Consider the following 48,056-nt stretch of genomic DNA (forward strand, 5'->3'; position numbering starts at 1 on the left):
GAACTGGTCCCGCACAAGACCTTCCAGGGCAACCGCCCCACCACGACGATCCTGGCCCGCGAGCTGACCCCGTCGGTCCTCGGCCAGCTGATCGCCCTCTACGAGCACAAGGTGTTCGTCCAGGGCGCCGTCTGGAACATCGACTCCTTCGACCAGTGGGGCGTGGAACTCGGCAAGGTCCTCGCCAAGCGCATCGAGCCCGCCCTGACCGAGGGCGCCGACGTCCCCGGCCTCGACCCGTCGACCAAGGCACTGGTGGCCACGTACCGGGAGCTGCGCGGCCGGTAGGCCCGAATGAATCCCCAGACGTGAGAGAACCCGTACGGCCGACGGCCGTACGGGTTCTCTCAGGCGGGTGTCCTCAGGGTGACGCCGGCGGGTACAGCGACCTCGGCAGCTGGGCCGCCGCTGCCGCGTCCAGCAGCCACAGGGTGCGCCTGCGGCCCTTGGCGCCCGCCGCCGGGGCCTGGATCTCGCCCGCGCCCGACAGGGCGATGGCGACGGCCTCGGCCTTGTCCTCGCCCGCCGCCAGCAGCCAGACCTCGCGGGCCGAGCGGATGGCGGGCAGGGTCAGGGAGACCCGGGTCGGCGGCGGCTTGGGGGCGCCGTGGACGCCCACCACCGTGCGTTCCGTCTCGCGGACCGCGGGCAGCTCCGGGAAGAGCGACGCCACGTGGGTGTCCGGGCCGACGCCCAGCATCAGGACGTCGAAGGTGGGCACCGGACCGTGGTTCTCGGGGTCGGCGGCCTGCGCCAGCTCCGCCGCGTAGGCCTCGGCCGCCGCGTCCACGTCCGCGCCCCAGGGGCCGTCCGACGCGGGCATGGCGTGCACGCGCTTCGGGTCCACCGGGACCTGGTCCAGCAGGGCCTCGCGGGCCTGGGTGACGTTGCGCTCCGGATCACCTTCGGGCAGGTAGCGCTCGTCGCCCCACCACAGGTCGAGCCTGCTCCAGTCGACGGCGTCCCGGGCGGGCGCCGCCGCCAGGGCCGCGAGCAGGCCGTTGCCGTTGCGGCCGCCCGTGAGGACCACGGACGCCTCGCCGCGGGAGGCCTGCGCGTCCACGATCTTCGTGATCAGACGGGCCGCGGCGGCCTGCGCCATCAGCTCCTTGTCGTGGTGCACGACCAGCTGGGGGGTGCTCATGTCGCCTTCGCCCTCTTCTTCAGCGGTGCCGGTTGCTGCGGCGCCGCCTCTGTCGTGGGAGCCTCGGCAGCGGCGTCGGGAGCCGCCCCGACGGTGACCGGTTCTCCTTTGGGCGACGGCTCCGGAACCGCGGGCGCCGCCTTCGCGGACGCGTTCAGCCGCTCCACGCCGAACCGCAGTGCCGACGCGTAGGTGTCGTCCGGGTCGAGCCGGCGCAGCTCCTCCGCGATCAGCTCGGCCGTCTCCCGCCGCTTCAGCGCCACCGCGCGGTCCGGCTGGCCGTCGATGGACAGGGTGGCGAGGGAGCCGTCCGCGCGGTCCAGCGCGATCGGGCCCTGGGTCGTCTGCATGCGGACCGCCGTCAGACCCGGGCCCGCGGAGAGCGACCGCTTGACGGGGACGTCCAGGCGGTCCGCGAGCCACATCGCCAGCAGCTCGCAGCTCGGGTTGAACTCCTCGCCCTCCACCTCGACGGCCCGGACCTCGCAGGCCACCTGGTCCAGGGCCGCCGCCAGCATGGAGCGCCAGGGCGTGATCCGGGTCCAGGACAGGTCCGTGTCACCGGGCGTGTAGGCGTCGGCGCGGGCGGACAGCTCCCGAACGGGCTGCTCGGAGGCGTAGGTGTCGGTGACCCGGCGCTGGGCGAGGGCGCCCAGCGGGTCCTTCGCCGGGTCGAGCGGGGCGTTCACCGGCCACCAGACGACGACCGGCGCGTCCGGCAGCAGCAGCGGCAGCACCACCGAGTCGGCGTGGTCGGCGACCTCGCCGTACAGCCGCAGCACCACCGTCTCGCCGGTGCCCGCGTCCGCGCCCACCCGGACCTCGGCGTCCAGCCGGGACGCCGTACGGTCGCGGGGGGAGCGGGAGACCCGCTTGATGACGACCAGCGTGCGCGACGGGTGCTCGTGCGAGGCGTCGCTGCCGGCCTTCAGGGCGTCGTACGCGTTCTCCTCGTCGGTGACGATGACGAGGGTCAGCACCATGCCCACGGCGGGCGTGCCGATGGCCCGGCGGCCCTGCACCAGCGCCTTGTTGACCTTGGCGGCCGTGGTGTCCGTGAGGTCTATCTTCATGGGCGGCGCCAGCTCCGTCCGTCTCGTGCGAGCATCTCGTCGGCCTCGACGGGGCCCCAGGTGCCCGACTTGTACTGCGCGGGCCTGCCGTGCTTGTCCCAGTACTCCTCGATCGGGTCGAGGATCTTCCAGGACAGCTCGACCTCCTCCGTGCGCGGGAAGAGGTTGGCGTCGCCCAGCAGCACGTCCAGGATCAGCCGCTCGTAGGCCTCGGGGGACGACTCGGTGAAGGACTCGCCGTAGGCGAAGTCCATCGACACGTCCCGGATCTCCATCGAGGTGCCCGGCACCTTGGAGCCGAAGCGGACCGTGATGCCCTCGTCGGGCTGGACGCGGATGACGATCGCGTTCTGGCCCAGCTCCTCCGTCGCCGTGTGGTCGAAGGGGGAGTGCGGGGCCCGCTGGAAGACGACCGCGATCTCGGTGACGCGACGGCCGAGGCGCTTGCCGGTGCGCAGGTAGAAGGGGACGCCCGCCCAGCGGCGGTTGTCGACCTCGACCTTGACGGCGGCGTAGGTGTCGGTCTTCGACTGGGGGTCGATGCCGTCCTCTTCGAGGTAGCCGATGACCTTCTCGCCGCCCTGCCAGCCGGCCGCGTACTGGCCGCGCACGGTCGACCTGCCCAGGTCCTTCGGGAGCCGGACCGCGCCGAGGACCTTCTCCTTCTCCGCGGCCAGCGCGTCCGCGTCGAAGGAGGCGGGCTCCTCCATCGCGGTCAGGGCCATCAGCTGGAGGAGGTGGTTCTGGATGACGTCACGGGCGGCGCCGATGCCGTCGTAGTAGCCCGCGCGGCCGCCGATACCGATGTCCTCGGCCATGGTGATCTGCACGTGGTCCACGAAGGACCGGTTCCAGATCGGCTCGAACATGGTGTTGGCGAAGCGCAGCGCCAGTATGTTCTGGACGGTCTCCTTGCCGAGGTAGTGGTCGATCCGGAACACCTGGTCCGGCTCGAACACCTCGTGCACGACCTTGTTGAGCTCCTCGGCCGACTTCAGGTCGTGGCCGAAGGGCTTCTCGATGACCGCGCGTCGCCAGGAGCCGCCGGACTGGTCGGCCAGGCCGTGCTTCTTCAGCTGCTGGATGACCACCGGGAAGGAGCGCGGCGGGACCGACAGGTAGAAGGCGAAGTTGCCGCCCGTGCCCTGCGCCTTGTCCAGCTCCTCGATGGTGGAGCGCAGCCGCTCGAACGCGTCGTCGTCGTCGAAGGTGCCCTGGACGAAGCGCATCCCCTGGATGAGCTGCTGCCAGACCTCCTCGCGGAACGGGGTGCGGGCGTGTTCCTTGACCGCGTCGTGGACCTCGGCGGCGAAGTCCTCGTGGGCCCACTCACGGCGGGCGAAGCCGACCAGGGAGAAGCCCGGCGGCAGCAGACCCCGGTTGGCCAGGTCGTACACGGCGGGCATGAGCTTCTTGCGGGAGAGGTCGCCCGTGACGCCGAAGATGACCAGGCCCGACGGCCCCGCGATGCGCGGGAGCCGTCGGTCCGCGGGGTCACGAAGCGGGTTCGCTCCGGAACCGGAAAGGGGTGACAAGTGATCAGCCCTCCGAGGGGGCCAGGCGCTCCAGCTCCGCCTGGGTCGACTTGAGCAGGTCGTTCCAGGACGCCTCGAACTTGTCGACGCCCTCGTCCTCCAGGACCTGGACCACGTCGTCGTACGAGATCCCGAGCGCCTCGACGGCGTCGAGCACGGCGCGCGCCTGCTCGTACGTGCCGGTGACGGTGTCGCCGGTGATCTCGCCGTGGTCCTCGACCGCGAAGAGGGTGGCCTCCGGCATGGTGTTCACCGTGTTCGGGGCGACCAGGTCGTCGACGTACATGGTGTCCTTGTACGCCGGGTCCTTCACACCGGTGGAGGCCCACAGCGGACGCTGCTTGCGGGCGCCCGCGGACTCCAGCGCGTTCCAGCGGTCCGAGGAGAAGACCTCCTCGTACGCCTGGTAGGCGAGCCGGGCGTTGGCGACGGCGGCCTTGCCGCGCAGCGCCTTCGCCTCGTCGGTGCCGATGTCGTTCAGGCGCTTGTCGATCTCGGTGTCCACGCGGGACACGAAGAACGACGCCACCGAACGGATCTGCGACAGGTCCAGGCCGCGCTCCTTGGCCTTCTCCAGGCCGGTCAGGTAGGCGTCCATGACCTTGCGGTAGCGCTTCAGCGAGAAGATCAGCGTGACGTTGACGCTGATGCCGAGGCCGATGACCTCGGCGATCGCCGGGATGCCCGCCTCGGTGGCCGGGATCTTGATGAGGGTGTTGGGGCGGTCGACCAGCCAGGCCAGCTGCTTGGCCTCGGCGACGGTCGACTTGGTGTTGTGCGCCAGGCGCGGGTCGACCTCGATCGACACCCGGCCGTCCTGGCCGTCGGTCGCGTCGAAGACCGGGCGCAGGATGTCGGCGGCGTCGCGGACGTCCGCCGTGGTGATCATGCGGATGGCCTCTTCGACGGTCACCTTGCGGGCGGCGAGGTCCGAGACCTGCTGGTCGTAGCCGTCGCCCTGGGAGATCGCCTTCTGGAAGATCGTCGGGTTGGTGGTGACGCCCACGACGTGCTGCTGGTCGATCAGCTCGGCGAGGTTGCCGGACGTGATCCGCTTGCGCGACAGGTCGTCCAGCCAGATCGCGACGCCTTCCTCGGAGAGGCGCTTGAGTGCGTCTGTCATGGAATTACATCTCCTACGGGTCGTATGTGAGCGTCAGCGCTGGGCGGCGGCGATGGATTCCCGGGCCTTGTCGGCCACGTTCTCGGCAGTGAAGCCGAACTCCTGGAAGAGCACCTTGCCGTCGGCGGAAGCACCGAAGTGCTCCAGGGAAACGATGCGGCCGGCGTCCCCGACGTACTTGTGCCACGTGAGACCGATGCCGGCCTCCACCGAGACACGAGCCCTGACGGACGGCGGCAGGACGCTGTCCCGGTACCCCTGGTCCTGCTCCTCGAACCACTCCACGCACGGCATGGACACGACGCGGGTGGGCACGCCCTCGGCCTCCAGACGCTCGCGGGCCTCGACGGCGACGTGCACCTCGGAGCCGGTGGCGATGAGGATGACCTCCGGGGTCCCGTTCGACGCCTCGAACAGGACGTAACCGCCCTTGACGGTGTCCTCGTTCGGCTCGTACACCGGCACGCCCTGGCGGGTCAGCGCCAGACCGTGCGGGGCGCCCTTGCCGAACACCTTCGTGTAGCGCCTGAGGATCTCGCGCCAGGCGATCGCGGTCTCGTTGGCGTCCGCCGGGCGGACCACGTTCAGGCCGGGGATGGCGCGCAGCGAGGCGAGGTGCTCGACCGGCTGGTGGGTCGGGCCGTCCTCGCCGAGGCCGATGGAGTCGTGGGTCCACACGTACGTCACCGGCAGGTGCATCAGCGCCGAGAGCCGGACGGCGTTGCGCATGTAGTCGGAGAAGACGAGGAACGTACCGCCGTAGACACGGGTGTTGCCGTGCAGGGTGATGCCGTTCAGCTCCGCGCCCATCGAGTGCTCGCGGATGCCGAAGTGGATGGTGCGGCCGTAGGGGTCCGCCTCCGGCAGCGGGTTGCCGGCCGGCAGGAACGAGCTGTTCTTGTCGATGGTCGTGTTGTTCGACCCGGCCAGGTCCGCGGAACCGCCCCACAGCTCGGGGATGACCGCGCCGAGCGCCTGGAGCACCTTGCCGGAGGCGGCCCGGGTCGCGATGCCCTTGCCGGGCTCGAAGACCGGGATCTTCTCCTCCCAGCCGGTGGGCAGTTCGCCCGCGGCGATCCGGTCGAACTCGGCGGCGCGCTCGGCGTTGTTGTCACGCCACAGCTGGAAGGACTTCTCCCACTCGGCCCTGGCGGCGGCACCGCGCTCGCCGGCCTTGCGGGTGTGGGCGATGACCTCGTCGGCCACGTCGAAGGACTTCTCGGGGTCGAAGCCGAGGACGCGCTTGGTGGCCGCGACCTCGTCGTCGCCGAGCGCCGAGCCGTGCGCGGCCTCGGTGTTCTGCGCGTTCGGGGCGGGCCAGGCGATGATCGAGCGCATCGCGATGAACGACGGCCGGTCCGTGACCGCCTTCGCGGCCTCGATCGCGTTGTAGATGGCGTGCGGGTCCAGGTCGCCGTCCGGCTTCGGGGCGACGCGCTGCACGTGCCAGCCGTACGCCTCGTACCGCTTGACGGTGTCCTCGGAGACGGCCGTCTCGGTGTCGCCCTCGATCGAGATGTGGTTGTCGTCCCACAGCAGGATCAGGTTGCCGAGCTTCTGGTGCCCGGCCATCGAGGACGCCTCGGCGGAGATGCCCTCCTGCAGGCAGCCGTCACCGGCGATGCAGAAGATGTAGTGGTCGAACGGCGACTCGCCCTGCGGCGCCTCGGGGTCGAACAGGCCGCGCTCGTAGCGGGCGGCCATGGCCATGCCCACGGCGTTGGCGACACCCTGGCCCAGCGGACCGGTGGTGGTCTCCACGCCCCGGGTGTGGCCGTACTCCGGGTGGCCCGGGGTCTTGGAGCCCCAGGTGCGGAAGGCCTCGAGGTCTTCCAGCTCCAGGCCGAAGCCGGCCAGGTAGAGCTGCGTGTAGAGGGTCAGCGACGAGTGACCTGCTGACAGCACGAAGCGGTCGCGGCCCACCCAGTCGGGGTCGGACGGGTCGTGCCGCATCACCTTCTGGAAGAGGGTGTACGCGGCCGGCGCCAGGCTCATCGCCGTACCCGGATGGCCGTTGCCGACCTTCTGTACGGCATCGGCGGCCAGGACGCGGGCGGTGTCTACGGCCCGCTGGTCCAACTCGGTCCAGTCGAGGTCTGTGGTGGTCGGCTTGGTGCTCACCCTGGGTCAGGGCTCCTCTCCACATGTTCGGTTACCGGTCCACGGGCACACGCCCACACCGGCTGCCGGTGTACCGGGTGCCCACCGGCCGCTGTCGAGCCTACCCCCGTAAGGACGTGCATTTTTTCGAGTGTTTACAGACTGCCGGGCCTGGCGGGGATCCGCCTCCCGACTGGCCGGGAAGGCGTGTCGGCACACGAATGCAGGTGAATACGCAGCCGCTCATCTGACTGCTCAATCGAGCCACCCCACCCCTCTGCCGAGTCCCCCGCCAACACGACCCCACCCCCGCGAAGATCGGGGTATGGGCAACGTCTAAAGTGGCGTGGTACGCGCGAGCCTTCACCGTCGGTTCACACGGCGGGCTCGCTGGGAGTCTCTGTCAGGGGTGTGCGTGACGGCCGTCGAATCCCGTCCAGCGGGGGTACTCGGTGCGAGCGAGAGCCCGAGTCACCGGCCGTTCGGGGCCCGTGTCAAAGCTTTCGTGGCGCTGACCAAGCCGCGGATCATCGAGCTGCTGCTCATCACCACCGTCCCGGTGATGTTCCTGGCTCAGCAGGGCGTGCCCGACCTGACGCTGGTGCTGCTCACCTGCGTGGGCGGTTATCTCTCCGCGGGCGGCGCGAACGCGCTGAACATGTACATCGACCGGGACATCGACGCGCTGATGGACCGCACCTCGCAGCGGCCCCTGGTGACCGGCATGGTCAGCCCGCGCGAGTGCCTCGCCTTCGGCATCACCCTGGCGGTCGTCTCCACCCTGTTGTTCGGTTTCACCGTCAACTGGCTGAGCGCCTGGCTGTCACTCGGAGCGCTCCTCTTCTACGTCGTCGTCTACACGATGATCCTCAAGCGCCGTACCTCGCAGAACATCGTCTGGGGCGGTATCGCCGGCTGTCTGCCGGTGCTGATCGGCTGGTCGGCCGTCACGGACTCCATGTCGTGGGCACCGATCATCCTGTTCCTCGTCATGTTCTTCTGGACGCCGCCGCACTACTGGCCGCTGTCCATGAAGGTGAAGGACGACTACGCGCGCGTGGGCGTGCCGATGCTGCCCGTGGTCGCCTCCAACAAGGTGGTCGCCAAGCAGATCGTCATCTACAGCTGGGTGATGGTCGCCGTCTCCCTGCTCCTCACCCCGCTCGGCTACACCGGCTGGTTCTACACGCTGGTCGCGCTGGTGGCGGGCGGCTGGTGGCTGTGGGAGGCGCACGCCCTGCAGAACCGCGCCAAGGCCGAGGTGACGGGCGGGAAGCTCAAGGAGATGCGGCTGTTCCACTGGTCCATCACCTACGTCTCGCTGCTCTTCGTGGCTGTGGCGGTCGACCCCTTCCTGCGCTGACGCAGGTCACACCGCCCTGCCCTCGCCAGTGGATCTACCCGTGAGTAGCATCCTGTTCATGGCAGACACGCAGCAGGTGGACCAGAAGGCCGAGCGCAAGGTCACGCGCCTCGCCAAGCAGATCGACACCTTCGCCAGGGCCCACGGCGGCGCCGAGGGCCAGGTGGCCTACATCGGCGAACGCGGCGCCCGCATCGTCCTCGTCGGCGAGGACGGCGGCTGGGGCGACCTGGTGGCCCCGACGTACGAGATCGCCGAGCAGGCGGTGGCCAAGTCCGGCATCACCGCCCACGAGGCCTTCGACGGCGAACTCGCGGCAAAGGTGACGACGGGCCCGTACGAGTGGAAGCGCATGGCCGGCATCCAGATCGGCGGCTGATCAGGGGCGCGGGGAACCGCGCGACAAGCCACCCCCGGCCCCGCGACTTCGATCCCGTTCACCCGTTAAGACGGTTAAGCAACCGTCGTCCACGGGGAGCCCGGATGATCGACACGCCGTCCCTGGTGGACCAGTACTGCCACGGAGTGCTCCGCACCGAGCTGGGCCTGGGCACCTTCGAGGCCCAGCTCGCCCGCACCGAGGGCCCGCCCGCCCCCGGCACCACCCTCTTCGACACCCAGACCGGTTTCGCGGTACGCCGCTGGTGCCCCCCGCTGCTCGGTCTGGAACCCCACTGCCCGCCCGCCCGCTACCTGGCCCGGCGCCGCGAACTCGGCGTCCTGGAGGCCGGCCGCCGGCTCCTGCGCGGCAGCGGCATCACCACCTACCTCGTCGACACCGGCCTGCCCGGCGACCTCACCGGCCCCACCGAGATGGCCTCCACCGGCGACGCGAACGCCCGTGAGATCGTCCGCCTGGAACTCCTCGCCGAACAGGTCGCGGACACCTCGGGAACCGTCGAGTCGTTCCTCGCCAACCTGGCCGAGTCGGTGCACGGCGCGGCCGCGAACGCGGTCGCCTTCACCTCGGTCGCGGGCCTGCGGCACGGCCTGGCCCTGGCCCCCGAGCCACCCGGTCCCGGCGAGGTGCGCGGTGCCGCGGGCCGCTGGCTGGCGGGCCGGCGGGTCGGCGGCGAACTGTCCGACCCGGTGCTCCTGCGCCACCTGCTGTGGATCGCGGTGGCCTCCGGGCTGCCCCTGCAACTGCACGCGGGCCTCGCCGAGCCCGGCGCCCGGATCGACCGTACGGATCCGGTGCTGCTCACGGACTTCGTCCGGGCCACCGCGGGCCTCGGCACCGACCTGATCCTGCTGCACGGCTACCCGTACCACCGGCACGCGGCCCATCTCGCCGGGGTCTTCCCGCACGTCTTCGCCGACTCGGGCGCGGCCCTGGTCCGCACCGGAGCCCGGGCCGCCACGATCCTCGCCGAGATCCTCGAACTCGCCCCGTTCGGCAAGATCCTGTTCTCCAGCGGCGCGCACGGCCTGCCGGAACTCCACGTCGTCGGCGCCCGCCTCTTCCGTGAGTCCCTCGCCCGGGTCCTCGGCGCCTGGGTCGCCGAAGGCGCCTGGTCTCCGGCCGACGCCCAGCGTGTGGCCGGGCTGATCGCGGCGGGGAACGCGCGCCGGGTGTACGGACTGGAGTGAGCCGTGCCCCGGGACGCCCCGGGGCTACTCGGCGCGGGCGGCCGACGCGCCCACCGCGTCGTACGACTGTGCGGGCAGCTCGGCGGTGGCCACGGCGGCGCGCTCCCGCAGGGACAGCAGGACCCGCAGCACACCGATCCACACCAGGCAGGAGCCGAACATGTGGAGGCCCACCAGGACCGTGGGCAGGTGGGTGAAGTACTGGACGTAACCGATCACGCCCTGCCCGAGCAGGATCAGGAACAGGTCACGGACCCGGTCGCGCGGGCCGCGGGGCGCGTCGACGCCCTTGAGGAAGAACCACAGCGCGAAGGTCAGCGACACCACGATCCAGGCGAACACCGCGTGCAGCTCCGCGACGCCCGACCAGCTGACGTCGATGCGCTCGACCTCGCCGGAGTCGCCCGGGTGCGGTCCGGCGCCGGTCACCACCGTGCCCGCGGCGATGAGCACCAGCGACACGGCCACCAGCGCCCACACCAGCTGCTGCACGGCCTTGCCGACCAGCGGGCGCGGCTCCCCGTCACCCTCACGGGTGCGCTGCCACATCACCGCGGCGACCGTGATGAGGGCCGTCGCCAGCAGGAAGTGGGCGGCGACGGTGTAGGGGTTGAGGCCGACGAGCACCACGATGCCGCCGAGGATCGCGTTGCCCATCACGATCCAGAACTGCGCCCAGCCCAGCCGGGTCAGGCTGCGCCGGTACGGCTTCTCGGACCGGGCGGCGATGATCGCCCAGCCGACCGCCGCGCACAGCACGTACGTCAGCATGCGGTTCGTGAACTCGATGGCGCTGTGGTAGCTCAGCGCGGTCGTCGGGGTCAGCGAGCCGTCGGTGCACTCGGGCCAGGTCGGGCAGCCGAGGCCGGAGCCGGTGAGCCGCACCGCGCCCCCGGTGACCACGATGACCACCGACATGACGAGCGCGGTGAGGGCGGCCCGCCGGACCGTCCGGGGATCCGGGGTCCAGTGGCCGGCGATGAAGGCGAGCGGGTTGCGCAGGGCCGCAACGACGTCGGTGGGGGTCAGCTTTGGCACGGACACCATGGTAGGGGTCAGCTTGTGCACGCGTTCACGAGGGTCACTCCCAACGGAAGAACCGTCCCGCGGCCGCCAGCCCCAGCACCCCCCACACCGCCAGGATCCCCAGGTCCGCCCACGGCGTTCCCGAGCCGTGCTGGAGCACGTCCCGCAGACCGTCGGAGAGCGCGGAGACCGGCAGCAGGGCGAGGACGTGCTGGGCGCCGCCGAACTTGTCCAGCGGCACGATCACCCCGCCGCCCACGAGCAGCAGCAGGAACACCAGGTTCGCTGCCGCCAGGGTCGCCTCCGCCTTCAGGGTGCCCGCCATCAGCAGGCCGAGGCCGGAGAACGCGGCGGTGCCGAGGACGAGCAGGAGCAGCACCGCGAAGGGGCTGCCGTGCGGGGACCAGCCGAGGGCGAAGGCGATCACCGTCAGCAGGATCACCTGGAGGACCTCGGTGACCAGGACCGACGCCGTCTTCGCCGCCATCAGGCCCCAGCGGGGGAGCGGTGAGGAGGCGAGCCGCTTCAGGACGCCGTACCGGCGTTCGAAGCCCGTGGCGATGGCCTGGCCGGTGAAGGCCGTGGACATGACGGCCAGGGCGAGGATGCCGGGGGCGAGGAAGTCGACCGACCTGCCGGCGCCGGTGTCGACGACGTCCACCGAGCTGAACAGGACCAGCAGGAGGGTCGGGATGACGACGGTCAGCAGCAGCTGCTCGCCGTTGCGCAGCAGCATCCGCGTCTCCAGGGCCGCCTGTGCCGCGATCATGCGGGGCAGCGGGGCGGCGCCCGGCCGGGGGGCGTAGGTGCCCGTCGCGGTGGTCATGAGCGCAGCTCCTTGCCGGTCAGTTCGAGGAAGACGTCCTCCAGGGTGTGGCGTTCCACCGAGATCCGGTCCGGCATCACCCCGTGCTGGGCGCACCACGAGGTCACGGTGGCCAGCAGCTGCGGATCGACCTTGCCCATGACCCGGTACGACCCCGGGGTCAGTTCGGCCGCCGTCGAGTCCGCCGGGAGCGCCTTGAGCAGGGAGCCGACGTCGAGTCCGGGGCGGCCGGTGAACCGCAGGGTGTTCTCGGCGCCGCCCTTGCACAGCTCCTCGGGGGAGCCCTGGGCGATCACCCGGCCGGCGTCGATGACGGCGACGTCGTCGGCCAGCTGCTCGGCCTCCTCCATGTAGTGCGTGGTGAGGATGACCGAGACGCCGTCGGCGCGCAGGTCCCGCACCAGGTCCCAGGTGGCCCGGCGGGCCTGCGGGTCGAGTCCGGCGGTCGGTTCGTCGAGGAAGACCAGCTCCGGGCGGCCGACCACGGCCATGGCGAGCGCCAGGCGCTGCTGCTGGCCGCCGGAGAGCCGGCGGTACGACGTCCGGCCGCAGCTGCCCAGGCCGAGCCGCTCCATCAGCGCGTCCACGTCCAGCGGGTGCGCGTGCAGCCTGGCCACGTGGCGCAGCATCTCGTCGGCGCGCGCGCCGGAGTAGACACCGCCGGACTGGAGCATCACCCCGACTCTGGGGCGCAGCTCGGCGGACTGGCGTACGGGATCGAGGCCCAGGACGCGCACCGAGCCGGAATCCGGTTCCCGGTACCCCTCGCAGGTCTCGATCGTCGTCGTCTTGCCCGCTCCGTTGGGGCCGAGCACGGCGGTCACGCCCGGCCGGGCCACCAGGTCGAGGCCGTCCACGGCGGTCTTCGTGCCGTACCGCTTCACCAGGTCCCGCACCTGGACCACGGGCTCACTTCGCATGGTGACAGAGTCTAAGGACGTCTGCCGTCACCCGGACGGCCGGGTGCTACATCTCCTCCTCACGGGGGCGGTGCACGGCCAGCCACCGTTCGGCGTACGCGACCGCGTCCGCCACCGGGAAGAGCCGCGCCCCGGCCGCGCCGAGCGCCCCGCGCAGGACCACCGGGCGGTCGCGTTCGAAGTCGTGCCCCAGTTCGTCGAAGCGGTCGGAGGTGATCGACACCTCGGTCACCTCCTCCCAGCCGCCGCCCGCGGCGGGCCGGCCGACCCGGACCCGCGGGGCGGGGATCCGGTACTCGGCGAGGTGGAAGGCGGTGCAGGTGTCGTAGCCGGTGCCGAGCATCAGCACGCGCGCGTGCAGCGCCTCCAGCCGGGCCAGCGGGCTGCGCTCGCCGAGCCGGCAGTCGGGGGCGTGGCCGTCGAGGATCCGGGCGGCGAGCGGGCCGACGGCCGCGAAGGAGGTCCCCGGATGGACGCTGCGCACGGCGCCCGGCCAATTGCGTACGGTCTCCGGGATCACCCCGACCCCGCGCGAGGGCGTGGTCCGGGGGTCGTACGCGGGCATGGTCGCGCGGATCCGCGGCCACCATGCCTCGGGCACCGGCGGGTCGCGCCACAGCGCCGGGTCGGAGAGGTCGCCGGTCTGGGTGGGGACCACCAGGGTGCCGTCCGGGCCGAGGGCGTCGAGGAGCGCCTGGACGACGGCCACGGGTCCGCCGTTGACCCAGCCGAGCGAGCTGAGCGAGGTGTGGGCCAGGAGGACCTCGCCGGGCCGGACGCCGAGCGCGCGCAGCTGCCCGGCGAGGCTGTCCCGGGTGACAAGGGGGCCGGTCGGAGGGGGTGTGGGCATGGTCCGGGAGTGTTCCGGAGGGGGCCGGACCACGCCACCGGTTTCTCCGAGCACGATCGATCAGAGATCGTTTCCGCAGGTCGGATTAGGTAGCCCTAAGTGACGCAGGGCACCGCGCCGTCCCCCGGGCGCGGCTTGCCTGCCCCTGAGGAATTACGCAACAATGGCGTTGTGAAAAACGTCGGCGAGGCTCGGGAGACCCCCATGGGGACCCCGCAGGAAGAGCTCGCGACCGGTGAGCGCTCGACGCGCAACCGGGTCGCGCGGTCGATCCTGGACCACGGCCCGTCGACCGTCACCGAGCTGGCCGGGCGCCTGGGGCTGACCCCGGCGGCCGTGCGCCGGCATCTGGACGCCCTGGTCGCCGACGACGTCGTGGAGGCGCGCGAGCAGCGGGTGTACGGCGCGCGGACGCGCGGCCGGCCCGCCAAGGTCTTCGCCCTCACCGACTGCGGCCGCGACGCCTTCGACCAGTCGTACGACAAGCTCGCCGCCGACGCGCTGCGCTGGATCGCCGAGCAGGAGGGCGGCCAGGAGGCGGTCGCCGCCTTCGCGCGGGCCCGGATCACCGCCCAGGCGAGCGCCTACCGCCGGGCGATCGAGGGCGTGAGCCCCGACAAGCGCGCGGAAGCGCTGGCCAAGGCGCTGAGCCAGGACGGGTACGCTGCAACGGCGCGCAGCGCACCGGTCGGCGAACAGCTGTGCCAGCACCACTGCCCGGTCGCCCACGTCGCGGAGCAGTTCCCCCAGCTGTGCGAGGCGGAGACGGAGATCTTCGCCGAGCTGCTGGGTACCCACGTCCAGCGACTGGCGACCATCGCGCACGGCGACGGCGTCTGTACGACGTTCATCCCCAAGATTTCCACGACTTCCACTGACGCATCTGCTAGCACGGCCGGGAGGAACCCCGCATGACTCTCCCCACGGAGACTGCCCACCCTGAGCTCGAAGGCCTGGGCAAGTACGAATACGGCTGGGCCGACTCCGACGTGGCCGGTGCCTCCGCCAGGCGTGGCCTCAGCGAGGAGGTCGTCCTCGACATCTCCGGCAAGAAGTCCGAGCCGGAGTGGATGGCCAAGCTGCGTCTCAAGGGCCTGAAGCTCTTCGAGAAGAAGCCCATGCCGAACTGGGGCTCCGACCTCTCCGGCATCGACTTCGACAACATCAAGTACTTCGTGCGCTCCACGGAGAAGCAGGCGGAGTCCTGGGAGGACCTGCCCGAGGACATCAAGAACACCTACGACAAGCTGGGCATCCCGGAGGCGGAGAAGCAGCGCCTGGTCGCCGGTGTCGCCGCCCAGTACGAGTCGGAGGTCGTCTACCACCAGATCCGCGAGGACCTGGAGGAGCAGGGCGTCATCTTCCTCGACACCGACACCGCCCTGAAGGAGCACCCGGAGCTCTTCAAGGAGTACTTCGGCACCGTCATCCCGGCCGGCGACAACAAGTTCGCCGCGCTGAACACGGCCGTGTGGTCCGGCGGCTCCTTCATCTACGTGCCGAAGGGCGTGCACGTCGAGATCCCGCTCCAGGCCTACTTCCGCATCAACACGGAGAACATGGGCCAGTTCGAGCGGACCCTGATCATCGTCGACGAGGGTGCCTACGTGCACTACGTCGAGGGCTGTACCGCCCCGATCTACAAGTCGGACTCGCTCCACTCCGCGGTCGTCGAGATCATCGTCAAGAAGAACGCCCGCTGCCGCTACACGACCATCCAGAACTGGTCGAACAACGTCTACAACCTGGTCACCAAGCGCGCCGTCGCCTACGAGGGCGCCACCATGGAGTGGGTCGACGGCAACATCGGCTCCAAGGTGACGATGAAGTACCCGGCCGTCTACCTGATGGGCGAGCACGCCAAGGGCGAGACCCTCTCCATCGCCTTCGCGGGCGAGGGCCAGCACCAGGACGCCGGCGCCAAGATGGTCCACATGGCCCCGAACACCTCCTCGAACATCGTCTCCAAGTCGGTGGCGCGGGGCGGTGGCCGTACCTCCTACCGCGGTCTCATCGAGATCGGCGAGGGCGCCCCGGGCTCCAAGTCGAACGTGCTCTGCGACGCGCTGCTCGTCGACACCATCTCCCGCTCGGACACCTACCCGTACGTCGACGTCCGCGAGGACGACGTGTCCATGGGCCACGAGGCGACCGTCTCCAAGGTCTCCGAGGACCAGCTCTTCTACCTGATGAGCCGCGGTCTGAGTGAGGACGAGGCGATGGCGATGATCGTGCGCGGCTTCGTCGAGCCGATCGCCAAGGAGCTGCCGATGGAGTACGCCCTCGAACTCAACCGGCTGATCGAGCTCCAGATGGAAGGCGCGGTCGGCTGACGCCGTCCCCTCCCGTCAAGCCACTTTTACGCAAGAAAGCGAGCAGACCGACAGCCATGGCTGAGGCTCAGAACACCCCGGTGGGCTCCACCACCGCCGGCGCCATCGCGGTGGCCGCCGAGTCGACCGTCGCCACGCGCATGAGCGCGCCGCCGTCCTTCGACGTCGCGGACTTCCCGGTCCCGCACGGCCGCGAGGAGGAGTGGCGGTTCACCCCGCTGGAGCGCCTGCGCGGGCTGCACGACGGCACCGCCGTCGCCACCGGCGAGGGCGTCAAGGTCGTCGTCGAGGCCCCCGAGGGTGTCACCGTCGAGACCGTCGACCGTGACGACCCGCGGCTCGGCAGGGCGGGCACCCCGGTGGACCGCGTCGCCGCCCAGGCGTACTCGGCGTTCGAGAAGGCCGGCGTGGTCACCGTCCCCAAGGAGACGGTGCTCACCGAGCCGATCCGGATCGCCGTGCACGGCGAGGGCGGGACCGCCTTCGGCCACCAGGTGATCGAGCTGGGCGCCTTCGCCGAGGCCGTCGTCGTCATCGACCACACCGGTGACGCGGTGCTCGCCGCCAACGTGGACTACCTGCTCGGCGACGGCGCGAAGCTGACCGTCGTCTCCGTCCAGGACTGGGACGACAAGGCCGTGCACGTCGCCCAGCACAACGCCCTGGTCGGCCGGGACGCCACGTTCAAGTCCGTGGTCGTCACCTTCGGCGGCGACGTCGTACGACTGCACCCGCGCGTGTCCTACGCGGGCCCCGGCGGCGAGGCCGAGCTGTACGGCCTGTACTTCACCGACGCCGGCCAGCACCAGGAGCACCGCCTGCTGGTCGACCACAACGCCCCGCACTGCAAGTCCAACGTCGCCTACAAGGGCGCGCTCCAGGGCGAGCAGGCGCACGCCGTCTGGATCGGTGACGTCCTCATCGAGGCCAGGGCCGAGGGCACCGACACCTACGAGATGAACCGCAACCTGGTCCTCACGGACGGCGCGCGCGTCGACTCGGTGCCGAACCTGGAGATCGAGACCGGCGAGATCGTCGGCGCCGGCCACGCCTCCGCCACCGGCCGCTTCGACGACGAGCAGCTCTTCTACCTGATGGCCCGCGGCATCCCGGAGCACGAGGCCCGCCGCCTCGTCGTCCGCGGCTTCTTCGCCGAACTGGTCCAGCAGATCGGTGTCGCCGACATCGAGGAGCGCCTGCTCGCCAAGATCGAGGAGGAGCTGGAGGCCTCGGTCGCATGACAGCCCCGACCGCGTTCGTGCGCGCCTGCGGACTGAGCGAGCTGGAGGAGGACACCCCGAAGCGGGTGGAACTCGACGGCACGCCGGTCTCGCTCGTCCGCACCGAGGGAGAGGTGTTCGCGATCCACGACATCTGCTCCCACGCCAACGTCTCGCTCTCCGAGGGCGAGGTGGAGGACTGCCAGATCGAGTGCTGGCTGCACGGCTCCAGCTTCGACCTGCGCACCGGCAAGCCGTCCGGCCTCCCGGCCACGCGCCCCGTCCCCGTATACCCCGTAAAGATCGAAGGGGACGACGTGCTCGTCTCCCTCACCCAGGAGTCCTGAGGCAATCCATGGCAACGCTTGAAATCCGAGACCTGCACGTCACCGTCGAGGCCGACAACGCCACGAAGGAGATCCTCAAGGGCGTCGACCTCACCGTGAAGCAGGGCGAGACGCACGCCATCATGGGCCCCAACGGCTCCGGCAAGTCGACCCTCGCCTACTCGCTGGCCGGTCACCCCAAGTACACGATCACCGGCGGCACCGTGCTGCTCGACGGCGAGGACGTCCTGGAGATGTCCGTCGACGAGCGGGCCCGCGCGGGCCTGTTCCTGGCGATGCAGTACCCGGTCGAGGTACCCGGCGTCTCGGTCTCCAACTTCCTGCGCACCTCCGCCACCGCCATCCGCGGCGAGGCCCCCAAGCTGCGCACCTGGGTGAAGGAGGTCCGCGAGGCCATGGAGCGCCTCAGCATCGACCCCTCCTTCGCCGAGCGCAACGTGAACGAGGGCTTCTCCGGCGGTGAGAAGAAGCGCCACGAGATCCTGCAGCTCGAACTGCTCAAGCCGAAGGTCGCGATCCTCGACGAGACCGACTCCGGCCTCGACGTCGACGCCCTGCGCATCGTCTCCGAGGGCGTCAACCGCGTCCGCGAGACCGGCGAGGTCGGCACCCTGCTGATCACGCACTACACGCGCATCCTGCGCTACATCAAGCCCGACCACGTGCACGTGTTCGCCGGTGGCCGGATCGTCGAGTCCGGCGGTCCCGAGCTGGCCGACAAGCTGGAGAACGAGGGTTACGAGGCTTACACGAAGGGCGGCGCATCCGAGTGACACAGTTGCCGGGCCTCCTCACTGAGTCCAATCTTCTTGGCGAGGCGATCCGCAAGGACTTCCCGATCCTGGACCGGCTGGTCCACGACGACCGGAAGCTCGTCTACCTGGACAACGCGGCGACCTCGCAGAAGCCGCGCCAGGTGCTGGACGCCCTGAGCGAGTACTACGAGCGCTACAACGCCAACGTCCACCGCGGTGTGCATGTGCTCGCCGAGGAGGCCACGGCGCTGTACGAGGGCGCGCGCGACAAGGTCGCCGAGTTCATCAACGCGCCCAGCCGCGACGAGGTGATCTTCACCAAGAACGCCTCCGAGTCGCTGAACCTCGTGGCCAACATGCTGGGCTGGGCCGACGAGCCCTACCGGGTGGACCACGAGACCGAGATCGTCATCACGGAGATGGAGCACCACTCCAACATCGTGCCGTGGCAGCTGCTCGCGCAGCGCACGGGCGCGAAGCTGAAGTGGTTCGGCCTCACCGACGACGGCCGTCTCGACCTGTCCAACATCGACGAGGTCATCACGGAGAAGACGAAGATCGTCTCCTTCGTGCTGGTGTCGAACATCCTGGGCACGGTCAACCCGGTCGAGACGATAATCCGGCGGGCGCAGGAGGTCGGCGCGCTCGTCTGCATCGACGCCTCCCAGGCCGCCCCGCACATGCCGCTGGACGTACAGGCCCTGCAGGCCGACTTCGTGGCCTTCACCGGCCACAAGATGTGCGGCCCGACCGGCATCGGCGTCCTGTGGGGCCGCCAGGAGCTGCTCGAGGACCTGCCCCCGTTCCTCGGCGGCGGCGAGATGATCGAGACGGTGTCGATGCACTCCTCGACCTACGCTCCGGCCCCCCACAAGTTCGAGGCGGGCACCCCCCCGATCGCCCAGGCGGTCGGTCTCGGCGCGGCGATCGACTACCTGAGCGCCATCGGCATGGACAAGATCCTCGCCCATGAGCACGCGCTGACGGAGTACGCGGTGAAGCGTCTCACCGAGGTCCCCGACCTGAAGATCATCGGCCCCACCACGGCCGAGGACCGGGGCGCGGCGATCTCCTTCACGCTCGGGGACATCCACCCGCACGACGTGGGCCAGGTCCTCGACGAGCAGGGCATCGCGGTCCGGGTCGGCCACCACTGCGCCCGTCCCGTCTGCCTGCGCTACGGAATTCCTGCGACCACGCGAGCGTCGTTCTATCTGTACTCCACGCCGGCCGAGATCGACGCTCTGGTCGAGGGCCTGGAGCACGTACGGAACTTCTTCGGCTGAAGGGCGTGAGCTGACACCGTGAAGCTGGACTCGATGTACCAGGAAGTCATCCTGGACCACTACAAGAACCCGCACGGGCGTGGTCTCAGGGATGGCGACGCCGAGGTACACCACGTGAACCCGACGTGCGGCGACGAGATCACCCTCCGAGTGAAGTACGACGGCACCACGATCGAGGACGTCTCGTACGAGGGCCAGGGCTGCTCGATCAGCCAGGCGAGCGCCTCCGTACTGAACGAACTCCTCGTGGGCAAGGACCTCGCGGACGCGCAGAAGATCCAGGAGACCTTCCTGGAGCTGATGCAGTCCAAGGGCAAGCTGGAGCCCGACGAGGCGATGGAGGACGTCCTGGAGGACGCCGTCGCGTTCGCCGGGGTCTCCAAGTACCCCGCGCGGGTCAAGTGCGCCCTCCTGAGCTGGATGGCGTGGAAGGACGCGACGGCCCAGGCGCTGGCCGGCGCGGCCGACGCCGAAAGGAGGACGGCATGAGCGAGACCGTTGAGATGAAGCCCGCCTCGGAGGAGGAACTCCGTGAGGCGCTGTACGACGTCGTCGACCCCGAGCTGGGCATCGACGTCGTCAACCTCGGCCTGATCTACGGCATCCACATCGACGACGCGAACATCGCGACGATCGACATGACCCTGACCTCGGCGGCCTGCCCGCTGACCGACGTCATCGAGGACCAGGCCAAGTCCGCCACGGACGGTCTCGTCAGCGAACTGCGCATCAACTGGGTCTGGATGCCCCCGTGGGGCCCCGACAAGATCACCGACGACGGCCGCGAGCAGCTGCGGGCGCTCGGGTTCAACGTCTGAGCATCCCGCGTACGTGAAAGCGGCGGCACCCGGCTCGGGTTGCCGCCGCTTTTCCGCGTCTCAGCTGAGCCCGTCCACCAGGTCGAAGTAGAAGTCCTGGCGGTTGGCGGTGTTGTAGCCGTACGGGTCCAGGTACAGCTGGAAGTTCTTGTGACGCAGGGCGTAATTGGGGTAGTTCACCGACTGGAACAGCACGTCGCCCGAGTACCCCGTCCTCTGGGGGCAGAAGGTGGCGTCCTGCTGGAACAGTCCGCTGCCGTCGTTGCGCTCGGCGCGCAGCACGAAGTTCTGGTGGCGCAGGTACAGCCCGTCGTGCGTGGCGAAGGAGTAACAGGAGCTGTTCGCCAGGCCCTTGACCAGCGAGAAAGTGGAGTCCTGCCGGGACTCGGAGCCGCCGGGCTGGTCCAGCTTCACGTAGCTGCCGCTCACGTGCCAGTAGCGGTCCGGGTAGTTGACCGAGCGGACCGAGGTGCCGCCTGCGCCGGTCGGCGTACCCGAACCGCCTGAACCGCCTGAACCGCCGGAGCCGCTGGACCCGCCTGAACCGCCGGAGCCGCCCGCGCCGCCGGAACCTCCCCCCGCGGCCGACGACTTGGAGGGCTTCGCGGCGGACGGCGAGGCCTTCGGGCCGCCGGTGCCGTGCTTACCGCCGGTCGCCTCGGGGGAGGGGCTGTCGGCCGCGGAGGCCGACGACATGCCCGAGGTGCCCTTCGGCTGGGTGGCCCCGCCCGAGGCCGTCGGGGAGGCGAAGGAAAGCAGACCGGGGCCGTTGTCGAGGGCCGCGCCGGTGACCGGCGGAGGCGACGCCTGGTCAGTGGTGTGGTGGCTGACGGCTATCGCGGTGACACAGGCGACGACCGTGGCGATCGCCAGTGTCCCGGCCAGCCAGAGTCTTCGGGTCCCGGGAGCCCGGGAGGTGTCGGGGCCCCAGCCGTTCTCCCACTGGGGGTGCGGCGGGGGTTGGGGGGTGGTTTCTGGCATGCGTGATTCCTCCAGCGGCGCCAAGGCAGCGGCAGCCGGGGGTGTGAGGGTGACGTGGGTGAGGTGTGAAGCAAGGGTGGATCACAGAGGTGCACACACTAGTGGAGCCGTGGGGCTGCGGGGAGCCGTTTGGGCTAGCGTTTTCTGTGAGGATTAAACATTTTCTGGTGACGTCAGGGGGAGTTCGTGACCCATCTGTGGCCGACCGCCCTGGAACCCCAACTGCGTGGCACCTGAACCTACTTGGGGGAGAGGTGTCCTGCCCCGAGGGCCGGGCGGCCGGTTGTGTACGGCCGTACACAACGTTGCGTACACTCGTACACATGGGATACCTGACACTCGCCGGCGCCATAGCCGCCGAGGTCGCCGCCACGACGGCGATGAAGTACAGCGACGGCTTCAGCCGACTCTGGCCGACGCTGGTGACGGCGTTGGGGTACGTCGTCTCCTTCCTGCTCCTCGCCCAGACCCTGAAGACCGTGTCGATCGGCACGGCGTACGCGATCTGGGCCGGGGTCGGCACCGCGACCATCGCCGTGCTCGGCCTGCTGCTGTTCGGCGAGGGCCTGTCCTTGGTCAAGGTCGCCGGGATCGCGCTGATCGTCGGGGGAGTGGTGGTCCTGAACCTGGGAGGTGCGCACTGATGCCCCGCCGTTACGACCCGGAGCGCCGGCAGCGGATCATCGAGGCGGCGATCCGGGTGGTCGGCGAGAAAGGGCTTGCTGGCCTCAGTCACCGCTCCGTCGCCGCCGCGGCGGACGTGCCGCTCGGTTCCACGACCTACCACTTCAGCACCCTCGACGAGCTGATGGTCGCCGCCCTGCGCCAGGCCAGCGAGGGCTTCGCCAAGGTGATCGCCTCGCGCGGGGGACTCGAGGACCCGCGGACCGACCTGGCGGCGGAACTGGCGGGCTGGCTGGGGGAGTGGCTGGCCGGTGACCGCACCGGCGTCGAGCTGGAGTACGAGCTCTACCTCGCCGCCCTGCGCCGCCCCGCCCTGCGCCCCGTCGCCGCCGAGTGGGCCGACGACCTCGCCCACCGCCTCGCCCACCGCACCGACCCGGTCACGGCACGGGCGCTGGTCGCGCTCATGGACGGGATCTGCCTCCAGGTGCTGCTGACGGGGGCGGAGTACGACGAGGAGTACGCCAGGGAGGTGCTGGCGAGGGTGATCGGGCCGCGCCGCGCTTAGGGGGCCGGAGCGGGGCGCCGCTTCAGGGCGACGGCGCGGGCGCGGACCGCGGCAGCGGTGCCGGCGTCGCCTCCGGCGCAGGCGCCGCTACCGGTGCGGGCGCGGACGGCGCCACCGGTACTGACGCGTTCGCCGCCCCTGGGGCGGCGCGGAAACGCCGTCGGCACCACCCGCCGGGATGGCTCCGCCGGTCGGGACCCGGCTCCCGGCGCTGGCCCGGTCGCTCCGCCGGTCTGGAGCTCGCTGCCCGCGCCTGCCCGGGCCGCGTCGCCCCCACCCGTCCGGTCTCGGTTTCCGGTACCGGCACGTGAGACGTGGTTCGCTCTGGGTGCCCAGCTCACGTTAGGTTTCTCAGCATGACCGACACGAACGTTCGCACCACCGGAGCCGTCGCCGCCGGCCTCGCCACCATCGCCGCCGACGGCACCGTTCTCGACACCTGGTTCCCCGCCCCCGAGCTGGTCGCCGAGCCCGGCCCGGCCGGCACCGAGACGCTCTCCGCCGAGCGGGCCGTGGAACTCCTCGGCGCGGGTGCGGCCCAAGCGATCGGCCCGGACGCCCGCCGCAACGTCGAGGTCGTCGCGGTCCGCACGGTCATCGCCTCGATCGACGAGAAGCCGATCGACGCGCACGACGTCTACCTGCGCCTGCACCTGCTCTCGCACCGCCTGGTCAAGCCGCACGGCCTGAGCCTGGAGGGTCAGTTCGGCTTCCTCGCGAACGTCGCGTGGACCTCCCTCGGTCCGGTCGCCGTCGACGAGATCGAGCAGGTCCGGCTGAACGCCCGCGCCGAGGGCCTGCACCTCCAGGTGACCTCGGTCGACAAGTTCCCGCGGATGACCGACTACGTCGTCCCGAAGGGCGTCCGGATCGCCGACGCCGACCGGGTCCGCCTCGGCGCGCACCTCTCCGAGGGCACCACCGTCATGCACGAGGGCTTCGTCAACTTCAACGCCGGCACGCTCGGCACGTCCATGGTCGAGGGCCGTATCTCGGCCGGCGTCGTCGTCGGCGACGGTTCGGACATCGGCGGCGGCGCCTCCACCATGGGCACCCTGTCCGGCGGCGGCAACGTCATCATCTCCATCGGCGAGCGCTGCCTGATCGGCGCCGAGGCGGGCGTCGGCATCGCGCTCGGCGACGAGTGCGTGGTCGAGGCCGGCCTGTACGTCACCGCGGGCACCCGCATCACCATGCCCGACGGCCAGATCGTCAAGGCGCGTGAACTCAACGGCGCCTCCAACATCCTCTTCCGCCGCAACTCGGTCTCCGGCGCCGTCGAGGCCCGCCCGAACAACGCGGTCTGGGGCGGCCTGAACGAGATCCTGCACAGCCACAACTGACGTGGGGTGGCCGTGACCTGCGGCCGCCTGACCGATCATCGCTCTGACCTGCTGCCCAGCTGTCGGCAGTTGTCGACGTCGGTCACCGCTGAGCGCCCTTCCACCGCCCGAGGACGGCCCGGGGAGGGCGCTCACGTGCTCCCTCCGGACGGGACGTCCAGCGGACTTGTCGGCTTCGGCAGGGCTTCGGGATATCGATGGGCGGGGATTTCGTAGACGATCTCGCAGTGGGCGGCAGGCATGATGATGTCCGGGGTGGTCTCGACGGGGCGTCGCTGGTCGCTGTACTAGGTCCGCCGGATGTGGGTGACAAGGGCGGCCTTCTGGATGCCGAAGAGGGAGGCTTCCTCGGCGCTGGCCCGGCGGGGGCTCCGGCTGCTCCACGGCGTGGCCGACGGTGATCCCGATGGCGGCCATGCGGTTTGCGCTGTCCGTACCGGCGTTCGGGCCTCCCTCGGGGAGGACGACGAGGAACCCGTACGTGGTCCGCACGCAGAGCTCGCCTTCGGCGATCCCCCGTCGCGCGGCGATGTCAGCAGGGGCGGGGACTTTGGCGTCGGTTGCTGGGGCTCGGCGACGTACGTACCCGATCCCGCTCGCTCTCCCAGCACGCCCTGTGAGATCAGCAGTTCCTGCGCTCGGCGGACGACGTTCTCGCCCACTCCGCACCCCTGGCCGATCTGCGCACGGGAGGGAGGGCGGTCCCCCTGCGCTCGCTTCGGGAGTCAGCGTGGCGGCCATCGCCGGTCGGCTGTTCGCCGTCGGACTCCCCCTGCGGGTGGGTCAGTAGAAGCAGCGGTCAGCAATCTGGGGATAGCTCCGGTTCTCTTGGTACGCCTTCCATACTCCGTAGGCTGCTTGCAAGAACGAGCGCCAGCAATGCTCGTCCCGATTCTGCAGATCTTGAGTCTCCATGTTGACACTCATTGCGCCTGGGGGCGGATTCCCCGTGCTATCGCAAGAATGGAAGCTGCTGTCAGTCGGGTTGAAGATCAGCCAGCCTTCGCGTTCCTCGTCATCGGCCCATGTGTAGACGGCGCCCTCGGCTGTGCTGGACAGCAGTCGGACTCTTATCCACGCGGTCACCAGAAACCCTTCTCCCTGCGGCAGTTTCTGGCTGATCCAGACGCGAGCGAGGTGGCTGCTGAACCAGATAGAAGCGAACTCTTACCTGGTAGGCCCCTTGACGCAAGCATTACTCTCGTATGGTCTTGGCATGGGCATTCTGATACCTGGGCTCGCGCCAACGGTGGTCGGCGTGGTGAGCTTCGCTGTGGTCTTCGTCTGCATGACCAAGCTTCTCTTGCCACGCATCAACAAGGCTCTCGGCGAACGGAGGGACGCCATCGAGGGCCAGATGGAATGTGCTGAACAGCTGGCGGCGGAAGCCGGTGAAGTCCTCACCAAGTATCGCGAGGAGCTGGCTGAGGCCCGACACGAGGCGGCGCGCCTGCGCCAGGAGGCTTTGGAGCGGGGCACGCAACTGATCGCCGAGCTTCGCGCCGAGGGCCTGCGGGAACGCGAGGCGATGATCCTGGAAGCTCAGGCACGGCTCGGGGCCGATCGCGTCCTTGCGGAGACGGAGCTGCGGGGAGACGTCGTGTCGTTGGCCACGGAGCTGGCCGGTCGGGTGGTCGGCGAAACTCTCGAAGGTGTCGCCGACAGCGAGATCGTGGACCGCTTCTTCTCGGACCTCGATGTTCGAAACGCGGCAGGCTTGCAGTAGTCGCCCCCTCAACCCACACATCGAGGACCACGCCCGCTCGGCTCTGCCTGGGGCGACGGCGGACAGCATGAGAGCACCCCGCACGCCACAGTGCACCGGCCCCGACACGGCCCACGGGGCAAGTTGACACCTTGACCTGCATCGCAATCAGAACGGCCACAACTGATCACGGGCGGCCGTGAGCTGCGGCCGCCTGCCCCGATCACCGCTGCCCAGACCTTCTGCTCAGCTCTCGCCGGTTTGCCGACGCCGGCGGTTCGCCGCGGTCATCCAGGTGGTCGCCCAGCACAGCTCGTAGCCGAGGGCCAGCAGCGCCGGGCCGTGGGCCGGGTTCAGCCACACCCGCAGGGGGTGCCCGGGCCGGACGGCCGCGCGGATCGTCGTACAGCCCTCAGGGCGTCGCTCGGGCTGCGCGGCGTACGGGTTGAGCGGGCCGTCGACGTCCAGGGACAACGTACGGCAGCGGGTGGTCGGGGCGCGTGGAGGTTTTCCCGTGCTGGACAGGCATAGTGGCGCCGCCCCGCGCGCGTCAGCACGGGTACGGGGCCCGGACACGAGGTAGGCCCGGCGGAAGAGAAGGTGACGATGGATGCGGAACTGCAGGAGAGCTTCCGGGACTTCGTGGACACCCGGTCCACGGCGCTGCTGAGAACCGCCGTGCTGCTGACCGGCGGTGACCGGCACGCCGCCGAGGACCTGCTGCAGAACGCCCTGATGAAGGCGGCGGACCGCTGGCAGCGCATCGACGAGCCCGAGGCGTACGTACGGCAGGTCCTCTACCGGCAGCAGATCAGCCGCTGGCGGTTGAAGTGGCGACGGCGTGAACTCAGCGTCGCCGAGCCGCCGGAGAGCCCACCGGGACCCGACAGCACGTCCGCCACCGAGCTGCGGCTCGTGCTCCGCGCGGCCCTTTCCCGGCTCACCGCCCGCCAGCGCGCCGTACTGGTCCTGCGCTACTTCGAGGACCTCCCCGAGGCCGACGTCGCCCGGCTGCTCGGCTGTTCCGTCGGCACCGTACGCTCCGCCACCCACCGCTCCCTCGCCCGGCTGCGCGTCCTCGCGCCCGAACTGGCCGCCCTCGGTTCGGACCCCGGACCCGAAGAGCCGCCGTCCCGTGACTACTCGCCCGTGGAGGTGCGGCCGTGAACGTCGAGGAACTCGTCCGGGACGCCCTGCGTGAACAGGCCGCCGAACAGCCCCCCGCGGCGCCGGGATTCGCCGACCGGGTCCTCGGTGCCCGCCGGCACCGCCGGACCCGCCGCATCGCCGCCGTCGCCGTGGCCGCCGCGGCCGTGGTCGCCGTCGCGGTGGGCGTGCCGCTGCTCGACGGCGGCAAGGCGGACGTACGGCCCGCCGGGGTCCTCGACCCCGACGAGACCCGAGCCCACCCCGACCAGTCGCCGCCCCACGAGCTGATCCGGGCCGGCGACGCCACGATGGCCGCCTACTACACCGTCGACACGGTCAAGGAGACGGCCCACCGTTCCCGCACCACCCGCACCTACTGGCTGCTGGACGAGCGCACCGGCCGCTACGAGAAGGACGCCCGGTGGTCGTACGTCGCCGTCGCCCCGAACCTGAAGACCGCCGCCGTACTGGAGCGGCAGCTGCCCGCGTCGCGGATCGGCCTGCTCGACCTCGGCACCGGCAAGGTGGCCCGCTGGATCCCGGTCGAGCACGGCGTCGGCGGGATCGCCTTCTCTCACGACGGCCGCAGGCTCGTCGCGACGACCTACGCCACCGACCCCGACGTCCTGACCCAGACGACGGATGACAAGGACGTCAAAGTCTTCTCCATGCCCGCCACCATGCCGCGCACCGGCTTCTACGTTCTCGACGTGGCGTCCGGGAAGGGTTCCTGGAGTGCGGTGCGCGACCCGCACGACAGCATGGGGCTGTCCACCATCAACTCCCGCCAGGACTTCGCCCTCAGCCGCTCCGGACTGTACGTCTGGTCCGGCCTGACCTCCGATCCCGGGACGCAGTTCTACGACCTCCAGGGCGACGAGGTCCCCGCGCCGGTCAGGGAGCGGAACCTGAAGTGGTACGTCGAGGCGGGACTGTCGCCCGACGGCAGGAGGGTCGCCGGCGACTTCGCGGGCAGGACCATGAAGACCTCCTCCTGGGTCCTCGACCTCGACACCGGCGAACAGGTCGAGGTGCCCGGGCAGGAGCTGCTCGCCTGGGCCGACGACAGGTCGCTGATCGCCTGGGACAGGGGCAAGGACAGGGGCGGCGCGTACCACGACCGGCTGGTCCTCGTCACCCTCGGCAGCGACAAGGTCGTCCCGCTGAGCGGCTTCCGTACGGGACACGGTTACGCCGGCCGCTGGGAACCGGTCTTCGCCGAGCGCTGATCAGCCGCCCGTCGACACCAGTTCCGCGTACACCGCCCGCAGCCCGTCGGCCGTCTCCCGGTCGGCGGGCCTGAGCGGTGCCCGTACCGGTCCCGCCGGCAGGCCCAGCGCGCTGAGCAGGGCCTTCGCCGTGACCGTGCCCGGCAGCGCCCCCGCCGTCATCGCCTCGATCAGCGGGATGGCCCGCAGCTGGAGTCCGGCCGCCCGGGCGGTGTCGCCCGCGTCGAAGGCGTCCAGGATCGCGGCGACCCGCCCCGGCACCACGTTCGCGACCGTGCTCACGCAGCCCGCCGCGCCCACCGCGTACAGGGCGAGGATGTGCTCGTCGCAGCCCGCGTAGTACGCCAAACCGGTGCGTGCCAGCACCTTCTGGGTGCCGAGGAAGTCGTACGAGCAGTCCTTCACGGCGACGATCCGGGGATGCCGGGCGAGCCGGACCAGAGTCTCCGGTTCGATGCGGGTGCCGGTGCGGCCGGGGATGTCGTACAGCATCACCGGCAGCCCGCTCGCCTCCGCCACCTCCAGGAAGTGCGCCTCCAGCGCGTCCTGAGGGGGCCGGCTGTAGTACGGCGACACCACCAGGACACCGTCGGCGCCCGCCTTCTCGGCGGCCAGCGCCAGTTCGACGGTGTGCCGGGTGTCCGCGGTGCCCACGCCCGCCACGAGCGGCACCCGCTCGCCCACCGCCTCCCGCACGGCCTCGATCAGCTGCGCCTTCTCCGCGTCCGTCGTGGTCGGTGACTCGCCGGTGGTGCCGTTCAGCACCAGGCCGTCGCAGCCCTCCGCCACCAGATGCGCGGCCAGCCGCCCGGCACCGGCCAGGTCGATCGCACCCGCCGTGGTGAACGGCGTGACCATCGCGCACAGGGTCCGTCCGAAGGGGCGCGGGGCGGGGGCAGAGGAAGGAGAGGGGGAGGGCGTGGTGCCTTGTGGTGTCGTCATGGGGGTAGTCTCGGCGCGAGGTCAGCTTAGCTCTACTTAATTTTTCTCCGGTTCATGTCTTAGCAGTGCTACGAAGACCTTGTCCGGCGGTGGCGCGCGCAGGGCTGAGCGCCGCTGATCCGGGTACCCGGGTGTCAAGCAGAGTGGAAGCCGACGACACTCAGGAGGGGCACCGATGACGAAGAGGACCGCACGCGGGACGGGGGCTCGACTGACCGGCACCGCGGGCGCGTTGGCGGCGAAGGCCGACCTCAAGGGGCGCACCCAGGCGCGCGCCGCCGATCTGATGGACAAGGCCGGTGCCCTGAGCGTGCAGCTGCGCTCGGGCGCGACCAAGGCCGGTCACCAGGCCCAGAGCCGGGCGGTCAGGGGCGGGCACACGGCGCAGGAGCAGATGCTGAAGGCGCGGCACACGGTCCAGGAGCGGGCGCTCAGGACCGGACACGTCGTCCAGGAGCAGGCCGGGCGGGCGGGGCACCTCGCCTCCGAGAAGGTCGCCGAGGCCGGTCGCGCCGCCCAGGGGCCTCTCGCACGCCCCGCGCGCCTGGCGGTACGCGCCGCACTGCGCCGCCCCCGGCAGATTCTGATCGCGGGCGCCGCCCTCGCCGCCGCGGGCGTGGCCGTGGGCGTGCTGCGCCGCGGTTCGCGCCGCTGAGCCCACCGGGAGGGCCGGCCCCGCCGTGGGCCCGGTCCCACCGCCAGTCTTGGGCCCCACCCTCCCTCCGAAAACTTGAGCCACCTGGACAGGAAAAGTTTTCGGTGGGAGGGTGGGGCCATGCTGGATGTCACCGTGATCGAGGACCCCGAGGCGGCGGTCGTGTCGCTGGACCCCGTGCGGGCCCGGCTGCTCGCCGAACTGGCCGCCGCGCCCGCGTCGGCCACGATGCTGGCCGGCAGGGTGGGGCTGCCGCGGCAGAAGGTGAACTACCACCTCAAGGCGCTGGAGCGGCATGGCCTCGTCGAGCTGGCGGGGGAGCGGCGCAAGGGAAACGTCACCGAGCGGCTGATGCGGGCGACCGCCGCGTCGTACGTCATCTCACCGGCCGCGCTGCCCGCCGTGCAGCCGGACCCGGACCGCTTCCGCGACCAGCTCTCCGCGCGCTGGCTGCTCGCGCTCGGCGCCCGTCTGGTGCGGGACGTCGGCGCGCTGATCACCGGCGCCGCGAAGGCGCGCAAGCGGCTGGCCACCTACGCGCTGGACGGCGAGGTCCGCTTCGCCTCCGCCGCCGACCGGGCCGCGTTCGTGCAGGAGCTGACGGCGGGTGTGAGCGCGCTCGTCCGCAAGTACGACGCGCCCGGCGCGGAAGGCGGCCGGGACCACCGCATCGTCGTCGCCCTCCATCCCGTACTCAGGGAACCAGCCGCCCCCGCGCACGAGGAACCAGCCGCCCCCGCGCACGAGGAACTGTCCGCCCCCGCGCACGAGGAATCCTCCGCCCGCGCGGAGGACGGACCCACCGCCCCCGCCCCGGGCCAGTAGGCAGCAGGAGTCCCGTCATGTCCAAGGAATTCGAGATCGTCCGTGAGTTCGAGGTCGACGCCACGCCTGCGGAGGTGTGGGAGGCGATCACCCACGGCACCGGTGGCTACCTGTGGCCGATGGAGCCGCCCGAGCCCAGGGTCGGCGGCGCGGCGGCCTTCGGCTCGGCCGTCACCGCCTACGACCCGCCGCACCACCTGGTCACCCGCAGCGAGGACGTCGGCTTCCCGACGCAGAGCGCCAACCAGCTGGAGCACCTCATCGAGCCGCGCGACGGAGGCCGCCGCGCCTGGGTGCGCTACGTGCACAGCGGGATCTTCACCGACGACTGGGACAACCAGTACGACGGCGCGAACCGGCACACCGGCTTCTACCTGCACACCCTGCGCGAGTACCTCACCCACTTCGCGCCCCGCCCGGTCACCTTCGCCCAGCTGAACGGGCCGGAGGCGTCCCGGGCGCCGGACGCGTTCGACGCGGTGGTGCGGGCCCTCGGCCTGCCGGACGACGTGGCCGAGGGCGCCAAGGCGGCCGTCCCCGGCCCCGGCGGGCGGACCCTGGACGCGGTGGTCGACTACCGCGACCGGTACTTCGTCGGGCTGCGCACCGACGACGCCCTCGTCCGGTTCTTCGGGCGCAACCACTGGGGCGCCCCGGTCGGCATCAGCGTCCACGACTTCGCGCCGGACGCCGACGGCGCGGCGAACGAGGCGGCCTGGCAGGACTGGCTGAACGGAGTGTTCGGCCGGTCCTGAGCCGGATCCGCCGCTCATGTCGGCGATCCGGTCACTGCCCCGGTGCGGGCGAAATCTCCTGGTCGGCGGCGGGAGTTGTCAAGGTTTCGGCCATGTGCGGGAGCGGGCCGGGAGATGAACCGGTCGGCATGGGTGGAAATCCGTCTAGGCTGAGCGGTTGAGCCGTACGGCGTCCAGGTGGCCGTACGGATGTCGGTACGACGTCCAGGTCGCCGTACGACCGCCCAGGCATCCGAGGAGAACCAGCCGATGTCAGACAGCTCGCCCCTGCCGCCGGTGCGGTTGCTTCCCGAAGCGGAGCTGGCGCGCGCCGCACTGTCCACGCCGCTGCTCTCCCGGGCCGCCCGGCTCGCCCGCTGGGCCGGCCCGGACACCCGCGTCGACGCAGGTGGCGAACTGGTCGAGGAGCAGATCCCGGCCGCCGCCGAGCTGCTCGGCCTCAGCGGGGACGATGCCGCCGCGTACGCCGGTGAGGCCTGGCGGGTCGCGGTGGACGCCGGGCTGGTCGAGATCCTCGACGAGGAGCACGGCACCGTGGCGGCGGGGGAGGAGCTGGGGCAGCTCACCGGCGGCTCGCCGCACGACGTCCTCGCGGTGTGGCAGGCGGCGCTCGACACCGTGATCGCCGACGCGAGCGTGCCCGACCTGGACGGAATTGTCGACGCGCTCGACGAGGGCGGCGAGGTCGATTTCTCGTCACTCGGATGGGACCCCCAGGCGGAGGCGGACTTCCTCGACGGTGTCCTCGGTAACCTCTACCTGCTGACGGCGAGCGAGGACGGACCCGGTGCGGCGCCGGTGCCGCTGCCCGCGCTCGCCGCGTCGATGATCGTGCCCAGCGACATGGGCGAGCCGACCAACGACGTCCTCGAACAGGTCTCCGACGCGATGATGCGGCTCGACGACCAGTTCCGGCTGCTGGAGCCGGTCGGGCTGGTCGAGTACCAGCCGGTGGACGAGACGCTGATGGCCGACACCGACGAGGAACCGGCCGCCGGACCGGTCGACGAGGCCGACGTCTCCCGCTACGGCATGGTGCGGCTGACCCCGCTCGGCGCCTACGGGCTGCGGGCGCGGCTGCTGGAGGCGGGCTTCCAGGCGCCGGCGGTCGGTGAACTCGCCGACAAGGGCGCGGACGCGCTGCTCGACGGTACGGCCGCCTTCCCGCAGGGAGCCGCCCGGGCCGAGACCGAGCAGTGGCTGGCCCGCCGTGAGTCCCTGGCCGCCGCCCGGGAGCTGCTGTCCGCCGCGCGCGGCGCGGACCCGGGCGCCCCGCTGCGGCGGCTGCGCTGCCAGCAGGCGCTGTCGCTGCTCGGGCCCGAGGCCGAGCCCGCCCTGCGCGAGGTCCTGGACGACCCGGAACTGGGCGGGCTGGCCCGGGTCTGGCTCGCCGAACGCGGCGCGGCCGACGTGCCGCAGCCCTCCCAGGACCTGATCTTCTGGCTGACCGTCGACACGGTGGCCGCGCAGCTCGCGGCCGAGGGGAACTCGGAGGAACTCCAGGCCCTCGTCGAGGGGCTGGCCCGGCAGCACGCCGGGTTCTTCGCCGAGGCGTGGCGGGTGGGGCACCCCGACACGGCCGAGGTGCTGGAGGCGATGGGCCGGCTGCACCCGGACAAGAAGGTGGCGAAGGAGGCCAGGAAGGCGGCCTTCAAGGCGCGTTCCCAGCATGGGGTGTAGCGAGCGGGAGGGGGTTTGCGCGGCGTGACTTTTGGCTCCCGTGGGCCGGTGCTTACGGATTCATGGAAAAACCGGAGCCGATGTCGCCCGCTGTTCAACCGGCGTTCAGGAGTGACCGGGAGCGTGTGCGCCGTCTTGAGGTCCGCCACCCTCCACGGCACTCCGACCGTCACAGGAGACACCATGTCGCTCACCCGCAGGGACTTCGCCAGGAAATCCGCGATCACCGGTGCCGGTGTCGCGCTGGCGGGCAGCGTCGGCGCCCTCGCCACCGCCCCGAACGCGCTCGCCGCTTCCGACTCCGCCGAGGGCGAGTCGGCGCCCGGGCACCGCGGCGTCGGCTACGGCCCGCTGGTCGCCGATCCGCACGGCATCCTCGCGCTCCCCGCCGGCTTCACGTACAAGATCATTACGTACAGCGGCCGGACCAGGCTGGAGTCCGGCGAGTTCACCCCCTCCAACCACGACGGCACCGCCACCTTCGACGGGCCGCGCGGCGCCACCCTGCTCGTCAACAACCACGAGCTGAAGGGCCCGCGGGCCGACTGGGACCACCCGGTCCCGCTCGCCGAGGGCCTGGTGTACGACCCGGCCGCCGCCGGTGGCTGCACGGTCGTCGAGGTCCGGCCCGGCGGCCACGTCGCCGAATGGGTCGGCATCGCCGGTACCTCCACCAACTGCGCGGGTGGCAGCACCCCTTGGGGCACCTGGCTGACCTGTGAGGAGACCGAGGACAAGGCCGGCGCCAACGGCATGACCAAGGACCACGGCTACGTCTTCGAGGTGGACCCCGAGGACCGCCGGGCAAACCGCGACCCCAAGCCCGTCAAGGCGCTGGGCCGGTACGCCCACGAGGCCGTCGTGGTGGACCCCAAGCGCGGCCACCTCTACCTCACCGAGGACGCCTCGGGGCCCAACGGCCTGCTCTACCGCTGGACCCCGCCGCAGGGCTTCCACCACGGCCGCGGCAGGCTGCGCACCCTCGCCGACGACGCGGGCACCCTCCAGGCCTTCAAGTGCTTCGACTCCGGCGGCCAGTTCGTCGACGACCTGTCCCGCGCCACGAAGATCGGCACGGTCTACGGCGTCGACTGGGTCGACGTCCCCGACCGCGACGCGAAGTCGGTCTCCGTGCGCAAGCAGTTCGGCGCCGGCCAGATCACCCGCGCCCGCAAGCTGGAGGGCATGTGGTGGGGCGACGGCGGCGCCTACATCGTCTCCTCCTACGCCCGTGCGGAGAGCCCCGTCCCGCACGACGGCGCCGTCTGGTTCTACGACCCGAAGCGCCGCACCCTCACCCTCAAGGTCCTCATCGGCGTCAACCCGGACCCGTCCGCCGAAGGCGCCTTCGACGGCCCGGACAACATCACCGTCTCCCCGTACGGCGGTCTCGTCATCGCCGAGGACGGCGAGGGCCTCCAGCACCTGTTCGGCGCCACCGAAAGCGGCCGTACCTACCCGATCGCCCGCAACGAACTGAACATCGGCACCGCGGACGCCCCGGAGTACAGCGAATTCACCGGCGTCACCTTCTCGCCCGACGGCCGGACCCTGTACGCCAACATCCAGATCCCGGGCATCATGCTCGCGATCAGCGGGCCCTGGAAGCGCCAGAAGGGCTGCTGAACGTAATTCGCTCGTTCGCTCCGCGGCCGCTTCCCTATGGTGGTGCACGTCCAGGTGCGAAGGCAGGACCTACTTCCACTGATAATGGGGCGGCCGCGGGTTCGAGTCCCGCCACCGGTACGACGCGCCGGTGTAGCTCAGGGGTCAGAGCACCTACGTCGGTTCCGCCGGCCTCGAACTCTGGACACCAAAACTTCATGCACCTCCCGGTGCGCAGGCTGCGGCTCCTTCTTTCTCAGAGAATCCGGCGCCGCCGCCGATCCGACCTCGGGAGGCTCAGTTCATGGTGAGCGGCCGCCGCCGACCCTTTCTTTTCTCGGAGACCACCTACCTTTCTGTGCCTCCTCCCAGACTCCACTGAATTCGGGGGGAATTCATCATGGCGCGGTTCAACACCAGGGCGGCTCGGGCGCAGCCCGCTTCGCGGGTCACCTCGACAGGACGCGTGCTGCGCACCTTCCAGGGCGGCCGCGGCCAGGAGCGGGACAAGCGCTCCGAGCTCTTCCTGCTCGCCGTCTCCACCCTCGTGTCCCAGCAGACCTTCTACGAGTCCGGTGCCGACCGTGACGACCGGTTCGCGCGGCTCGTACGGGAACTCGCCGTCACCGACGCCGCCTGGACCGCCGGCCTGCTCGGCTGGCTGCGCGGCGAGGGCAACCTGCGCACCGCCTCGCTGGTGGGCGCCGCCGAGTACGTGCACGCCCGGCTGGCCGTGGGGGCCACCGACGGCCCCTCCAACCGCGAGGTCGTCGCCTCCGTGCTGCAGCGCCCGGACGAGCCCGGCGAACTGCTCGCGTACTGGACCGCCACGTACGGCCGTGCCGTCCCCAAGCCCGTCAAGCGCGGGATCGCCGACGCCGTACGGCGGCTCTACCACGGCCGGTCGCTGCTCAAGTACGACACCGCGGCCAAGGGCTACCGTTTCGGCGACATCCTCAACCTGGTGCACGCGGCGCCCGACCCGGACAAGCCGTGGCAGGGCGACCTGTTCCGTTACGCCCTGGACCGGCGGCACCACCCGGACACCGCCGTACCGCCCTGTTCGAGCCCGGTGCTCGCCGCGCACCGCGCGCTGATGGCCCTGCCCGTCGAGCGGCGGCGCGCGGTCGTCACCGGGCCCGGCGGCGCCGAGCGGCTCGCGGCGGCGGGGCTGACCTGGGAGGCGCTGGCCGGCTGGCTCCAGGGGCCGATGGACAGGGCGGCCTGGGAGGCTGTGATCCCCTCCATGGGGACCATGGCACTCGTCCGCAACCTGCGGAACTTCGACGAGGCGGGGGTCTCGGACGAGGTCGCCGCCGAGGTCGCGGCGCGCATCAGCGATCCGTCGGAGGTGGCGCGGTCACGGCAGTTCCCGTTCCGGTACCTCGCCGCGTACCGGCACGCGCCGTCGCTGCGCTGGTCCTACCCGCTGGAGAGGGCGCTCGGTCACTCGCTGGCCCAGGTGCCCGCGCTGCCGGGCCGGACGTTGGTGCTCGTCGACCGCTCGTTCTCGATGTTCTCCGCACGGCTGTCCGACCGCTCCGACCTCACGTGGGCCGACGCGGCGGCGGTCTTCGGCACGGCGCTCGCGCTGCGGGCGGCGGACGCGGACCTCGTCGAGTTCGGCACCACCAGCAGGCGGCTGCACTGCGAGCGGGGCGAGTCGGTGCTGAAGGTCCTGGACCGCTTCGGCGAGCTGGGCGGCACCGACACCACCTCGGCGATCCGCTCGCACTACCGGGGGCAGGACCGGGTGCTGATCGTCACCGACGAGCAGTACGCGTACCACCGGCACGGCGACCCGACCCAGCAGGTCCCGGCGCACGTCCCGGTCTACACCTGGAACCTGGCCGGCTACCGGGCGGGCCACGGCCCCTCCGGAAAGCGCAACAGGCACACCTTCGGCGGTCTCTCGGATGCGGCCTTCCGGATGGTGCCGCTGCTGGAAGCCGCCCAGGACGCGGACTGGCCGTGGGAGACGGCGGCCTGACCCCGGCCCCGGCGCTGAACGTGGCCCGCACCTTCACGGGGGGTGCGGGCCACACCCGTGCCGTCTCGCACCTTGCCCTGCCAGGTCACTGATATCTAACATTTCAGTAATGGAGGCCCTTCGACCACTGCCGCGCACCCTGCTCAGGGACCGTGCCTACACCGCGATCAGGGACGCCATCGTCGCCGGGGACATCGAACCCGGTGCGGTGGTGCGCGACGCCGAGTTCGCGGAGCGGCTCGGATTGTCCCGGGCGCCGGTACGGGAGGCGTTCTCCCGGCTCGTCGACGAGGGGCTCCTGGAGAGCAAACCGCAGAGCTATACCCGGGTCACCCCGGTGGTGGCCGCGGAGGTACGGGACGCGGCGGCCGTGGTCGGCGCCATGCACGAACTGGTCACCCGGGCCGCCGTACCCCGGCTGCGGGACGCGGACCTGGACGAGATGCGCGTGTCCAACGCCCGGTTCGCCGCCGCCGTACAGACAGGTGACGTGGACGAGGCGCTGCGCGCCGACGACGACCTGCACGACGTGCTGGTCCGGGTGGCCGGAAACCGCGCGGCCGCCGCCACCGTCGCCCGCTACACCCCGCTCATCCGCCGCCTGGAGCGCCGTCGTTTCGGCGAGGGCGGTTCCTGCCGCTCGGCCGGCCTGCACGAGCGCCTGATCGAGGCCTGCGCGGCGGGGGACGCGGAGGCGGCGGCGCGGGTCACGGCGGACATCTGGCACACCCTCGCGGACCTGGCAGACGACGACACCGACTGACCGCACCTCAAGGAGGCGCCCCATGTCCCTTTCCTCGTACGACCGTTACCCGCTCCTCTTCGGCCCCTCGCCCGTGCATCCCCTGGAGCGGCTCACCGACCACCTCGGCGGTGCCGCGCTGTGGGCCAAGCGGGAGGACTGCAACTCCGGGATCGCCTACGGCGGTAACAAGACCCGCAAGCTGGAGTACCTGGTCGCGGACGCGTTGGCCAAGGGCTGCGACACGCTCGTCTCCATCGGCGGGGTGCAGTCCAACCACACCCGCCAGGTGGCCGCCGTAGCCGCCCGTGCCGGGCTCAAGTGCGTCCTGGTGCAGGAGAGCTGGGTGGAGTGGCCGGACTCCGTGTACGACAAGGTCGGCAACATCCTGATCAGCAGGCTGGCCGGAGCCGACGTACGCCTCGTGCGGGCCGGGTTCGGCATCGGTTTCAAGGAGAGCTGGGAGCTGGCGCTGCGGGAGGTCGAGGAGTCGGGCGGCAAGCCGTACGCCATCCCGGCGGGCGCCTCCGACCACCCGCTCGGCGGGCTCGGCTTCGCGGGCTGGGCGTACGAGGTGGCTGAACAGGAGCAGCAGGCGGGCGTCTTCTTCGACACGGTGATCGTGTGCTCGGTGACCGGTTCGACGCAGGCCGGCATGGTCGCCGGGTTCGCGGCGCTGGAGGAGGCGGGCGGTCGGCGGCGCCGGGTCATCGGCATCGACGCCTCGGCCAAACCCGTCGAGACCCGCGAACAGGTCGCCCGGATCGCCCACCGCACCGGCCGGCTCCTGGGCCTGCGGCGGGAGCTGACCGTCGACGACGTCGAACTGGACGAGCGCTACCACGCGGGCGTCTACGGCGTCCCGGACGACACCACGCTGGCCGCGATGCGCCTCGCGGCCCGCACCGAGGGCATGGTCACGGATCCGGTGTACGAGGGCAAGTCCATGGCGGGGATGATCGACCTGGTCGAACGGGGCGAGATCGACCGCGGCTCCACCGTCCTGTACGCCCACCTGGGCGGCCAGCCCGCGCTGAACGCGTACAGCGCGCTCTTCTAGGCGGGCACCTCCGGGCACGCCGGACGGCTGAGATCACTCGCCCGGCCGGCTGCCGGGCAGCCGGCCGGGCGAGTTGAGCCCCTACTTGGCGAGGAAGGACAGCAGGGCGGCGTTCACTTCCTCGGCGTGCGTCCACAGCAGGCCGTGCGGGGCGCCCTCGACCTCCACGTACTCGGCCGACGGCAGCAGCGCGTGGAACGGACGCCCGGTCGCGTCGATGGGCAGGATGCGGTCCCCGGTGCCGTGCAGGATCAGCGCCGGGACGTCGACCTTCGCCACGTCGGCGCGGAAGTCGGTGACCCAGGTCGGCACGCAGGCAACGGAGGCGTGCGCGGAGGCACCGGCCGCCACGTTCCAGCTGTTGCGGACGGCCTCCTCGCTGATCCGGCTGCCCAGCGTCTCGTCCAGGTTGTAGAAGTCCTGGTAGAAGGCGGTGAAGTAGGCGTACCGGTCCTTGCTGACCGCGTCCAGGATGCCGTCGAAGACCGCCTGGTCGACACCGGCCGGGTTGTCGTCGGTCTTGAGCAGGAACGGCTCCAGGGAGGCCAGGAAGACCGCCTTGGCGACCCGGCCCGAGCCGTACGTGCCCAGGTAGCGGCCCACTTCGCCGGTCCCCATCGAGAAGCCGACCAGGACCGCGTCCGTCAGGTCGAGCGCGGTGAGCACCTTGTCGAGGTCGGCGGCGAAGGTGTCGTAGTCGTAGCCCGTGGTGGGCTGGGAGGAACGGCCGAAGCCGCGGCGGTCGTAGGTGACGACGCGGTGTCCGGCCTCCAGCAGCACCGGCAGCTGCTTCTCCCAGGAGTGGCCGTCGAGCGGGTACCCGTGGATCAGCACGACGGGCTGGCCGGTGCCGTGGTCCTCGTAGTAGAGCTCGATCGGCGCGCTGTTCTCCTCGCCAACGGTGATGTACGGCATGACGGTTCGTCCTCCTAGGTTCGGAGACTCCAGCACACCACCGCTGCCGGAGTGCCGCCAGGCAGAAGTGCAGGCGGAAGTAGAGAGCGCTTGTTCTGCTTGTTCTAATGGCCGTGATGACCAGACGTTCCTCTTCCGACCTGCCCCAGGGCGGCACCGCCTTCGGTGTGACGCTGCGTTCCCTGCGCCGGACGGCCCGGCTGACCCTGGAGGAGCTGTCACAGGCGTCCGGCGTCAGCGTCCGCGCCCTCGGTGACATGGAACGCGGCCGCAGCCGCGGACCGCAGCGCCGTACCGTCGACGCGCTCGCCGCCGCCCTGGAACTCGACCACGAGCAGCGACAGCGGCTCCAGCGGCTGGCCGACGCCGGCCGGGAACGCGGCGGTCCGGCCGCGCCGCCGTACCTCCTGCGCACGGTCCCCGACTTCACCGGACGACGGCGGGAGCTGGCCGATCTGGAGGCGCTCGCCGAGGGGGCCGGCACTCGCGCCGTGGTCCTCTTCGGACCGGGTGGGCAGGGCAAGACGACCCTGGCCGCGCAGGCCGCGCGGCAGCTGACGGAAGGCCACTTCCCGGACGGCTGCGTCAGCGTGCAGCTGCACGGCATGAGCGACACGCCCGTGCCCCCGGCCGAGGCACTGGTCCTGCTGCTGACGGCGCTCGGGCACCCGCCCGACCGGATCCCGGTGGACCCGGTGGCGCGCGAGGCCGTCTACCGGGCCACGCTCAGCGACCGGCGGGTGCTGGTCGTCCTCGACGACGCGGCCGACGAGGCGCAGGCCAGACCACTGCTGCCGGACGCGGAGGGCAGCTTCGTGCTCGTCACCAGCCGACGGCCGCTGACCGGACTGGAGGGCGTCCGGCGGATCAGGCTCGGCGCGCTCAGCGGCAGGGAGTCGGCGACGCTGCTGGAACGGATCCTCGGGACCCCGCGCACCGACGGGCAGGCGGAAGGGATCAGCCGGCTGGCGGAACTGTGCGGGCATCTCCCGCTGGCCCTGCGGATCGTCGGCAACCGCCTGTCCAGCCGCCCCGCCTGGACCCCCACCCGGCTGGCGGACCAACTCGCGGACGAGGAAGGGCGGCTGGGCACCCTGGTCGCGGGCGACCTGGCGGTACGCGGCGCGCTCGCCCTCTCCTACCGCCAGCTCACCGCTCCCCGCAGGCTGCTGCTCCGCCGCCTCAGCCTGCTCCCGGGCCATGAGACCGGCCCCCACCTCGCCGCCGTGCTCACCGGTGACGACGACCCGGTCGCCGTCCGGGACGCCCTCGACCTGCTGGTCGAGCGGGGCCTGCTGGAGGAGCCCACGCCGGGCCGCTACGCCTTCCACGATCTCGTCCGGCTCTTCGCCCGCGAGCGACTGCGGGCCGAGGAACCCGCGCCGCCCGTCGAGGCCGCCGCGCTGCGCATGGCGGACTGGTTGCTGCGGTCGGCCTCGGCGGCCGGCCGCTGGTTCGAGGCGCCCGGTGCGCCCGAGCCGTGGCCGGGCGCCACCCCCGCCTTCGCGCCCGCGTCCGCGGCGGCGGCGGAGGAGTGGCTCAGCACGGAACGTGCCCACTGGGCGGGCGCGCTGCGGCTCATGTTCGAGGCGGAGCGGCACGAGGAGATCGTCCACACGGCGCGCACGCTGTACTGGTTCTCCGACCGCTGGGGCACCTGGCCCGAGTGGCGCACCCTGTTCGGCTACGGCGTCCGCTCCGCCGCCGCGCTCGGCGACCCGGCGGCCCACGCCCACCAGCTCAACTGCCTCGCCTGGACGTACTCGGTGGGCGCCGCCCAGTACGAACAGGCCGAAGAGCACGCACGGCAGGCGCTGGACCTGGCGACCCGGGCCGGTGACACCGCCCAGCAGGGCTGGGCATGGAACTACATCGCGGGGGCCTGCCTGAGGCTGGACCGGCCCGCGGAGGCGGCCCGGGCCGCCGAGGAGGCCGTACGGCTCTTCGAGGCGACCGGTGACCGGGCCGGGCAGACGGTCTCCCGCCGGGTGCTGGGCAGCGCCCTGCGGGAATCCGGGCGCGCGGAGGAGGCGTTGGCCGTGCACCGGGACCTGCTCGGGGCGGACGCGGGGGACGTGCCCGGCTTCCAGGAGTTCGCCCAGGCGATCCTGCGCCATCAGATAGCCGGTGACCTGCTGGCCCTGGGCCGCTGGTCGGAGGCGGTGGCCGCCTACCGGGCGGTCATCACCCCGGCCACCCACGGCGGTACCGACCGCTTCAAGGCCCAGGCGCTCAGCGGACTCGCCACCGCCCTGGAGCACTGCGGGGACACGGCCGAGGCCCGGGCCCGACTCGCCGAGGCGCACCTGCTGTTCACCGCGGCCGGGGACGCGGCCGCCGCCGAACGGACGGCGGCCGCGCTGGACCGGCTCGCGCCCTGACGCGGTCGGTGACGACGCGCAGGCCCGTGGCCGGGTCTACAGCGCCTCCGCCCCCGGCTTCACCATGTTGCGCACCGTGCGGCCCTTCACGAACGAGCCGAGCGCCGTCATGTCCCACTCCCCGGAGAACTGGCGGACCAGCTTGGCCATCAGGACGCCCGTCTGCGCCTCCGCGCCGGTCAGGTCGAAGCGGACCAGCTCCTCGCCGGTCGCGGCGTCCAGGAGACGGCAGTACGCCTTGGCGACCTCCGTGAACTTCTGTCCCGAGAACGAGTTGACGGTGAAGACCAGGCCGGTGACCTGCGGGGGGATCCGGCCGAGGTCGACGACGATCACCTCGTCGTCGCCGCCTCCCTCGCCGGTGAGGTTGTCGCCGGAGTGCTTGATCGCGCCGTTCAGGATGGACAGCTTGCCGAAGTAGCAGCTGTCGACATGGTCGCGCTGCGGGCCGTAGGCGATGACCGAGGCGTCCAGGTCGATGTCCTTGCCGCGGAACGCCGGTTCCCAGCCGAGGCCCATCTTGACCTGGCTGAGCAGCGGGCTGCCGCCCTTGACCAGGGACACGGTCTGGTTCTTCTGGAGGCTGACCCGGCCCTTGTCGAGGTTGACCTTCCCGGCGCCCGGGGCGGGGGCGGCGGGAGGGGCGGCCGGCATCGGGGGAGCGGCGACCGGCGCCTGGTGCACCGCCGGAGCGGAGGGCGCAACCGGAGCCGGGGGTGCGGCCGCGGCCGGTTCCTCCACCGTCACGCCGAAGTCCGTCGCGATGCCGGCCAGCCCGTTCGCGTACCCCTGGCCGACCGCGCGGGCCTTCCACGCGCCGCCCCGGAGGTAGATCTCGACGACCACCAGGGCCGTCTCCGTGCCCAGCCGCGGGGGCGTGAAGGTGGCCAGCACCGAGCCGTCGTCCGCGTCGCGGATCGTGGCCGTCGGCTCGATGCCCTGGAAGGTCTGGCCCGCGGCGTCGGGGCTCGCGGTGACCACGATCTTCTCGATGCCCGGGGGGACCGAGGCGGTGTCGACGATGATCGCGTCGGGCGCGGCACCGCCCCCCGAGCGGTAGGTCACGCCCGCGCCCGTCGGCTGGTTGTAGAAGATGAAGTCGTCGTCCGAGCGCACCTTGCCGTCGCCCGTCAGCAGCAGGCCCGACACGTCGAGCCGCACCGGAGCGGCGACGTCCACCGCCACCCGGGAGGCGGAGAGCGGGATGTTCGAGCCAGGGGTCATAGCTGTCATGCCGGGTGAACGAACGACCTCGCTTTACCGTTCCCTTAAACTTCTACGGCACCACGACGATCTTCCGTCCCACCCCCGCCGCGAACTGCGCCAGCGCCTGCGGATAGCCGTCCAGCGGCAGCCGGTCGCTGATGAAGACGTCGGGGTCGAGGACGCCGTTCGCGAACAGCTCGGCGGCGCGCTCGTAGCTGTGCAGGACGGCCATGGAGCCGGTGATGGTGATCTCCTGGTTGTAGATGCGGTACGGGTCGATCGTCACCCGCGTCGCGTAGTCGGCCACCCCGAACTGGAGGAACGTGCCGGCCTTGGCGACCCGGTCCAGGCCGTCCTGGATCGCCGCCGCGTTGCCGGTCGCGTCGATCACGACGTCCCAGCCGCGCGGCCGGTCCAGCTCGTCCGCGCTCGCGGCGGCCCCCGAGACGCCCAGCCGTCGCGCGGTCTCCAGGCGGGCCGGGTTCAGGTCGACGACCTCGACGCTCGCCGCGCCGGTCCGCTTGGCCAGCTCCAGCATCATCAGGCCCATGGTGCCCGAGCCGTAGACCAGGACGTGGGCGCCGAGGCGGGAGTTCAGGACGTCGTAGCCGCGTACCGCGCAGGAGAGGGGCTCGATCAGGGCCGCGTCCTCGGTGCGGACGTGCTCGGGGAGTTTCACGCAGTTGGCGACCGGGGCGACGGCGTACTGCGCGGCGCCGCCGGGCACGGTCACGCCGATCGCGGCCCACCGCTCGCAGAGGTTGTTGTGGCCGTCCCGGCAGTAACGGCACTCGTGGCAGTACAGGGACGGGTCGACCGCGACCCGGTCGCCGACCGCCACCTCGGTCACCTGGGCGCCGACGCCCACCACCTCGCCGGCGAACTCGTGTCCCGGCACGATCGGCAGCTTGGGCGCGAACTCGCCCTGGAGGATGTGCAGGTCGGTGCCGCACAGACCGCAGGCGGCGACCTCGACGACCACCTCCCGGGGTCCCGGCGTGGGGTCGGGCACCTCGGTGACGACGGCACGGCCCACGGACTCGATGACGGCGGCCTTCATTTCACGGCTCCGAGCGACAGGCCCTGGACCAGTTTGTCCTGGGCGGCGAACCCCGCGGCGAGCACCGGCAGGGAGACGACGAGCGACGCGGCGCACACCTTGGCCAGGAACAGGCCCTGGCTGGTGATGAAGCCGGTCAGGAAGACGGGGGCGGTCTCGGCGACCACGCCCGTCAGGACCCGGGCGAACAGAAGTTCGTTCCAGCTGAAGATGAAGCAGATCAGGGAGGTCGCGGCGATGCCGGGCAGGGCGATCGGGGCCACCACGCGCGCGAGGACGGTCGGCAGCCGGGCGCCGTCGATCTGCGCGGCCTCGATGACGGCGACCGGGACCTCGGCGAGGAACGACTGCATCATCCACACCGCGATCGGCAGGTTCATGGAGGTGTAGAGGACGACCAGGAACCAGATGTTGTCCAGCATCCCGGTGTTCTTCGCGAACAGGTAGATCGGCAGCAGCCCGGCCACCACCGGCAGCATCTTCGTGGAGAGGAAGAAGAACAGGACGTCCGTCCACTTCCGCACCCGCCGGATCGACAGCGCGTAGGCCGCCGGGAAGGCGAGGACGAGCACGAGGAGGGTGGAGACGACCGACGCCACCGCCGAGTTGACCAGGGCCGGCCACGGGCTCGCGCCGCCGCCCGCGCCGAAGAACTCGCGGTAGCCGTCCAGCGTGAGGGCGGCGCCGAAGGAGGGCGGGTTCGTCGCCGCGTCCGCCTCGGAGTGGAAGGACGTCAGTGCCATCCAGGCGACGGGGAAGAAGAAGACGATGCCGACCAGCCAGGCCACCAGGCCGATGCCGCGGCCCCGGTGCTTCCTGACGTGCGGTGCGAGGCTGCTCATGCGCGGGACGCCTCCTCTCGGAACAGGGACGACACCACGCGCAGGGCGAAGGTCGCGAGGACGATGGAGCCGATGACGACCAGGACGCCGGCGGCCGACGCCAGGCCGTTCTCGTGGGCCTGGTAGAAGGTCTGGTAGACGGTGTAGGGGAGGTTCGCGGTGCCCAGGCCGCCGGACGTGATCGTGAAGACCGCGTCGAAGTTCTGGACGATGTAGATGCAGCCCAGCAGGGCGCCGAGTTCGAGGTAGCGGCGCAGGTGCGGGAGGGTCAGGTGGCGGAAGATCTGCCACTCGCCCGCGCCGTCCACCCGCGCGGCCTCGATCTGCTCGGGGTCCCGGCTCTGCAGCCCGGCCAGCAGGATCAGCATCATGAACGGCGTCCACTGCCACACCAGCGAGGCCTCCACCGCCGCCAGCGGCGTGCGGGAGATCCAGTCGGGCTGCGGACCGCCCACGTAGTGCAGCAGACCGTTGAGCAGGCCGTACTCGGGGTTGTAGAGGACGTGCTTCCAGAGCAGCGCGGCGGCCACCGGGACCACCAGGAACGGGGCGATCAGCAGGGTGCGGACGACGCCCCGGCCGCGGAACCTGTTGTTCAGCAGCAGGGCGAGCGCGAGGCCGAGCACCAGGCTGACCAGGACCACGGTCACGGTGAGGAGCACGGTCGTCCAGACCGAGTGGCGCAGGTCCGCGTCGGTGAGCACCTGGCGGTAGTTGTCGAATCCGGTGAAGTGCCGGGCCTTCGGGTAGAGGGCGTTCCAGTCGAAGAAGGAGATGACCACCGTGGCCACGAACGGCAGCTGGGTCACGACGATCATGAAAACCAGGGCGGGCAGGAGCGGGGCCCTGGTGGACCAGGCGCGCAGCCGGGCGGAGGGCGGCCGCGTGGTGCGTGCCGGTGTCGCTGCGTAGGGGGCTGTCGTCGCGGTCATCGTCCCTCGTACTCCTTGGAGATCTTCTCGGCGAGCTGCTGGGACTTCGTCAGGGCCGCGTCGACGGACTGCCGTCCGGCGATGGCCGCGCTGATCTCCTGGGAGACCCTGGTGCCGAGATCGGTGAACTCGGGGATGTCGACGAACTGGATGCCGGGCGCGGGGCGCGGCTGCACGCCGGGGTCGTCCGGACGGGCGCTCTCGATGGCCTCCTTGGTCATCTCCTGGAACGCGGCGGCCGACTTGACGTAGTCGGGGTTGCTGTACGTCGACGCCCGTTTGCCCGCCGGGACGTCGGACCAGCCGCTGGTCTTCCCGACCAGTTGCTCGTACTCCTTGCTGGACGCCCACGACACGAACCTCCAGGCCCGGTCGGGGTTGCGGGAGGCCTTCTGGATGCCCCAGGCCCAGGTGTAGAGCCAGCCGGCGGACGCGGTGCGCTCGACGGGCGCGGGCGCGTAGCCGAGCCTGCCCTTGACGGGGGAGCCGTCGGCCTCCAGTGAACCGGCCGCGGAGGTCGCGTCGTACCACATGGCGACCTTGCCCTGGGTCATGTTGTTGAGGCACTCGGCGAAGCCGGACTGCGGGGCGCCGGACTCGCCGTGCGCGCGGACCAGGCCGACGTAGAACTTCGTGGCCTTCTCGAAGCCGGGCGCGTCCAGCCGGGCCTTCCAGTCCTTGTCGAACCAGGTGCCGCCGAAGGTGTTCACCACCGTGGTCAGCGGCGCCATCAGCTCGCCCCAGCCGGGCAGTCCGCGCAGGCAGATGCCGCGCATCCCGGACCGCGCGCCGTCCACCTTCGCGGCGAGGTCGGCGACCTGCTGCCAAGTGGGGTGGGCGGGCATCGTCAGGCCCTTCGCCGCGAAGACGTCCTTGCGGTACATCAGGAATGACGACTCGCCGTAGAAGGGCTGGCCGTAGAGCTTGCCGTCGGAGGCGGTCAGGGCCTGCCGCATCGGCTTGAGGACGTCCTCCTCGTCGTAGCCGGGGTCCTTCGCGACGTACGAGTCCATCTCGTGCAGCCAGCCGTTGCGGGCGTAGATCGGGATCTCGTAGTTGGACAGGGTGGCCACGTCGTACTGGCCGGCCTGGTTGGCGAAGTCCTGGCTGATCTTGTCGCGGACGTCGTTCTCGGGCAGCACGGTGAAGTTGACCTTGATGCCGGTCTCCGCGGTGAAGCGTGGCGCGAGCTTCTGGAGTTCCGTCATCTGGGGGTTGTTGACCATCAGCACGTTGATCGAGTCGCCGCCGGAACCGGCCCCGCCCGCACCGACCCAGCAGCCGGAGAGCAGCGGGGCGAGCAGCGTCCCTGCGGCGGCCATGGCGAGCGTGGCTCGCGGCCTCCGTCGGCTCGGGGTTCGCATGGATCGCTCCTGGATGAATCGTGATATATGGGGCATCTGAGGGTGTGATGTGGTCTTCGGGGAGTGCGCGGGGTGGTGTCAGACCCGGATGACCTGGGGGCCCAGCAGGGAGTAGCGGTGGGCCTCGGCGGAGGGCAGCAGGGTGCTCGTCACGATCGCCTCCAGGGCTTGGATCCCGGCGAAGCGGCAGAAGCTGACGGCCCCGAACTTGGTGTGCACGCCGGCGAAGACCGTCCTGCGCGCGGCGCGGATCGCCTGTGCCTTGACCTCGCCGACGGCGGGGTCCGGGGTGGTCAGCCCGTGTTCGCGCGAGATGCCGTTGGCCCCGATGTAGGCGAGGTCGAGTACGAAACCGGCGAGCATCTTCGTCGTCCAGTGGTCGACGGTGGCGAGGGTGCCCGCCCGGACGCGTCCACCGAGCAGCAGCACCGACGTGTTCTCGGCCCCGGCGAGCGCGCCCGCGACCGGCAGCGAGGCGGTGACCACGGTCAGCGGCCGGTCCGCCGGCAAGGCCTCGGCGATGAGCCGGGGGGTGAAGCCCTCGTCGACGAAGACGGTCTCGGCGTCGCCCAGCAGGTCGGCGGCGGCCGAGGCGATGCGCCGCTTCTCCGGGACGTGGCTGGTGGAACGGAAGGCGAGCGTGGTCTCGAATCCGGCGCTCTCGACGGGATACGCGCCCCCGTGGGTGCGGCGGACCAGGCCGTGGTCCTCCAGGGCGCGCAGGTCGCGCCGGATGGTCTCCTTGGCCACGCCCAGTGTCTCGGCGAGTGCGGTGACGTCGACCGAGCCGGTGGTGCGGGCGGCCCGCACGATCTCGCGCTGGCGTTCCTCCGCCGTCCTGGTGCTCATCCCGTCACCCGCTTCCCTGTGGCACCGCCCGTTCGGGCCATGCAGCAAGTTCTACAGCGGGTATCTGAGGCTGACCAGGTCTGTTGCGGGCCCGATGGTGCCCGCCTGTGCCCGTTTCCCGGGCGCCGTGCCCGCCTCGGACCTGCGCCGCTGCCGGGCGGGCGGTGGGATCGGGCGGCCCGGATGCCCGAACACGCCGACGGGCGGGCCCGTTCCCTGCCCGCCCGCCGCGCGGGGGTGTTCTCCGGTACTAGGGCGTGTTGCGAAAGTCCCGTCGTCCGCCCGGAGGGCGGGCCGCGCGGCGTCAGGTGCGTGCTCTCGGCGTGCCGGGCCCTGATCCACGTA

General features: G+C 71.2%; 44 protein-coding genes and 3 pseudogenes. 27 read left to right on the plus strand and 20 right to left on the minus strand.

The annotated features are described in order from the left end of the window. Nucleotides 1–288 (plus strand): annotated as a pseudogene (locus AB0G52_RS38235) (glucose-6-phosphate isomerase); the annotation flags it as partial. Between the two features lie 73 nt (nucleotides 289–361). On the opposite strand, the gene pgl reads toward AB0G52_RS38235, so the two are convergent. Genes pgl through tkt form a run of 5 tightly spaced genes read right to left on the minus strand, consistent with a single transcriptional unit; the run spans nucleotide 362 to nucleotide 6,996 of the window. Then, nucleotides 362–1,144 (minus strand): 6-phosphogluconolactonase, encoded by a 783-nt coding sequence (gene pgl, locus AB0G52_RS38240; RefSeq protein WP_132886113.1) that lies wholly within the window; start codon nucleotides 1,142–1,144, stop codon nucleotides 362–364. Beyond that, a complete protein-coding gene (opcA, locus tag AB0G52_RS38245; protein ID WP_132886112.1) occupies nucleotides 1,141–2,217 on the minus strand; it encodes a glucose-6-phosphate dehydrogenase assembly protein OpcA in 1,077 nt (358 codons plus the stop codon). The genes pgl and opcA overlap by 4 nt, the downstream gene beginning before the upstream one ends. Next, nucleotides 2,214–3,752: a glucose-6-phosphate dehydrogenase gene (zwf, locus tag AB0G52_RS38250; RefSeq protein WP_132886111.1), complete on the minus strand. Its 1,539-nt coding sequence runs from the start codon at nucleotides 3,750–3,752 to the stop codon at nucleotides 2,214–2,216. The genes opcA and zwf overlap by 4 nt, the downstream gene beginning before the upstream one ends. A gap of 4 nt (nucleotides 3,753–3,756) precedes the next feature. Next, nucleotides 3,757–4,875 carry a transaldolase gene (tal, locus tag AB0G52_RS38255; RefSeq protein ID WP_361343502.1) on the minus strand — a complete coding sequence of 373 codons (1,119 nt, stop codon included), beginning with the start codon at nucleotides 4,873–4,875 and terminating at the stop codon, nucleotides 3,757–3,759. A 33-nt stretch (nucleotides 4,876–4,908) separates the two neighbouring features. Next, complete coding sequence (gene tkt, locus AB0G52_RS38260) at nucleotides 4,909–6,996, minus strand: transketolase (protein ID WP_132886109.1); 2,088 nt, start codon at nucleotides 6,994–6,996, stop codon at nucleotides 4,909–4,911. Nucleotides 6,997–7,384: 388 nt separating this feature from the next. Between tkt and AB0G52_RS38265 the strand changes: the two genes are divergently transcribed. The 3 genes from AB0G52_RS38265 to AB0G52_RS38275 all read left to right on the plus strand — a co-directional run bounded on the left by AB0G52_RS38265 (nucleotide 7,385) and on the right by AB0G52_RS38275 (nucleotide 9,928). After that, entirely contained in the window at nucleotides 7,385–8,338 is a 954-nt protein-coding gene (locus AB0G52_RS38265; protein WP_165939220.1) for a heme o synthase, read from the plus strand. 58 nt (nucleotides 8,339–8,396) lie between these two features. Next, entirely contained in the window at nucleotides 8,397–8,717 is a 321-nt protein-coding gene (locus tag AB0G52_RS38270; protein ID WP_132886108.1) for a hypothetical protein, read from the plus strand. A 104-nt stretch (nucleotides 8,718–8,821) separates the two neighbouring features. Then, a complete protein-coding gene (locus AB0G52_RS38275; RefSeq protein WP_361343507.1) occupies nucleotides 8,822–9,928 on the plus strand; it encodes an amidohydrolase family protein in 1,107 nt (368 codons plus the stop codon). A 24-nt stretch (nucleotides 9,929–9,952) separates the two neighbouring features. On the opposite strand, the gene AB0G52_RS38280 is transcribed toward AB0G52_RS38275, so the two are convergent. From AB0G52_RS38280 to AB0G52_RS38295, 4 genes are read right to left on the minus strand one after another with little or no spacing between them, the layout of a single operon-like run. Then, the gene (locus tag AB0G52_RS38280) at nucleotides 9,953–10,975 is read right to left on the minus strand and encodes a COX15/CtaA family protein (RefSeq protein ID WP_361343510.1); all 1,023 of its coding nucleotides are present in this window, start codon (nucleotides 10,973–10,975) and stop codon (nucleotides 9,953–9,955) included. 34 nt (nucleotides 10,976–11,009) lie between these two features. After that, nucleotides 11,010–11,780 carry an ABC transporter permease gene (locus AB0G52_RS38285; RefSeq protein WP_361343513.1) on the minus strand — a complete coding sequence of 257 codons (771 nt, stop codon included), beginning with the start codon at nucleotides 11,778–11,780 and terminating at the stop codon, nucleotides 11,010–11,012. After that, nucleotides 11,777–12,700 (minus strand): ABC transporter ATP-binding protein, encoded by a 924-nt coding sequence (locus AB0G52_RS38290; RefSeq protein WP_132886104.1) that lies wholly within the window; start codon nucleotides 12,698–12,700, stop codon nucleotides 11,777–11,779. Before AB0G52_RS38290 ends, AB0G52_RS38285 begins: the two co-directional genes overlap by 4 nt. 46 nt (nucleotides 12,701–12,746) lie before the next feature. Then, nucleotides 12,747–13,550 carry an AAC(3) family N-acetyltransferase gene (locus tag AB0G52_RS38295; RefSeq protein ID WP_361343517.1) on the minus strand — a complete coding sequence of 268 codons (804 nt, stop codon included), beginning with the start codon at nucleotides 13,548–13,550 and terminating at the stop codon, nucleotides 12,747–12,749. Nucleotides 13,551–13,721: 171 nt separating this feature from the next. Here AB0G52_RS38295 and AB0G52_RS38300 point away from each other — a divergent pair, with 171 nt between their 5' ends. Genes AB0G52_RS38300 through AB0G52_RS38335 form a run of 8 tightly spaced genes read left to right on the plus strand, consistent with a single transcriptional unit; the run spans nucleotide 13,722 to nucleotide 20,309 of the window. Further along, nucleotides 13,722–14,465, plus strand: coding sequence for a metalloregulator ArsR/SmtB family transcription factor (locus tag AB0G52_RS38300; protein ID WP_132886102.1), 744 nt, complete (start codon nucleotides 13,722–13,724; stop codon nucleotides 14,463–14,465). Then, nucleotides 14,462–15,883 carry a Fe-S cluster assembly protein SufB gene (gene sufB / locus AB0G52_RS38305; RefSeq protein ID WP_046733478.1) on the plus strand — a complete coding sequence of 474 codons (1,422 nt, stop codon included), beginning with the start codon at nucleotides 14,462–14,464 and terminating at the stop codon, nucleotides 15,881–15,883. The genes AB0G52_RS38300 and sufB overlap by 4 nt, the downstream gene beginning before the upstream one ends. Nucleotides 15,884–15,939: 56 nt before the next feature. Next, nucleotides 15,940–17,124, plus strand: coding sequence for a Fe-S cluster assembly protein SufD (gene sufD / locus AB0G52_RS38310; protein WP_132886101.1), 1,185 nt, complete (start codon nucleotides 15,940–15,942; stop codon nucleotides 17,122–17,124). After that, nucleotides 17,121–17,450: a non-heme iron oxygenase ferredoxin subunit gene (locus AB0G52_RS38315; RefSeq protein WP_132886100.1), complete on the plus strand. Its 330-nt coding sequence runs from the start codon at nucleotides 17,121–17,123 to the stop codon at nucleotides 17,448–17,450. Before sufD ends, AB0G52_RS38315 begins: the two co-directional genes overlap by 4 nt. Before the next feature lie 8 nt (nucleotides 17,451–17,458). Further along, on the plus strand, nucleotides 17,459–18,223 hold the full coding sequence (sufC, locus tag AB0G52_RS38320; protein WP_132886099.1) for a Fe-S cluster assembly ATPase SufC: 765 nt from the start codon (nucleotides 17,459–17,461) through the stop codon (nucleotides 18,221–18,223). Then, a complete protein-coding gene (locus AB0G52_RS38325) occupies nucleotides 18,220–19,491 on the plus strand; it encodes a cysteine desulfurase (RefSeq protein ID WP_361343522.1) in 1,272 nt (423 codons plus the stop codon). Before sufC ends, AB0G52_RS38325 begins: the two co-directional genes overlap by 4 nt. A gap of 18 nt (nucleotides 19,492–19,509) precedes the next feature. Next, nucleotides 19,510–19,980, plus strand: a complete 471-nt coding sequence (gene sufU / locus AB0G52_RS38330; RefSeq protein ID WP_132886097.1) for a Fe-S cluster assembly sulfur transfer protein SufU — start codon at nucleotides 19,510–19,512, stop codon at nucleotides 19,978–19,980. After that, nucleotides 19,977–20,309, plus strand: a complete 333-nt coding sequence (locus AB0G52_RS38335) for a metal-sulfur cluster assembly factor (RefSeq protein ID WP_094214784.1) — start codon at nucleotides 19,977–19,979, stop codon at nucleotides 20,307–20,309. The genes sufU and AB0G52_RS38335 overlap by 4 nt, the downstream gene beginning before the upstream one ends. A gap of 60 nt (nucleotides 20,310–20,369) precedes the next feature. Here AB0G52_RS38335 and AB0G52_RS38340 read toward each other — a convergent pair whose 3' ends face one another. After that, nucleotides 20,370–21,290: an AbfB domain-containing protein gene (locus AB0G52_RS38340; protein WP_361343527.1), complete on the minus strand. Its 921-nt coding sequence runs from the start codon at nucleotides 21,288–21,290 to the stop codon at nucleotides 20,370–20,372. 323 nt (nucleotides 21,291–21,613) lie between these two features. Here AB0G52_RS38340 and AB0G52_RS38345 point away from each other — a divergent pair, with 323 nt between their 5' ends. The 3 genes from AB0G52_RS38345 (at nucleotide 21,614) to dapD (ending at nucleotide 23,825) form a co-directional block, all read left to right on the plus strand. Next, nucleotides 21,614–21,934: a multidrug efflux SMR transporter gene (locus tag AB0G52_RS38345; RefSeq protein WP_132886095.1), complete on the plus strand. Its 321-nt coding sequence runs from the start codon at nucleotides 21,614–21,616 to the stop codon at nucleotides 21,932–21,934. Next, nucleotides 21,934–22,482, plus strand: a complete 549-nt coding sequence (locus tag AB0G52_RS38350; RefSeq protein WP_132886094.1) for a TetR family transcriptional regulator — start codon at nucleotides 21,934–21,936, stop codon at nucleotides 22,480–22,482. The genes AB0G52_RS38345 and AB0G52_RS38350 overlap by 1 nt, the downstream gene beginning before the upstream one ends. A 356-nt stretch (nucleotides 22,483–22,838) precedes the next feature. Next, complete coding sequence (gene dapD, locus AB0G52_RS38355) at nucleotides 22,839–23,825, plus strand: 2,3,4,5-tetrahydropyridine-2,6-dicarboxylate N-succinyltransferase (RefSeq protein ID WP_132886093.1); 987 nt, start codon at nucleotides 22,839–22,841, stop codon at nucleotides 23,823–23,825. Between the two features lie 131 nt (nucleotides 23,826–23,956). On the opposite strand, the pseudogene AB0G52_RS38360 reads toward dapD, so the two are convergent. Continuing rightward, a pseudogene (locus AB0G52_RS38360) lies at nucleotides 23,957–24,505 on the minus strand (UTRA domain-containing protein). A 536-nt stretch (nucleotides 24,506–25,041) separates the two neighbouring features. On the opposite strand from AB0G52_RS38360, the gene atpF reads away from it, so the two are divergent. Beyond that, the gene (gene atpF / locus AB0G52_RS38365; RefSeq protein WP_361343532.1) at nucleotides 25,042–25,551 is read left to right on the plus strand and encodes a F0F1 ATP synthase subunit B; all 510 of its coding nucleotides are present in this window, start codon (nucleotides 25,042–25,044) and stop codon (nucleotides 25,549–25,551) included. A gap of 252 nt (nucleotides 25,552–25,803) precedes the next feature. Here the strand turns inward: atpF and AB0G52_RS38370 are convergent. After that, a pseudogene (locus tag AB0G52_RS38370) lies at nucleotides 25,804–26,004 on the minus strand (hypothetical protein); the annotation flags it as partial. Nucleotides 26,005–26,136: 132 nt separating this feature from the next. On the opposite strand from AB0G52_RS38370, the gene AB0G52_RS38375 reads away from it, so the two are divergent. Together AB0G52_RS38375 and AB0G52_RS38380 are read left to right on the plus strand one after the other, a co-directional pair. Continuing rightward, nucleotides 26,137–26,697 (plus strand): SigE family RNA polymerase sigma factor, encoded by a 561-nt coding sequence (locus AB0G52_RS38375; RefSeq protein WP_132886091.1) that lies wholly within the window; start codon nucleotides 26,137–26,139, stop codon nucleotides 26,695–26,697. Continuing rightward, complete coding sequence (locus AB0G52_RS38380) at nucleotides 26,694–27,908, plus strand: WD40 repeat domain-containing protein (RefSeq protein WP_132886090.1); 1,215 nt, start codon at nucleotides 26,694–26,696, stop codon at nucleotides 27,906–27,908. Before AB0G52_RS38375 ends, AB0G52_RS38380 begins: the two co-directional genes overlap by 4 nt. On the opposite strand, the gene dapA is transcribed toward AB0G52_RS38380, so the two are convergent. Then, nucleotides 27,909–28,850 carry a 4-hydroxy-tetrahydrodipicolinate synthase gene (gene dapA, locus AB0G52_RS38385; RefSeq protein ID WP_132886089.1) on the minus strand — a complete coding sequence of 314 codons (942 nt, stop codon included), beginning with the start codon at nucleotides 28,848–28,850 and terminating at the stop codon, nucleotides 27,909–27,911. A 175-nt stretch (nucleotides 28,851–29,025) separates the two neighbouring features. Between dapA and AB0G52_RS38390 the strand changes: the two genes are divergently transcribed. The 8 genes from AB0G52_RS38390 to AB0G52_RS38425 all read left to right on the plus strand — a co-directional run bounded on the left by AB0G52_RS38390 (nucleotide 29,026) and on the right by AB0G52_RS38425 (nucleotide 38,162). Then, the gene (locus AB0G52_RS38390) at nucleotides 29,026–29,505 is read left to right on the plus strand and encodes a hypothetical protein (protein WP_132886088.1); all 480 of its coding nucleotides are present in this window, start codon (nucleotides 29,026–29,028) and stop codon (nucleotides 29,503–29,505) included. 120 nt (nucleotides 29,506–29,625) lie between these two features. Next, nucleotides 29,626–30,330 carry a helix-turn-helix domain-containing protein gene (locus AB0G52_RS38395; protein WP_132886087.1) on the plus strand — a complete coding sequence of 235 codons (705 nt, stop codon included), beginning with the start codon at nucleotides 29,626–29,628 and terminating at the stop codon, nucleotides 30,328–30,330. 17 nt (nucleotides 30,331–30,347) lie between these two features. Beyond that, nucleotides 30,348–31,085 (plus strand): SRPBCC domain-containing protein, encoded by a 738-nt coding sequence (locus tag AB0G52_RS38400; RefSeq protein WP_132886086.1) that lies wholly within the window; start codon nucleotides 30,348–30,350, stop codon nucleotides 31,083–31,085. A 249-nt stretch (nucleotides 31,086–31,334) separates the two neighbouring features. Further along, nucleotides 31,335–32,765 (plus strand): hypothetical protein, encoded by a 1,431-nt coding sequence (locus AB0G52_RS38405; protein ID WP_361343539.1) that lies wholly within the window; start codon nucleotides 31,335–31,337, stop codon nucleotides 32,763–32,765. A gap of 183 nt (nucleotides 32,766–32,948) precedes the next feature. Further along, a complete protein-coding gene (locus AB0G52_RS38410) occupies nucleotides 32,949–34,391 on the plus strand; it encodes an alkaline phosphatase PhoX (RefSeq protein WP_132886084.1) in 1,443 nt (480 codons plus the stop codon). Between the two features lie 379 nt (nucleotides 34,392–34,770). Next, nucleotides 34,771–36,360: a TROVE domain-containing protein gene (locus AB0G52_RS38415; RefSeq protein ID WP_361343542.1), complete on the plus strand. Its 1,590-nt coding sequence runs from the start codon at nucleotides 34,771–34,773 to the stop codon at nucleotides 36,358–36,360. 109 nt (nucleotides 36,361–36,469) lie between these two features. Beyond that, a complete protein-coding gene (locus AB0G52_RS38420) occupies nucleotides 36,470–37,123 on the plus strand; it encodes a GntR family transcriptional regulator (RefSeq protein ID WP_132886082.1) in 654 nt (217 codons plus the stop codon). A 22-nt stretch (nucleotides 37,124–37,145) separates the two neighbouring features. Beyond that, the gene (locus tag AB0G52_RS38425) at nucleotides 37,146–38,162 is read left to right on the plus strand and encodes a 1-aminocyclopropane-1-carboxylate deaminase (protein WP_132886081.1); all 1,017 of its coding nucleotides are present in this window, start codon (nucleotides 37,146–37,148) and stop codon (nucleotides 38,160–38,162) included. A gap of 81 nt (nucleotides 38,163–38,243) precedes the next feature. On the opposite strand, the gene AB0G52_RS38430 is transcribed toward AB0G52_RS38425, so the two are convergent. After that, on the minus strand, nucleotides 38,244–39,077 hold the full coding sequence (locus AB0G52_RS38430; protein WP_132886080.1) for an alpha/beta hydrolase: 834 nt from the start codon (nucleotides 39,075–39,077) through the stop codon (nucleotides 38,244–38,246). Between the two features lie 116 nt (nucleotides 39,078–39,193). Between AB0G52_RS38430 and AB0G52_RS38435 the strand changes: the two genes are divergently transcribed. Further along, nucleotides 39,194–41,458, plus strand: a complete 2,265-nt coding sequence (locus AB0G52_RS38435; RefSeq protein WP_361343546.1) for an NB-ARC domain-containing protein — start codon at nucleotides 39,194–39,196, stop codon at nucleotides 41,456–41,458. A 36-nt stretch (nucleotides 41,459–41,494) separates the two neighbouring features. Here AB0G52_RS38435 and AB0G52_RS38440 read toward each other — a convergent pair whose 3' ends face one another. The 6 genes from AB0G52_RS38440 to AB0G52_RS38465 form a co-directional block, all read right to left on the minus strand. Continuing rightward, nucleotides 41,495–42,682, minus strand: coding sequence for a TerD family protein (locus AB0G52_RS38440; RefSeq protein ID WP_361343549.1), 1,188 nt, complete (start codon nucleotides 42,680–42,682; stop codon nucleotides 41,495–41,497). 52 nt (nucleotides 42,683–42,734) lie between these two features. Beyond that, complete coding sequence (locus AB0G52_RS38445; protein ID WP_361343551.1) at nucleotides 42,735–43,724, minus strand: zinc-dependent alcohol dehydrogenase family protein; 990 nt, start codon at nucleotides 43,722–43,724, stop codon at nucleotides 42,735–42,737. Next, nucleotides 43,721–44,566, minus strand: coding sequence for a carbohydrate ABC transporter permease (locus AB0G52_RS38450; protein WP_132886076.1), 846 nt, complete (start codon nucleotides 44,564–44,566; stop codon nucleotides 43,721–43,723). Before AB0G52_RS38450 ends, AB0G52_RS38445 begins: the two co-directional genes overlap by 4 nt. Continuing rightward, the gene (locus AB0G52_RS38455; protein WP_132886075.1) at nucleotides 44,563–45,498 is read right to left on the minus strand and encodes a sugar ABC transporter permease; all 936 of its coding nucleotides are present in this window, start codon (nucleotides 45,496–45,498) and stop codon (nucleotides 44,563–44,565) included. Before AB0G52_RS38455 ends, AB0G52_RS38450 begins: the two co-directional genes overlap by 4 nt. After that, nucleotides 45,495–46,862 (minus strand): sugar ABC transporter substrate-binding protein, encoded by a 1,368-nt coding sequence (locus AB0G52_RS38460; RefSeq protein WP_361343555.1) that lies wholly within the window; start codon nucleotides 46,860–46,862, stop codon nucleotides 45,495–45,497. Before AB0G52_RS38460 ends, AB0G52_RS38455 begins: the two co-directional genes overlap by 4 nt. A 78-nt stretch (nucleotides 46,863–46,940) precedes the next feature. Beyond that, nucleotides 46,941–47,711 (minus strand): DeoR/GlpR family DNA-binding transcription regulator, encoded by a 771-nt coding sequence (locus AB0G52_RS38465; protein ID WP_132886073.1) that lies wholly within the window; start codon nucleotides 47,709–47,711, stop codon nucleotides 46,941–46,943. Between the last annotated feature and the right edge of the window lie 345 nt (nucleotides 47,712–48,056).

It is taken from the genome of Streptomyces sp. NPDC021562, from assembly GCF_040640875.1.
Classification (GTDB): Bacteria; Actinomycetota; Actinomycetes; order Streptomycetales; family Streptomycetaceae; genus Streptomyces.

Excerpts from the sequence above, each read along its gene's own strand:
- AB0G52_RS38335 (WP_094214784.1), top strand. The coding sequence starts at position 19,977 with ATGAGCGAGACCGTTGAGATGAAGCCCGCCTCGGAGGAGGAACTCCGT.
- AB0G52_RS38390 (WP_132886088.1), top strand. The coding sequence starts at position 29,026 with ATGACGAAGAGGACCGCACGCGGGACGGGGGCTCGACTGACCGGCACC.
- pgl (WP_132886113.1), bottom strand. The coding sequence starts at position 1,144 with ATGAGCACCCCCCAGCTGGTCGTGCACCACGACAAGGAGCTGATGGCG.
- opcA (WP_132886112.1), bottom strand. The coding sequence starts at position 2,217 with ATGAAGATAGACCTCACGGACACCACGGCCGCCAAGGTCAACAAGGCG.
- AB0G52_RS38395 (WP_132886087.1), top strand. The coding sequence starts at position 29,626 with ATGCTGGATGTCACCGTGATCGAGGACCCCGAGGCGGCGGTCGTGTCG.
- AB0G52_RS38275 (WP_361343507.1), top strand. The coding sequence starts at position 8,822 with ATGATCGACACGCCGTCCCTGGTGGACCAGTACTGCCACGGAGTGCTC.
- atpF (WP_361343532.1), top strand. The coding sequence starts at position 25,042 with ATGGGCATTCTGATACCTGGGCTCGCGCCAACGGTGGTCGGCGTGGTG.
- AB0G52_RS38345 (WP_132886095.1), top strand. The coding sequence starts at position 21,614 with ATGGGATACCTGACACTCGCCGGCGCCATAGCCGCCGAGGTCGCCGCC.
- AB0G52_RS38405 (WP_361343539.1), top strand. The coding sequence starts at position 31,335 with ATGTCAGACAGCTCGCCCCTGCCGCCGGTGCGGTTGCTTCCCGAAGCG.
- AB0G52_RS38315 (WP_132886100.1), top strand. The coding sequence starts at position 17,121 with ATGACAGCCCCGACCGCGTTCGTGCGCGCCTGCGGACTGAGCGAGCTG.
- AB0G52_RS38375 (WP_132886091.1), top strand. The coding sequence starts at position 26,137 with ATGGATGCGGAACTGCAGGAGAGCTTCCGGGACTTCGTGGACACCCGG.
- AB0G52_RS38460 (WP_361343555.1), bottom strand. The coding sequence starts at position 46,862 with ATGCGAACCCCGAGCCGACGGAGGCCGCGAGCCACGCTCGCCATGGCC.
- sufC (WP_132886099.1), top strand. The coding sequence starts at position 17,459 with ATGGCAACGCTTGAAATCCGAGACCTGCACGTCACCGTCGAGGCCGAC.
- AB0G52_RS38415 (WP_361343542.1), top strand. The coding sequence starts at position 34,771 with ATGGCGCGGTTCAACACCAGGGCGGCTCGGGCGCAGCCCGCTTCGCGG.
- AB0G52_RS38350 (WP_132886094.1), top strand. The coding sequence starts at position 21,934 with ATGCCCCGCCGTTACGACCCGGAGCGCCGGCAGCGGATCATCGAGGCG.
- AB0G52_RS38285 (WP_361343513.1), bottom strand. The coding sequence starts at position 11,780 with ATGACCACCGCGACGGGCACCTACGCCCCCCGGCCGGGCGCCGCCCCG.
- AB0G52_RS38295 (WP_361343517.1), bottom strand. The coding sequence starts at position 13,550 with ATGCCCACACCCCCTCCGACCGGCCCCCTTGTCACCCGGGACAGCCTC.
- AB0G52_RS38290 (WP_132886104.1), bottom strand. The coding sequence starts at position 12,700 with ATGCGAAGTGAGCCCGTGGTCCAGGTGCGGGACCTGGTGAAGCGGTAC.
- dapA (WP_132886089.1), bottom strand. The coding sequence starts at position 28,850 with ATGACGACACCACAAGGCACCACGCCCTCCCCCTCTCCTTCCTCTGCC.
- AB0G52_RS38445 (WP_361343551.1), bottom strand. The coding sequence starts at position 43,724 with ATGAAGGCCGCCGTCATCGAGTCCGTGGGCCGTGCCGTCGTCACCGAG.
- AB0G52_RS38440 (WP_361343549.1), bottom strand. The coding sequence starts at position 42,682 with ATGACCCCTGGCTCGAACATCCCGCTCTCCGCCTCCCGGGTGGCGGTG.
- AB0G52_RS38465 (WP_132886073.1), bottom strand. The coding sequence starts at position 47,711 with ATGAGCACCAGGACGGCGGAGGAACGCCAGCGCGAGATCGTGCGGGCC.
- sufD (WP_132886101.1), top strand. The coding sequence starts at position 15,940 with ATGGCTGAGGCTCAGAACACCCCGGTGGGCTCCACCACCGCCGGCGCC.
- AB0G52_RS38400 (WP_132886086.1), top strand. The coding sequence starts at position 30,348 with ATGTCCAAGGAATTCGAGATCGTCCGTGAGTTCGAGGTCGACGCCACG.
- AB0G52_RS38435 (WP_361343546.1), top strand. The coding sequence starts at position 39,194 with ATGACCAGACGTTCCTCTTCCGACCTGCCCCAGGGCGGCACCGCCTTC.
- AB0G52_RS38340 (WP_361343527.1), bottom strand. The coding sequence starts at position 21,290 with ATGCCAGAAACCACCCCCCAACCCCCGCCGCACCCCCAGTGGGAGAAC.
- AB0G52_RS38450 (WP_132886076.1), bottom strand. The coding sequence starts at position 44,566 with ATGAGCAGCCTCGCACCGCACGTCAGGAAGCACCGGGGCCGCGGCATC.
- AB0G52_RS38410 (WP_132886084.1), top strand. The coding sequence starts at position 32,949 with ATGTCGCTCACCCGCAGGGACTTCGCCAGGAAATCCGCGATCACCGGT.
- AB0G52_RS38420 (WP_132886082.1), top strand. The coding sequence starts at position 36,470 with ATGGAGGCCCTTCGACCACTGCCGCGCACCCTGCTCAGGGACCGTGCC.
- AB0G52_RS38280 (WP_361343510.1), bottom strand. The coding sequence starts at position 10,975 with ATGGTGTCCGTGCCAAAGCTGACCCCCACCGACGTCGTTGCGGCCCTG.
- AB0G52_RS38455 (WP_132886075.1), bottom strand. The coding sequence starts at position 45,498 with ATGACCGCGACGACAGCCCCCTACGCAGCGACACCGGCACGCACCACG.
- AB0G52_RS38425 (WP_132886081.1), top strand. The coding sequence starts at position 37,146 with ATGTCCCTTTCCTCGTACGACCGTTACCCGCTCCTCTTCGGCCCCTCG.
- tal (WP_361343502.1), bottom strand. The coding sequence starts at position 4,875 with ATGACAGACGCACTCAAGCGCCTCTCCGAGGAAGGCGTCGCGATCTGG.
- sufB (WP_046733478.1), top strand. The coding sequence starts at position 14,462 with ATGACTCTCCCCACGGAGACTGCCCACCCTGAGCTCGAAGGCCTGGGC.
- dapD (WP_132886093.1), top strand. The coding sequence starts at position 22,839 with ATGACCGACACGAACGTTCGCACCACCGGAGCCGTCGCCGCCGGCCTC.
- AB0G52_RS38430 (WP_132886080.1), bottom strand. The coding sequence starts at position 39,077 with ATGCCGTACATCACCGTTGGCGAGGAGAACAGCGCGCCGATCGAGCTC.
- AB0G52_RS38270 (WP_132886108.1), top strand. The coding sequence starts at position 8,397 with ATGGCAGACACGCAGCAGGTGGACCAGAAGGCCGAGCGCAAGGTCACG.